Origin of the sequence: Streptomyces sp. NBC_00224 (assembly GCF_041435195.1) — a bacterium.
In the GTDB taxonomy this organism is placed as follows: Bacteria; Actinomycetota; Actinomycetes; order Streptomycetales; family Streptomycetaceae; genus Streptomyces.
Map to the genome: position 1 here is coordinate 4,742,285 of NZ_CP108106.1, position 57,671 is coordinate 4,799,955.

53 protein-coding genes and 3 tRNA genes (2 of these 56 running past the window's edge) are annotated in these 57,671 nt (G+C 69.9%); 23 read left to right on the forward strand and 33 right to left on the reverse strand.

What is annotated here, in order from left to right; all coding sequences use genetic code 11:
* The 3 genes from paaD to OG965_RS21120 all read left to right on the forward strand — a co-directional run.
* A protein-coding gene (paaD, locus tag OG965_RS21110) for a 1,2-phenylacetyl-CoA epoxidase subunit PaaD (protein WP_371653649.1) crosses the window boundary here: on the forward strand, positions 1-20 show its 3' end. It extends 499 nt beyond the left edge of the window; 20 of the gene's 519 nt are visible here — the last part of the coding sequence; its start codon lies beyond the left edge, outside the window; the stop codon is at positions 18-20.
* Positions 21-1,076 carry a 2Fe-2S iron-sulfur cluster-binding protein gene (locus tag OG965_RS21115; RefSeq protein WP_371653650.1) on the forward strand — a complete coding sequence of 352 codons (1,056 nt, stop codon included), beginning with the start codon at positions 21-23 and terminating at the stop codon, positions 1,074-1,076.
* Positions 1,077-1,296: 220 nt separating this feature from the next.
* Entirely contained in the window at positions 1,297-2,439 is a 1,143-nt protein-coding gene (locus tag OG965_RS21120) for an acyl-CoA dehydrogenase family protein (protein ID WP_371653651.1), read from the forward strand.
* 105 nt (positions 2,440-2,544) lie between these two features.
* Here the strand turns inward: OG965_RS21120 and OG965_RS21125 are convergent, their stop codons facing one another.
* From OG965_RS21125 to OG965_RS21155, 7 genes are all read right to left on the reverse strand, one after another.
* The gene (locus tag OG965_RS21125) at positions 2,545-2,889 is read right to left on the reverse strand and encodes a rhodanese-like domain-containing protein (protein ID WP_371653652.1); all 345 of its coding nucleotides are present in this window, start codon (positions 2,887-2,889) and stop codon (positions 2,545-2,547) included.
* A gap of 150 nt (positions 2,890-3,039) precedes the next feature.
* Complete coding sequence (locus tag OG965_RS21130; protein ID WP_371653653.1) at positions 3,040-3,870, reverse strand: hypothetical protein; 831 nt, start codon at positions 3,868-3,870, stop codon at positions 3,040-3,042.
* 193 nt (positions 3,871-4,063) lie between these two features.
* Positions 4,064-5,521, reverse strand: coding sequence for a DUF2252 domain-containing protein (locus OG965_RS21135; RefSeq protein ID WP_371653654.1), 1,458 nt, complete (start codon positions 5,519-5,521; stop codon positions 4,064-4,066).
* A 174-nt stretch (positions 5,522-5,695) separates the two neighbouring features.
* Entirely contained in the window at positions 5,696-6,763 is a 1,068-nt protein-coding gene (locus OG965_RS21140) for a hypothetical protein (RefSeq protein ID WP_371657011.1), read from the reverse strand.
* 332 nt (positions 6,764-7,095) lie between these two features.
* Positions 7,096-7,746 carry a response regulator gene (locus OG965_RS21145; RefSeq protein ID WP_371653655.1) on the reverse strand — a complete coding sequence of 217 codons (651 nt, stop codon included), beginning with the start codon at positions 7,744-7,746 and terminating at the stop codon, positions 7,096-7,098.
* A gap of 118 nt (positions 7,747-7,864) precedes the next feature.
* Positions 7,865-9,610 carry a sensor histidine kinase gene (locus OG965_RS21150; protein WP_371653656.1) on the reverse strand — a complete coding sequence of 582 codons (1,746 nt, stop codon included), beginning with the start codon at positions 9,608-9,610 and terminating at the stop codon, positions 7,865-7,867.
* A 226-nt stretch (positions 9,611-9,836) separates the two neighbouring features.
* A tRNA-Leu gene (locus tag OG965_RS21155) sits at positions 9,837-9,919 on the reverse strand.
* A 378-nt stretch (positions 9,920-10,297) separates the two neighbouring features.
* Between OG965_RS21155 and OG965_RS21160 the strand changes: the two genes are divergently transcribed.
* The 6 genes from OG965_RS21160 to pknB all read left to right on the forward strand — a co-directional run bounded on the left by OG965_RS21160 (position 10,298) and on the right by pknB (position 18,420).
* Positions 10,298-11,185, forward strand: coding sequence for an FhaA domain-containing protein (locus OG965_RS21160; protein WP_371653657.1), 888 nt, complete (start codon positions 10,298-10,300; stop codon positions 11,183-11,185).
* A gap of 10 nt (positions 11,186-11,195) precedes the next feature.
* Positions 11,196-11,729, forward strand: coding sequence for an FHA domain-containing protein (locus OG965_RS21165; RefSeq protein ID WP_371653658.1), 534 nt, complete (start codon positions 11,196-11,198; stop codon positions 11,727-11,729).
* Between the two features lie 132 nt (positions 11,730-11,861).
* Positions 11,862-13,328: a Stp1/IreP family PP2C-type Ser/Thr phosphatase gene (locus OG965_RS21170; protein ID WP_371657012.1), complete on the forward strand. Its 1,467-nt coding sequence runs from the start codon at positions 11,862-11,864 to the stop codon at positions 13,326-13,328.
* Positions 13,329-13,354: 26 nt separating this feature from the next.
* The gene (locus OG965_RS21175; protein WP_371653659.1) at positions 13,355-14,776 is read left to right on the forward strand and encodes an FtsW/RodA/SpoVE family cell cycle protein; all 1,422 of its coding nucleotides are present in this window, start codon (positions 13,355-13,357) and stop codon (positions 14,774-14,776) included.
* The gene (locus tag OG965_RS21180) at positions 14,773-16,227 is read left to right on the forward strand and encodes a penicillin-binding transpeptidase domain-containing protein (protein WP_371653660.1); all 1,455 of its coding nucleotides are present in this window, start codon (positions 14,773-14,775) and stop codon (positions 16,225-16,227) included. Before OG965_RS21175 ends, OG965_RS21180 begins: the two co-directional genes overlap by 4 nt.
* A 189-nt stretch (positions 16,228-16,416) precedes the next feature.
* Entirely contained in the window at positions 16,417-18,420 is a 2,004-nt protein-coding gene (gene pknB, locus OG965_RS21185; protein WP_371653661.1) for a Stk1 family PASTA domain-containing Ser/Thr kinase, read from the forward strand.
* A 92-nt stretch (positions 18,421-18,512) separates the two neighbouring features.
* Here the strand turns inward: pknB and OG965_RS21190 are convergent, their stop codons facing one another.
* The 6 genes from OG965_RS21190 to OG965_RS21215 form a co-directional block, all read right to left on the reverse strand.
* Positions 18,513-19,247: a class E sortase gene (locus OG965_RS21190; protein ID WP_371653662.1), complete on the reverse strand. Its 735-nt coding sequence runs from the start codon at positions 19,245-19,247 to the stop codon at positions 18,513-18,515.
* A 20-nt stretch (positions 19,248-19,267) separates the two neighbouring features.
* Positions 19,268-20,431 (reverse strand): class E sortase, encoded by a 1,164-nt coding sequence (locus OG965_RS21195; protein ID WP_371653663.1) that lies wholly within the window; start codon positions 20,429-20,431, stop codon positions 19,268-19,270.
* Positions 20,428-21,066 carry an aminodeoxychorismate/anthranilate synthase component II gene (locus tag OG965_RS21200; protein WP_371653664.1) on the reverse strand — a complete coding sequence of 213 codons (639 nt, stop codon included), beginning with the start codon at positions 21,064-21,066 and terminating at the stop codon, positions 20,428-20,430. Before OG965_RS21200 ends, OG965_RS21195 begins: the two co-directional genes overlap by 4 nt.
* The gene (locus OG965_RS21205; RefSeq protein WP_180357215.1) at positions 21,063-21,239 is read right to left on the reverse strand and encodes a hypothetical protein; all 177 of its coding nucleotides are present in this window, start codon (positions 21,237-21,239) and stop codon (positions 21,063-21,065) included. Before OG965_RS21205 ends, OG965_RS21200 begins: the two co-directional genes overlap by 4 nt.
* A 67-nt stretch (positions 21,240-21,306) precedes the next feature.
* The gene (locus OG965_RS21210; RefSeq protein ID WP_371653665.1) at positions 21,307-22,005 is read right to left on the reverse strand and encodes a class E sortase; all 699 of its coding nucleotides are present in this window, start codon (positions 22,003-22,005) and stop codon (positions 21,307-21,309) included.
* 19 nt (positions 22,006-22,024) lie between these two features.
* Positions 22,025-22,813: a DUF881 domain-containing protein gene (locus OG965_RS21215; RefSeq protein ID WP_371653666.1), complete on the reverse strand. Its 789-nt coding sequence runs from the start codon at positions 22,811-22,813 to the stop codon at positions 22,025-22,027.
* Between the two features lie 142 nt (positions 22,814-22,955).
* Between OG965_RS21215 and crgA the strand changes: the two genes are divergently transcribed.
* Positions 22,956-23,213 carry a cell division protein CrgA gene (gene crgA, locus OG965_RS21220; RefSeq protein ID WP_371653667.1) on the forward strand — a complete coding sequence of 86 codons (258 nt, stop codon included), beginning with the start codon at positions 22,956-22,958 and terminating at the stop codon, positions 23,211-23,213.
* A gap of 289 nt (positions 23,214-23,502) precedes the next feature.
* Here crgA and OG965_RS21225 read toward each other — a convergent pair whose 3' ends face one another.
* Positions 23,503-24,372, reverse strand: coding sequence for a rhomboid family intramembrane serine protease (locus OG965_RS21225; protein WP_371653668.1), 870 nt, complete (start codon positions 24,370-24,372; stop codon positions 23,503-23,505).
* Positions 24,373-24,532: 160 nt separating this feature from the next.
* A complete protein-coding gene (locus tag OG965_RS21230; protein WP_371653669.1) occupies positions 24,533-25,066 on the reverse strand; it encodes a peptidylprolyl isomerase in 534 nt (177 codons plus the stop codon).
* Between the two features lie 337 nt (positions 25,067-25,403).
* Here OG965_RS21230 and OG965_RS21235 point away from each other — a divergent pair, with 337 nt between their 5' ends.
* Positions 25,404-26,096 carry a DUF5324 family protein gene (locus tag OG965_RS21235; RefSeq protein WP_371653670.1) on the forward strand — a complete coding sequence of 231 codons (693 nt, stop codon included), beginning with the start codon at positions 25,404-25,406 and terminating at the stop codon, positions 26,094-26,096.
* Positions 26,097-26,175: 79 nt separating this feature from the next.
* On the opposite strand, the gene OG965_RS21240 is transcribed toward OG965_RS21235, so the two are convergent.
* A tRNA-Ala gene (locus OG965_RS21240) sits at positions 26,176-26,248 on the reverse strand.
* 151 nt (positions 26,249-26,399) lie between these two features.
* Between OG965_RS21240 and OG965_RS21245 the strand changes: the two genes are divergently transcribed.
* Together OG965_RS21245 and OG965_RS21250 are read left to right on the forward strand one after the other, a co-directional pair.
* A complete protein-coding gene (locus tag OG965_RS21245) occupies positions 26,400-26,948 on the forward strand; it encodes a DNA-binding protein (RefSeq protein WP_101389140.1) in 549 nt (182 codons plus the stop codon).
* Between the two features lie 24 nt (positions 26,949-26,972).
* Complete coding sequence (locus OG965_RS21250) at positions 26,973-28,367, forward strand: serine/threonine-protein kinase (RefSeq protein WP_371653671.1); 1,395 nt, start codon at positions 26,973-26,975, stop codon at positions 28,365-28,367.
* Positions 28,368-28,389: 22 nt separating this feature from the next.
* Here OG965_RS21250 and OG965_RS21255 read toward each other — a convergent pair whose 3' ends face one another.
* Together OG965_RS21255 and OG965_RS21260 are read right to left on the reverse strand one after the other, a co-directional pair.
* Positions 28,390-29,700 carry a hypothetical protein gene (locus OG965_RS21255; protein ID WP_371653672.1) on the reverse strand — a complete coding sequence of 437 codons (1,311 nt, stop codon included), beginning with the start codon at positions 29,698-29,700 and terminating at the stop codon, positions 28,390-28,392.
* 143 nt (positions 29,701-29,843) lie between these two features.
* Positions 29,844-29,978 carry a DLW-39 family protein gene (locus tag OG965_RS21260; RefSeq protein WP_003958712.1) on the reverse strand — a complete coding sequence of 45 codons (135 nt, stop codon included), beginning with the start codon at positions 29,976-29,978 and terminating at the stop codon, positions 29,844-29,846.
* Positions 29,979-30,188: 210 nt separating this feature from the next.
* Here OG965_RS21260 and OG965_RS21265 point away from each other — a divergent pair, with 210 nt between their 5' ends.
* The gene (locus OG965_RS21265; RefSeq protein WP_371653673.1) at positions 30,189-30,563 is read left to right on the forward strand and encodes a DUF6344 domain-containing protein; all 375 of its coding nucleotides are present in this window, start codon (positions 30,189-30,191) and stop codon (positions 30,561-30,563) included.
* 197 nt (positions 30,564-30,760) lie between these two features.
* Here the strand turns inward: OG965_RS21265 and OG965_RS21270 are convergent.
* The 9 genes from OG965_RS21270 to dnaA form a co-directional block, all read right to left on the reverse strand.
* Positions 30,761-30,834, reverse strand: a tRNA-Ile gene (locus OG965_RS21270).
* Positions 30,835-30,945: 111 nt separating this feature from the next.
* Positions 30,946-31,533 (reverse strand): DUF3566 domain-containing protein, encoded by a 588-nt coding sequence (locus OG965_RS21275; RefSeq protein WP_371653674.1) that lies wholly within the window; start codon positions 31,531-31,533, stop codon positions 30,946-30,948.
* An 87-nt stretch (positions 31,534-31,620) separates the two neighbouring features.
* Positions 31,621-34,233 (reverse strand): DNA gyrase subunit A, encoded by a 2,613-nt coding sequence (gene gyrA / locus OG965_RS21280; protein ID WP_371653675.1) that lies wholly within the window; start codon positions 34,231-34,233, stop codon positions 31,621-31,623.
* 44 nt (positions 34,234-34,277) lie between these two features.
* On the reverse strand, positions 34,278-36,341 hold the full coding sequence (gene gyrB / locus OG965_RS21285) for a DNA topoisomerase (ATP-hydrolyzing) subunit B (protein ID WP_371653676.1): 2,064 nt from the start codon (positions 36,339-36,341) through the stop codon (positions 34,278-34,280).
* A 413-nt stretch (positions 36,342-36,754) separates the two neighbouring features.
* Positions 36,755-37,306: a DUF721 domain-containing protein gene (locus tag OG965_RS21290; protein ID WP_371653677.1), complete on the reverse strand. Its 552-nt coding sequence runs from the start codon at positions 37,304-37,306 to the stop codon at positions 36,755-36,757.
* Positions 37,303-38,424: a DNA replication/repair protein RecF gene (gene recF, locus OG965_RS21295; RefSeq protein ID WP_371653678.1), complete on the reverse strand. Its 1,122-nt coding sequence runs from the start codon at positions 38,422-38,424 to the stop codon at positions 37,303-37,305. The genes OG965_RS21290 and recF overlap by 4 nt, the downstream gene beginning before the upstream one ends.
* A gap of 43 nt (positions 38,425-38,467) precedes the next feature.
* A complete protein-coding gene (gnd, locus tag OG965_RS21300; protein WP_371653679.1) occupies positions 38,468-39,346 on the reverse strand; it encodes a phosphogluconate dehydrogenase (NAD(+)-dependent, decarboxylating) in 879 nt (292 codons plus the stop codon).
* 121 nt (positions 39,347-39,467) lie between these two features.
* Positions 39,468-40,598, reverse strand: coding sequence for a DNA polymerase III subunit beta (gene dnaN / locus OG965_RS21305; RefSeq protein ID WP_371653680.1), 1,131 nt, complete (start codon positions 40,596-40,598; stop codon positions 39,468-39,470).
* A gap of 907 nt (positions 40,599-41,505) precedes the next feature.
* Positions 41,506-43,284 (reverse strand): chromosomal replication initiator protein DnaA, encoded by a 1,779-nt coding sequence (gene dnaA / locus OG965_RS21310; RefSeq protein ID WP_371653681.1) that lies wholly within the window; start codon positions 43,282-43,284, stop codon positions 41,506-41,508.
* 383 nt (positions 43,285-43,667) lie between these two features.
* Between dnaA and rpmH the strand changes: the two genes are divergently transcribed.
* From rpmH to OG965_RS21355, 9 genes are all read left to right on the forward strand, one after another.
* On the forward strand, positions 43,668-43,805 hold the full coding sequence (gene rpmH / locus OG965_RS21315) for a 50S ribosomal protein L34 (protein WP_006381191.1): 138 nt from the start codon (positions 43,668-43,670) through the stop codon (positions 43,803-43,805).
* An 18-nt stretch (positions 43,806-43,823) separates the two neighbouring features.
* A complete protein-coding gene (gene rnpA / locus OG965_RS21320) occupies positions 43,824-44,195 on the forward strand; it encodes a ribonuclease P protein component (protein ID WP_371653682.1) in 372 nt (123 codons plus the stop codon).
* Positions 44,192-44,527: a membrane protein insertion efficiency factor YidD gene (yidD, locus tag OG965_RS21325; RefSeq protein ID WP_371653683.1), complete on the forward strand. Its 336-nt coding sequence runs from the start codon at positions 44,192-44,194 to the stop codon at positions 44,525-44,527. Before rnpA ends, yidD begins: the two co-directional genes overlap by 4 nt.
* A gap of 3 nt (positions 44,528-44,530) precedes the next feature.
* Positions 44,531-45,817 (forward strand): membrane protein insertase YidC, encoded by a 1,287-nt coding sequence (gene yidC / locus OG965_RS21330; protein ID WP_371653684.1) that lies wholly within the window; start codon positions 44,531-44,533, stop codon positions 45,815-45,817.
* Positions 45,818-45,831: 14 nt separating this feature from the next.
* The gene (locus OG965_RS21335) at positions 45,832-46,341 is read left to right on the forward strand and encodes a protein jag (protein ID WP_371653685.1); all 510 of its coding nucleotides are present in this window, start codon (positions 45,832-45,834) and stop codon (positions 46,339-46,341) included.
* A 109-nt stretch (positions 46,342-46,450) separates the two neighbouring features.
* On the forward strand, positions 46,451-47,170 hold the full coding sequence (rsmG, locus tag OG965_RS21340; RefSeq protein ID WP_371653686.1) for a 16S rRNA (guanine(527)-N(7))-methyltransferase RsmG: 720 nt from the start codon (positions 46,451-46,453) through the stop codon (positions 47,168-47,170).
* A gap of 279 nt (positions 47,171-47,449) precedes the next feature.
* Positions 47,450-48,526, forward strand: coding sequence for a ParA family protein (locus tag OG965_RS21345; protein ID WP_371653687.1), 1,077 nt, complete (start codon positions 47,450-47,452; stop codon positions 48,524-48,526).
* Complete coding sequence (locus OG965_RS21350) at positions 48,523-49,626, forward strand: ParB/RepB/Spo0J family partition protein (RefSeq protein ID WP_371653688.1); 1,104 nt, start codon at positions 48,523-48,525, stop codon at positions 49,624-49,626. Before OG965_RS21345 ends, OG965_RS21350 begins: the two co-directional genes overlap by 4 nt.
* 331 nt (positions 49,627-49,957) lie before the next feature.
* Positions 49,958-50,575, forward strand: a complete 618-nt coding sequence (locus OG965_RS21355) for a GNAT family N-acetyltransferase (protein WP_371653689.1) — start codon at positions 49,958-49,960, stop codon at positions 50,573-50,575.
* A gap of 122 nt (positions 50,576-50,697) precedes the next feature.
* Here OG965_RS21355 and trxA read toward each other — a convergent pair whose 3' ends face one another.
* From trxA to murJ, 6 genes are all read right to left on the reverse strand, one after another.
* On the reverse strand, positions 50,698-51,030 hold the full coding sequence (trxA, locus tag OG965_RS21360; protein WP_371653690.1) for a thioredoxin: 333 nt from the start codon (positions 51,028-51,030) through the stop codon (positions 50,698-50,700).
* Positions 51,031-51,083: 53 nt separating this feature from the next.
* Positions 51,084-52,046 (reverse strand): thioredoxin-disulfide reductase, encoded by a 963-nt coding sequence (gene trxB / locus OG965_RS21365; RefSeq protein ID WP_371653691.1) that lies wholly within the window; start codon positions 52,044-52,046, stop codon positions 51,084-51,086.
* A gap of 105 nt (positions 52,047-52,151) precedes the next feature.
* Positions 52,152-53,123 (reverse strand): anti-sigma factor, encoded by a 972-nt coding sequence (locus OG965_RS21370; protein WP_371653692.1) that lies wholly within the window; start codon positions 53,121-53,123, stop codon positions 52,152-52,154.
* Positions 53,120-53,833, reverse strand: a complete 714-nt coding sequence (sigM, locus tag OG965_RS21375; protein WP_371653693.1) for an RNA polymerase sigma factor SigM — start codon at positions 53,831-53,833, stop codon at positions 53,120-53,122. Before sigM ends, OG965_RS21370 begins: the two co-directional genes overlap by 4 nt.
* A 48-nt stretch (positions 53,834-53,881) precedes the next feature.
* The gene (locus OG965_RS21380; RefSeq protein WP_371653694.1) at positions 53,882-55,609 is read right to left on the reverse strand and encodes a protein kinase family protein; all 1,728 of its coding nucleotides are present in this window, start codon (positions 55,607-55,609) and stop codon (positions 53,882-53,884) included.
* A gap of 129 nt (positions 55,610-55,738) precedes the next feature.
* Positions 55,739-57,671, reverse strand: the 3' portion of a protein-coding gene (murJ, locus tag OG965_RS21385) for a murein biosynthesis integral membrane protein MurJ (protein WP_371653695.1). The gene runs 239 nt beyond the window's last position; 1,933 of the gene's 2,172 nt are visible here — the last part of the coding sequence; its start codon lies beyond the right edge, outside the window — the gene reads right to left on this strand; it ends in the stop codon at positions 55,739-55,741.

Here is a 57,671-nt window from a genome sequence, read left to right on the forward strand (position 1 = left end):
ACCACTTCAAGGAGTTGTAGATGTTCCATCCACTCCGGGTGAGCGAGGTCGAACGGCTCACGGACGACTCGGTGACCGTCACCTTCGACGTGCCGCCGGACCTGCGCGAGGCCTACCGGCACCGCCCCGGCCAGCACCTCGCGCTGCGCCGCACGGTGCAGGGCGAGGAGATCCGCCGCACCTACTCGATCTGCGCGCCCGCCGTGGAACAGCCGGACACACCCGTCCTGCGCGTCGGCATCCGCCTCGTCGAAGGCGGCGAGTTCTCCACGTACGCCTTCAAGGAACTCACCGTCGGCGACGTCGTCGACGTCATGGAGCCGATGGGCCGCTTCATCCTGGAGCCCCGCGCCGGATACTTCGTGGCCGTCGTCGGCGGCAGCGGCATCACCCCGGTGCTGTCGATCGCCACGACCCTGCTGGAGCGGGAGCCCGAAGCCCGCTTCTGCCTGATACGCAGCGACCGCACGGTGTCGTCCACCATGTTCCTGGAGGAGACGGCCGACCTGAAGGACCGCTTCCCCGACCGGTTCCAGCTCGTCACCGCGCTCTCCCGGGAAGAGCAGCAGTCCGGACTGCCCTCCGGACGGCTCGACCAGGAACGGCTGACGGCCCTGCTGCCCGCGCTGCTCCCTGTCGATGAGGTCGACGGCTGGTACCTGTGCGGACCGTTCGGCCTGGTCCAGGGCGCCGAGCGAGCCCTGCGCGAACTGGGCGTCGCACGCGGCCGCATCCACGAGGAGATCTTCCACGTCGACGAAGCCCCCGTGAAGAGCACCGCGGCGGCCTCGGCCCCGGCGCACGCCACGCTGACCGCGACGCTCCACGGTCGCTCCGGCACCTGGCCGGTCCAGGACGGCGAGAAGCTCCTGGACACGGTGCTGCGAGCCCGCTCCGACGCCCCATACGCCTGCAAGGGCGGGGTGTGCGGCACCTGCCGTGCGTTCCTGGTCGCGGGCGAGGTGCGGATGGACCGCAACTTCGCCCTGGAGGAAGACGAGACCGAGGCGGGCTACGTACTGGCCTGCCAGTCCCACCCGGCGACGAAGGAAGTGGAGCTGGACTTCGATCGGTGAGGTGGGGGGGGGTGGGGTGCGGTGAAGTGAGGTGAGGTGGAGTGGGCTGGGTTGGGTCGGGGGTGGGGCTGGGGGTGGGCGGGGGGGGGGAGGGGGAGGGGGAAGCCCCCCAAGTACTCCCTGTTCTGTTCATCGAGCGACACCGGCCATTCCAATCCGCTAGAACCTGTTCTATCTTGACGGTCCGTCAGATCTGGAGTGTGTGCGGGAGGACAGGGCTGTGGACTTCACCTTCACCGAGGAGCAGCAGGCGGCCGTCGAGGCGGCGAAGGCGGTCTTCTCAGGGGTCGTGCCCGACGCAGTGCCGAGCCCCGCGCTGACTCAGGGCGTGGTGGCCGAGGAGTTCGACCGCCCGCTGTGGGCCAAGCTCGCCGAGTCGGACCTGCTGAGCCTGGTCATCGACCCCCAGTACGGCGGGGCGGGCCTCGACCCGATCGCCCTCTGCCTGGTGCTGCGCGAGTCCGCGAAGGTGCTGGCCCGGGTGCCGCTGCTGGAGAGCAGTGCGGTGGCGATGGCCGTACAACGGTACGGGGACGCCGAGTTGGCCCGGGAGCTGCTTCCCGCCGCAGGGAGGGGCGAGCTCGTGTTCACCGTCGCGGCCAACGGCCGCACCGGCCACGACCCCGCCGAACTCGCGGTCACGGCACGGCCGGAGAGCGCCGACGGCGGCAGCTGGGTGCTCGACGGGGTGCAGACCGGGGTGCCATGGGCGCAGAACGCGGACCTTATCGCCGTGCCCGCGCACACCGGTGAGGGCCGCGCCGTACTCGCGCTGATCCCCCGCGTCCACGACGGGATCACGCTCGCCGAGCAGATCTCCACCAGCGGAGAGCGCTTCGCCGAGGTCCGCCTCGATTCCGTACGTATCGAAGCGCGCGCGGTCATCACGGCCGAGGGGGCCTGGGAGTGGCTGCGCGAACTGCTGACCACCGGCACCTGTGCGCTCGCGCTCGGCCTCGGTACAGGCGTACTCGCGATGACCAGCGAATACACCGGGAAACGCGAACAGTTCGGGTTCCCCATCGCCACCTTCCAGGCGGTCGCCGTGCAGGCGGCCGACCGCTACATCGACCTGCGCGCGATGGAGGCCACCCTGTGGCAGGCCGCTTGGCGCATCAGCACCGGCGCCGGGGGAGCGCTGCCCGTCTCCGGTGACGTATCGGTGGCGAAGATCTGGGCCTCCGACGGCGTACGCAGAGTCGTACAGACCGCCCAGCATCTGCACGGCGGCTTCGGCGCCGACACCGACTATCCCCTGCACCGCTACCACGCCTGGGCCAAGCAACTGGAACTGTCGCTCGGCCCGGCCGCGGCCCACGAGGAAGCCCTCGGCGACCTGCTGGCCGCACACCCGCTCGGGTAGCGGGGGCGTACAGCCACCCGCACCACCGCGCGAACGGCTCAGTCGGCGGGTCGGTTGGCGAGCCAGTCGCTCAGCAGGCGGGGCCGGTGGTGATGCCGGTGCCGGTCAGAGGACGAAGGCCGGGCTGTCGTTGTCGGTGACCATCGGGCGCCCGGCGGAGTCCCACGCCTGCATGCCGCCGTCGACGTTCACGGCGTCGATGCCCTGCTGCACCAGATACTGCGTGACCTGCGCGGACCGGCCGCCGACCCGGCACATCACATACGCCCGGCGGCCGTCCTCGACGGCCTGCGTCACATCGCCGAAGCGCGCCACGAAGTCGCTCATCGGCACGTGCAGCGCGCCCTCGACATGCCCGGCCGCCCACTCGTCGTCCTCACGGACGTCCAGCACCAGAGCCTCGGCCGGCACGCCAGCGACATCCACGGACGGCAGCTGGGCGAAATTCATGGGTCATGCCTTCTCTCGTACGCGTCGGCCGTGTCGGCCGTATCGGTCGCAGGGCCACATCGGCCGTATCGGTTCTATCGGCCGCATCGGCCGTATCGGTTCTATCGGCCGCTCAGCGGGATCCGCCGTATGGGCAGGTCACTGGGAACGCTACTGCACCAGCTCGGCCAGGATCGCCTCGCGCCCGGCCACCTGGGCCAGCAGTTGCTCGGCGATCTCCTCAAGGAGCCGGTCCGGGTCGTCGGGCGCCATCCGCAGCATCGAGCCGATCGCGCTCTCCTCCAGCTCACGGGCCAGCACGGCCAGCAGCTCCTTGCGCTGAGCCAGCCACTCCAGCCGGGCGTAGAGCTCCTCGCTCTCGCTGGGCCGGACCTCTTCCGGCACCGGCCCCGCCGCCCACTCCTCGGCGAGCTCCCGCAGCAGCTCCTCGTCACCGCGGCCATAGGCGGCGTTGACCCGGGTGATGAATTCCTCCCGCCGAGCCCGTTCCTGGTCCTCCTGCGCGAGATCGGGGTGCGCCTTGCGGGCCAGCTCGCGGTAGAGCCTGCGCGCCTCCTCGCTGGGGCGGACCCGCTTGGGCGGCCGTACGGGCTGGTCGGTGAGCATCGAGGCGGCCTCGGCGGAGATCCCGTCCGAGTCCATCCAGTCGTGGAAGAGCTCGTCGACCCCGGGCATCGGCTGCACCGCGGCCCGCGCCTCGCGTGCCTTGCGCAGGTCCTCCGGGTCGCCGGTGAGCGAGGCCTTGGCCTCGGCGATCTGGGCGTCGAGCTCGTCGAGCCGGGTGTACATCGGGCCGAGCTTCTGGTGGTGGAGGCGGGAGAAGTTCTCCACCTCCACGCGGAAGGTCTCCACGGCGATCTCGAACTCGATCAACGCCTGCTCGGCCGCCCGCACAGCCCTGTCCAGCCGGGCTTCGGGCCGTTCCGCGTTCTCAGGGTCCTCGGGCCGGGCGGTCGTCTCTTCGGCAGGTTCGTCCGTCACCGGTCCAGCGTACGGGCGCGGGGGTGGGGGCCCCTCCCTCCCCCTCCCCCCACCCCCTCTCCCCGCCCCCACACCTCACCCCAGCCGAAAGCACCACCCCGCAACGCGAAGCCCACCCCAGCCCACCCCAGCCCGCCTCGCGCCCGCGGCCGACCCGCCTCACACCCCCGCCTCACACCCCATCCCGCCCGCCTCACACCCCCAGCTCTGCCGCCACCCGTCCGTCCCTGATCGCGGCGAGGAGCGTCGCGTGGTCGGACTCCGTGCGGTCGGCGTAGAGGACCGCGAAGCCGGCCACGGCCTCGTCGAGCTCTTCGTTCTTGCCGCAGTACCCGGCTATCAGGCGCGGGTCGGCGCTGTGGGCATGGGCGCGGGCCAGCAGTGCGCCCGTCATGCGGCCGTAGTCGTCCAGCTGGTCGGCGGCCAGGGCCGCGGGGTCGACGCTGCCCTTGCGGTTGCGGAACTGCCGTACCTGGTAGGGACGTCCGTCGACGGTGGTCCAGCCGAGCAGGATGTCGCTGACGACCTGCATCCGCTTCTGGCCGAGAACCACGCGGCGGCCCTCGTGGCCCGCGTCCGGGGCGTGGAAGCCTGCCTTGGCCAGGTGCGGCAGCAGGGCGGAGGCGCGGGCCTCCTTGACCTGGAGCACCAGCGGCTCGCCGCGGTGGTCGAGGAGCAGCACCACGTACGACCGTGTTCCGACGCTGCCGGTGCCGACGACCCGGAAGGCCACGTCGTGTATCGCGTACCGCGCGAGCAGCGGGAGGCGGTCTTCCGAGAGGGTTTCCAGGTAGGGGCCGAGCGAGGCGGCCACTGCGGTCGCCTCGGCGTCGGGCACCCGGCGCAGCACCGGCGGGGCGTCGACGAAGCGGCGGTGCCCGTCGGCTATCTGCTCGGTGGCCTTGGCGGCGAAGCGGGCGCTGGTGTTGTTTCGGGCCTTGGCCGACACCCGCTCCAGGGTGCCGAGCAGGTCTCGCGCGTCGGTGTGGGAGACGAGCTCCTCGTCGGCGATCGCGTTCCAGGCGTCCAGCACAGGCAGTTTCGCGAGGAGCCGCATCGTCCGCCGGTAGGCGCCGACCGTGTCGTAGGCCGCGGCCCGGCAGGTGTCCTCGTCGGCGCCCGCTGCACGGCCGGCCAGGATCAGGGAGGCGGCGAGGCGCTTGAGGTCCCATTCCCAGGGGCCGTGCACGGTCTCGTCGAAGTCGTTCAGGTCGATGACGAGTCCGCCGCGCGCGTCGCCGTAGAGGCCGAAGTTCGCCGCGTGGGCGTCGCCGCAGAGCTGGGCGCCGATTCCGGTGACGGGGGTGCCGACGAGGTCGTGGGCCATGAGTCCGGCGGCGCCGCGCAGGAAAGCGAACGGGGAGGCCGCCATGCGGCCCACGCGGATCGGCGTGAGCTCCGGCACGCGGCCCAGGTTGGACTCCTCGACGGCCCGGACCGCGTCGGGCCGGTCGGTGGAGAGGATGAGCGAGTCGTGCGACGAGCGGGGTACGCGGTCGCGCAGTGCTTTGCCGTCGCTCTTCGGCGAGCCGGCCGTATGGCCCGGTCCCCGGCCGTGGTGGTGTCGGAAGCCCGACACCTCGGGGATCCGGATCTGCCCGTCGTCGGGCACCGCTCGCAGGACCGGAATCACCGCCTCGACATCGCTCATCGCGTGCCGCCTCCCCCGTGCTCGTTCAACATCAACAGCTCGAATGCCATGACGGTACCGTCGGCGGCCGACACCCGTCTCCCCCTGTGGATAACTCCCGGCGGTGGCCATCGGGCAAGCCACCGCCGGGAGTTATCCACAGCCGGACAATCGAGGTCGGGGAGACGATCGAGGTCAGACGCCGACCGCTTCCTCCAGCTCCTCCTCCAGTTGCTCCTCCAGTTGCTCTTCTTCCTCCCGGCCTTCGCCTCCGGCACCGGCGCCCGTACCGACGTCCGCACCACTCACAGCGCCCACACCCACACCCACAGCCGCACCGGCACCCGCCCCCGGAGCCACCGCCCCCCGCCCCCGCTCGGCCAGCGCCGCGATGCCCATCAGAGCGACGCCCGCCAGGAGCCAGAGCACCAGGACCAGCACGTGGCCGCCGAGGCCGTTGCCCGCGAAGTACACGTGGCTGCGGGCGCCCTCGACGAACCCGGCGCCGTTCCAGAAGGCGTGCAGGGCGCCGAAGAAGCCGGGCTGGAGTTCGGGCCGGAAGATGCCGCCGGAGCTGGTGAAGTTGAGCATCACGAAGAGGACCATCACGCCGAGCGTCGTCCACCTCTTGAGGAAGGTGTGCAGCCCGACGCCGATCAGCAGGATCCCGGCCGAGTACAGCCACGCCATGCCCCAGACGCCGCCGAGTCCGGTGTCGACCAGGTGGAACATCGGGCCTGCGAAGACCGCGCCGATGCCGCTGACCAGGACCGACATGCCCAGCGCCAGCAGCGCCCTGATCCTCAGTGGCAGTACGGCACCGGCGCCGCCGATCACCGCGACGGACGCGTACGAGCCGATGCTCAGCGCGACGAGCAGGAAGAAGATGCCCTGGCCGGTCGGGTCGCCCTTGGCGAGGTCCGTCACGTCGGTCACCTTGAGGGGCGCGTCCTGCGCCGCCGCCACCTTGGTGAAGACCTTCTCGACGGCCGTGGCGCTGGTGTCGGAGGAGGCGGAGGCAACGAGCAGTTCGGGCTTGGCGCCGGGGATGTAGGCGCCGTACACGTGCTGCTGCTCCAGGCTGTCGACGGCGGTCGCGCGGTCGGGGACGGTACGGACGTCGAGCGCGCCCGCGCCCTTGTCCTGGAGGGTCTGGGCGAGCACCTGCGCGCTGGGTCCCGAGCCGACGATGTCGACCCGCAGGTCGTGCGGCTGCGGGTTGTGGAAGGCCCCCAGATACGCGAGGCCCATCCCGACGCACATCAGCAGCGGGGTGAGGAGATGGCTGAGCACATGGCGCAGAGGGCTGGGAGCGGTACCGGCGGACACCACAACTCCAATGGTTGGCTTATACAACTCACTCGATATGTTGTACTCTACAACCACTTCACCGAAATGGCGAACACCCAGATCACCGCGTTAGACCACCGCGCTAGACCACCGCGTTAAATCAGCGCGTTACGCCAGAGCACCTGGAATCCGCAGCGCGCCGCGCCCGCTTGTTTCACGTGAAACAAGCCCCCCCCAGGCCCCGAGCCTCCAGCCCGCCCCGCCCCATCCCGCCCCTCCGCGTCGCCCCCACCGCGTCGCCCCGCCTACAACCCCGCGTCCCGCGCCAGCAGCGCCGCCTGCACCCTGTTCTCGCACTCCAGCTTCGCCAGGATGCGGCTCACATACGTCTTCACCGTGGCCTCGCTCATATGGAGCCGCTTACCGGCGTCCGCGTTGGACAGGCCCTCCCCGAGCAGCGCCAGTACGTCCCGCTCCCGCGCGGACAGCACCTCCACCCGGCGCCGCGCCTCCTCGCCCCGGGCCGCCGCGCGCCCCGTCGCCAGCTGGTCCACGACGTGCCGGGTCGCACCGGGCGACAGATAGGCGTCCCCGGCCGCCGCCGCCCGTACCGCGGCGATCAGCTCGGCCGGGGCGGTGTCCTTGAGCAGGAATCCGGCGCCCCCGTGCTCCAGCGCGCGCAGCACGTTCTCCCGCTCGCCGAACGTGGTGAGGATGATCACCCGGGCCGCCGGGGTGCTCCTGCGCAGCTCGGCCAGCGCGGTCAGACCGTCCATCACCGGCATCTGGATGTCGAGCAGCACCACGTCGGCGCCGTGCGCCCGTACCGCCTCGATGGCCTCCCGGCCGTTCGCCGCCTCGGCCGCGACCTCGATGGCCGGGTCCGACGTGAGGATCATCCTGATCCCCGCCCTGATCAGCGGCTCGTCGTCCGCGATCACCACCTTGATCCGCACACCGTGTGCGACCCCCGGACCGAGTGGACCGCCTGGACCCGTCACGCCTGCTCCTGTCCTCGCGCCGCGCCGACGTGCTCCCGCCGCGCCGCACCACCACTCGACCTCGTACGACGAGCTATCGCTCGACCTTGTACGACTTCTTCTCGATCAGCTTGCCGTCCTTGAAGCAGAACCGGAAAACGGGCTCGGTCTTGGCGCTGTCGCCGAACTCGGACGACATCAGTACCAGGCAGCTCGAACCGGCGGGCGCGGCGGGGCCCTTGCCGGGCAGCCCCTTCGTCAGGAACGTGTCGCCGTCGGGCAGCCGGTCGCGCACGTCCTGCTCGGTGCTGCCGACCTTGATGTCCTTGTACTCGGCGGGGTCGATCATCGCCTTGTCCGCGGACCCGGCGATGAAGAACAGCCCGACGCCCGCGGCCACCGCGAGCAGCACCACCGCCGCGAAGGCGATCCCGCACCCCAGCGCGACGCCACCGGCCCTGCTCCTGCTGCTCATGGCCAACTCCCTCTCCGCGACGTTCAGGTCGACGTTCCAGCCGACGTGCCGGCCGGCCTGCTGCCGGCCGGTCCCCGTCGCACCGGCCGGACCACCGTCGCCGAGCGGGAGGGCGCCCGGCTGCTGCCGGAAGTCGTCCGCCGTATCGACGAAGGTCGTCGCCTCCGCCGCCCCGTACGGGAGCACCCCGGCCACCCGGAAGCCCCCATCGCCGGTCCGCCCCGTGTGGACCATGCCGCCGACCAGCCGGGCCCGTTCGTGCAGCCCGGTCAGGCCCTGGCCGCCGCTGACCACTTCGTCCGGCGGGGGCCCGGCCACCGGCCCGTTGACGACCTCGACGACGAGCGAGTCGGGCTCGTAGCGCAGTTCCACGCCGATGGGGGCGCCGGGCGCGTGCTTGTACGCGTTGGTCAGCGCCTCCTGGACGATGCGGTACGCCGCGTGGTCGGACGCGGGGGCCAGCTGCCGGGGCTCCCCCGTCTCGCGCAGCTCCACCGTGGTGCCCGCCGCCCGGGCGGCCGCCACCAGGAGCTCGACGCCTGCCGTGCCGCGGGCGGCACGCTGTGCCTCGTCCGTGTGGTGGTCCGGTGCCTCGACGCCGTCGCGCAGGATGCCGACGACCGCGCGCAGTTCGTGCATGGCGGCGACCGAGGCCTCCCGCAGTACCCCGACGGCCTCGCGCTGGCGGCCCGTCAGCGCCGGGTCGACCTCAAGGGCCCCGGTGTGCACGGAGATCAGCGCCAGTTGGTGGCCGAGGCTGTCGTGCATGTCCTGGGCGATGCGCTGGCGCTCGCGCAGCCGGGCCTGTCCGGCGACCATGGCGCGCTCGCGCAGCAGCTGCGCGTTGCGCTCCTGCATGGTCTGCAGCAGGGTGCGGCGCTGGTACCAGTAGCGGCTGGCGAGGCCGGGCACCACGGCGATCACCATGAAGAGGAGCGCCGCGATCAGGGCGATGGCGAACAGCGGCATTCCGCCGGACTCAGTGAGCGCGATACCGACCAGATATCCGGCGAACGCGGCGCAGAAGGCGACCAGGGCCCGTCCCGCCCCGGCGATGCGCCGCCCCGCCGCGCAGGCCACCAGGAGCAGCAGCAGGGCGGCACCCGCGCTGGCCCCGCTGAGCGCGGCCGTGGCGATGAGCACGCTCGCGGGGAACGTGCGGCGCAGCGGCGTCAGGACGAGGACGGCGACGGCCACGAGTGCGGGCACCACCAGGCCTCCGCCGGCCAGCAGGCCCGCGCCGCCGGCGGCGGCCAGGGCCAGCAGGAGGGCGAGGGCCGACTCGCCGAAGGTCCGGCGGCGGGACCAGGGTTCGGGTCCCGCCAGCCGTCGGCGGGCGTCCTGGATCTTCGATGACACATCCACGTCCGCACCCTAGGCAGCGGCGCGGGCGCCGGACGGCTCTCTTTCGTCGCGCCCCGCCGAGACGAAAGTCTCCGTAGTGCCAGGGTCGACGGCCGGGTCGGCGGCGGGTGCGCTCGGCCGCCCCGTATGACGGACGTCTCGTGCACGAGGGCGCCGCCGAGTTCTCTCGCGCTTCCGGGAACGCGAAAGCCCCGCCGGTCGTTTGACCTGCGGGGCTTTCGTTCTGTGGGCGAGGGGGGATTTGAACCCCCACGTCCCGAAGGACACTGGCACCTGAAGCCAGCGCGTCTGCCGTTCCGCCACTCGCCCGAGTGGTGTCCGAGGCCTTCGCACCTTTTCGGTGCGCTTGCCTGGCGACGTCGAGAAGATTAGCACGCTGGACAGGGTGGATTCACATCCGTTGTTTCCGCTGCCCACGGGGGGCAGGAGAGGGGAGGAAGGACGACGTACAGCGACGGTTCGGAGACCCACAGAAACCTCACAGGGGCCCGATGGGAACGAGGAGGGGCTCCACCCACTCCTCCACGGTGCACCCCGGGTGCGGGACACTGTCAGGAGGCCACCTCTACGATCCGTGTGAGAGGTGACACTCGTCCACCGGTCACAGAAGGGGAACCAGCCGATTTCCCGACGCGTGGATACGATCAGTAAGCAGTACCAGGACGACATCGACGGAGGAGGTGCCACATGGGAGTCATGAAGCGTTTCGAGCAGCGTCTCGAAGGCCTGGTCAACGGCACCTTCGCGAAGGTCTTCAAGTCCGAGGTCCAGCCCGTCGAGATCGCCGGCGCCCTCCAGCGCGAGTGCGACAACAACGCGACGATCTGGAACCGCGAGCGGACCGTCGTCCCCAACGACTTCATCGTCGAGCTCAGCGCGCCCGACTTCGAGCGCCTGAGCCCGTACTCGGGCCAGCTGGGCGACGAACTGTCCGGCCTGGTCCGCGACTACGCCAAGCAGCAGCGGTACACGTTCATGGGGCCGATCAAGGTCCATCTGGAGAAGGCCGAGGATCTCGACACCGGCCTGTACCGGGTGCGCAGTCGTACGCTCGCCTCCAGCACCGACCAGCAGGACCAGCACAGCCAGCAGGAGCAGCACGGCAGGCCTCCGGGTCCGGCCCGTCCCGCTCCCGCCGCATCGCCGCAGTCCCCCCAGGGCCGCGGCGGCTACGGCTATCCGCCCGCCGCGGCACCGCCGATGCCGGCCGCCCCGCCCCCCGGTGGGAACGGCGGCCCCGGCCGCCCCGGCGCGGACCGCCGTCCGACGGCTCCCGGCCCCATGCCGGGCTCCCAGGTGCGGCGCTGGATCGAGATCAACGGCACCCGCCACCAGATCTCCCGCCCGACGCTGGTGCTGGGTCGCAGCACCGACGCCGATGTGCGGATCGACGACCCCGGCGTCTCGCGCCGGCACTGTGAGATCCGGACCGGAACGCCCTCGACGATCCAGGATCTCGGGTCCACCAACGGCATCGTGGTGGACGGGCAGCACACCACCCGCGCTACGCTCCGCGACGGCTCGCGGATCGTCGTGGGCAGCACCACCATCGTTTACCGGCAAGCCGAAGGGTGAAGCGGGGGCAATGTCAGAGCTGACCCTCACGGTCATGCGGTTGGGTTTCCTCGCCGTACTGTGGCTGTTCGTCATCGTGGCCGTTCAGGTCATTCGTAGCGACCTGTTCGGCACCCGGGTCACCCAGCGCGGTTCGCGCCGGGGTGGCGACACGGGCCGCCAGCAGACCGGCCGGCAGGCCGCCGCCGCTGCCGCGCCGCCGCAGCAGCGCGGCCAGCAGGCCCCGTCCGGCGGCCGCCAGCGCCGGGGCGCGCCCACCAAGCTGGTGGTGTCCGAGGGCACCCTCACCGGCACGACGGTGGCGCTGCAGGGCCAGACCGTCACGCTGGGCCGGGCGCACGACTCGACGATCGTCCTGGACGACGACTACGCATCGAGCCGCCATGCCAGGATCTACCCGGACCGCGACGGCAACTGGATCGTCGAGGACCTGGGTTCCACCAACGGCACCTACCTGGACCGGACGCGGCTCACCACCCCGACCCCGATTCCGCTGGGCGCGCCGATCCGCATCGGCAAGACCGTCATCGAGCTGCGGAAGTAGTACGACAATGAGCGAGCGGAGCGAGCGAGCCGCGGCGGTCCGGACGACGGACCGGGACGGGCTCCCGACCGGAGGGTGGGCAGTGTGGCTCGACATGACCGGCTGTACCCCGAGCCGACAGGCGAGGTGGGTATGAGTCTCTCCCTGCGCTTCGCCGCCGGATCCCACAAGGGCATGATCCGCGAGGGCAACGAGGACTCCGGTTACGCGGGTCCGCGCCTCCTCGCCATCGCCGACGGCATGGGCGGCCAGGCCGCCGGTGAGGTCGCCTCCTCCGAGGTGATCTCCACCCTGGTCACGCTCGACGACGACGTGCCCGGCTCCGACATCCTCACCTCGCTCGGTACGGCGGTGCAGCGCGCCAACGACCAGCTGCGCATGATGGTCGAGGAGGACCCCCAGCTGGAGGGGATGGGCACCACGCTCACCGCTCTGCTGTGGACGGGCCAGCGCCTCGGGCTTGTGCACGTGGGCGACTCGCGCGCGTATCTGCTGCGCGACGGCGTGCTCACCCAGATCACGCAGGACCACACCTGGGTGCAGCGGCTCGTGGACGAGGGCCGCATCACCGAGGAGGAGGCGACGACGCATCCGCAGCGCTCGCTGCTGATGCGCGCGCTCGGCAGCGGCGACCACGTCGAGCCGGACCTGTCGATCCGCGAGGTGCGGGCGGGCGACCGCTATCTGATCTGCTCCGACGGCCTGTCGGGGGTGGTGTCCCACCAGACGATGGAGGACACCCTCGCCAGCTACCAGGGCCCGCAGGAGACGGTGCAGGAGCTGATCCAGCTCGCGCTGCGCGGCGGCGGCCCGGACAACATCACGGTGATCGTGGCGGACGTCCTGGACGTCGACTCCGGCGACACGCTGGCCGGGCAGCTCAGCGACATCCCGGTGATCGTGGGCGCGGTCGCCGAGAACCAGCTCCAGCTCAACGACGACGGGGCGATGCAGACCCCGGCGGGCCGCGCCTCGGGCCTCGGCCGTCCCACCCCGCCGCAGGGGGGCTTCGGCCCGCCCGGCAGCGGTGAGGACTCCGGCTACGGCGCCCCGCCCGAGGGCTCCTTCGGCGCCTACACGGACGAGGACTTCGTCAAGCCGCGGCGCGGCAGGTGGCTGAAGAGATCCGCCTACATCGTGCTCGCGCTGGCCGTGCTCGGCGGCGGGCTGTACGGCGGCTACCGCTGGACGCAGACCCAGTACTTCGTCGGTACCAAGGACGAGCACGTCGCGCTCTACCAGGGCATCAGCCAGGACCTGGCCTGGGTGAAGCTGTCGAAGGTGGAGACCGACCACCCCGAGGTCGAACTCAAGTACCTGCCGCCGTACCAGCGCAAGCAGGTCGAGGCGACGATCGCGGAGAGCAGTCTCTCCAAGGCCCAGGCCAAGATCATCGAACTGTCCACGCAGGCGTCGGCGTGCAAGAAGGACGAGCAGCGGCGCGCCGCCGAGAGCCAGAACCCGCCGAAGACCGGTACGACGGCGTCACCGTCGCCGTCCGGCAAGACCGGTTCCACCAAGACCACCGCCACTCCCACGCCCGGCCCCAGCCTCTCGGAGGAAGAGCAGAAGCTGGTCCCGCAGTGCGGTAAGCAGTAGGCAGCCGTAGGGGGCCTTTCCACACCATGAGCGTTGTCACCAACACGACCACCATCGGCGCGATCGACGCACCGAGCCGTCGCAACACCGAGCTCGCGCTGCTCGTCTTCGCCGTCGCCATCCCGGTGTTCGCGTACGCCAACGTGGGCCTGGCCATGACCGGCAAGCTGCCTTCCGGCATGCTCGGTTACGGTCTGGGCCTCGGGCTGCTCGCGGCCGTCGGGCACCTCGTGGTGCGCAAGTTCGCCCCGTACGCGGACCCGCTGCTGCTGCCGCTGGCGACGCTGCTGAACGGGCTGGGCCTGGTGATGATCTGGCGCCTGGACCAGTCACCGCGCCTGATCCAGAGGGCCAAGAGCGCCTTCGGCGCCTTCCACCCGGACGCGCCCAAGCAGATGCTGTACACGGCGATCGGCGTGGCGCTGTTCATCGGCGTGCTCATGCTCCTGAAGGACCACCGGATCCTCCAGCGCTACACGTACATCTCGATGGCCGCCTCGCTGTTCCTGCTGATCCTGCCGATGTTCTTCCCGGCAGTGAACGGCGCCAAGATCTGGATCTCCATCCCCGGCTTCGGCACCATCCAGCCCGGCGAGTTCGCGAAGATCATCATCGCGGTGTTCTTCTCCGGCTACCTCATGGTCAAGCGGGACGCGCTGGCGCTCGCCAGCCGCCGCTTCATGGGCCTGTACCTGCCGCGCGGCCGTGACCTCGGTCCGATCCTCGTGGTGTGGGGCGTCTCGATCCTCATCCTGGTCTTCGAGACCGACCTGGGCACCTCGCTGCTCTTCTTCGGCCTCTTCGTGATCATGCTGTACGTGGCCACCGAACGCACCAGCTGGATCGTCTTCGGTCTGCTGATGTCGGCGGCCGGCGCGGTCGCCGTGGCCTCCTTCGAGCCGCATGTGCAGTCCCGGGTGAACGCCTGGCTCGATCCGTTCGCCTGCTACAAGACCGACAAGACCGGCGCCTGCGAGCAGATCGGCCAGGCGATCATGTCGTTCGGCTCGGGCGGCACGCTCGGCACGGGCCTGGGCCAGGGCAACTCCGACCTGATCGGCTTCGCCGCCAACGCCGACTTCATCCTCTCCACCGTCGGCGAGGAGCTGGGCCTGGCCGGGATGATGGCGATCCTGCTGATCTACGGCTTGATCGTGGAGCGGGGCGTGCGCACCGCGCTCGCCGCCCGCGACCCGTTCGGCAAGCTGCTGGCCATCGGCCTCTCGGGCGCGTTCGCGCTCCAGGTCTTCGTGGTCGCCGGCGGTGTCATGGGTCTCATCCCGCTGACCGGTATGACCATGCCGTTCCTCGCACAGGGCGGCTCCTCGGTCATCGCCAACTGGGCGCTGATCGGCATCCTCATCCGGATCAGCGACACCGCGCGCCGCCCGGCGCCCGCCCCTGCCCCATCCCCCGACGCCGAGATGACCCAGGTGGTCCGACCGTGAACAAGCCCTTGCGACGGATCGCGATCTTCTGCGGGCTGCTGATCATGGCCCTGATGATCCGCGACAACTGGCTCCAGTACGTGCGCGCCGACGAGCTGAACGCGCACAAGTACAACCGCCGGGTCCAGATCGAGCGGTTCGCCCACGAGCGCGGCAACATCATCACGGCCGACGGCCAGCCGATGACCTCCTCCAAGGAGACCTCGGGCAGCGACTTCAAGTTCAAGCGGACCTGGAACAACGGCACCCTCTGGTCGCCGGTGACCGGCTTCAACTCGCAGGCCTTCGACTCCTCGCAGCTGGAGAACATCGAGGACAAGATCCTCTCCGGCAACGACGACCGGCTCTTCTTCGACCGCACCCTGTCGATGTTCACGGGTGAGAAGAAGCAGGGCGGCAACGTCGTCACCACTCTCAACAGCGCGGCCCAGAAGGCTGCCTTCGAGGGGCTCGGCGGCAAGAAGGGCGCCGTCGCCGCGATCGACCCGCGCACCGGCGCGATCCTGGCACTGGCCTCGACGCCGTCGTACGACCCGTCGGTCTTCGCGGGCAACACCAATGCCGACACCAACGCCCGCCAGAAGCTGCTCAACGACAAAGACAAGCCCATGCTGAACCGGGCGCTGCGCGAGACCTACCCGCCCGGCTCCACGTTCAAGGTGGTCACCGCGTCGGCGGCGCTGGAGAACGGGCTGTACACCAGCATCGACGAGCCGACCCGCTCACCGGTGCCGTACCCGCTGCCGCAGTCGACGACCCCGCTGAAGAACGAGGGCAACATCCCCTGCGAGAACGCCAACCTCAAGGTGGCGCTCCAGTGGTCCTGCAACACCGTCTTCGGCAAGATCAGCGATGACCTCGGCAACAAGAAGATGATCGACGAGGCCAACAAGTTCGGCTTCAACGACGAGGTCTTCACCCCCGTCCGGGCCGACGCCAGCGTCTACCCCAAGGACAACCGGCCGCAGAACGCGATGGCCGGCATCGGCCAGGCCTCCAACCGCGCCACCCCGCTCCAGATGGCCATGGTCGCCGCCGCCGTCGCCAACGACGGCAAGCTGATGAAGCCGTACATGGTCGACCAGCTCCAGGCGCCGAACCTCGACGTCCTCTCCAAGACCCAGCCGGAGAAGATGAGCCAGCCGCTGTCGGCGGCCAACGCCCAGAAGGTCCAGGCGCTGATGGAGAACGTCGTCACGGACGGTACGGGCAAGAGGGGCGCCATCGACGGCGTCACCGTCGGCGGCAAGACCGGTACCGCCCAGCACGGCCTCAACAACAGCGAGAAGCCGTACGCCTGGTTCATCTCGTACGCCAAGACCGACCAGGGCTCCCCGGTCGCGGTCGCCGTGGTCGTCGAGGACGGCGACGCCAACCGCGACGACATCTCCGGCGGCGGTCTGGCCGCCCCCATCGCCAAGGCTGTGATGAAGGCGGTGCTCAAGAAGTAACCTCGGGACGTTTCACGTGAAACAGTCCTCGTTTCACGTGAAACGTCTCTCGCGACCTGTACCGGTCCGGTATCAGCTGACGGTCACGGACAGATCCGCTACCGGTGCCCGGTAGCGTATGCGCGAACAGCACACCGCCGGACCACACACACGGGTGCGGTCGGGACTGACGGAGAGGGCTGGAACGTTATGGAAGAGCCGCGTCGCCTCGGCGGCCGGTACGAGCTGGGCCAGGTGCTCGGCCGTGGTGGCATGGCGGAGGTCTACCTCGCGCACGACACCCGGCTCGGCCGCACCGTCGCTGTGAAGACGCTGCGGGCCGACCTCGCCCGCGACCCGTCCTTCCAGGCCCGGTTCCGCCGTGAGGCCCAGTCCGCCGCCTCGCTCAACCACCCGGCGATCGTCGCGGTCTACGACACCGGCGAGGACTACGTCGACAACATCTCCATCCCGTACATCGTGATGGAGTACGTCGACGGATCCACCCTGCGTGAGCTGCTTCACTCCGGGCGCAAGCTGCTGCCCGAGCGCACGCTGGAGATGACGGTCGGCATCCTCCAGGCCCTGGAGTACTCCCACCGCGCCGGAATCGTCCACCGCGACATCAAACCGGCCAACGTCATGCTGACGCGCACCGGCCAGGTCAAGGTCATGGACTTCGGCATCGCGCGGGCCATGGGCGACTCCGGCATGACGATGACGCAGACCGCGGCCGTCATCGGCACCGCCCAGTACCTCTCCCCGGAGCAGGCCAAGGGCGAGCAGGTCGACGCCCGCTCCGACCTGTATTCGACGGGCTGCCTCCTCTACGAGCTGCTGACCGTCCGGCCGCCGTTCGTGGGCGACTCGCCGGTCGCGGTCGCCTACCAGCACGTACGGGAAGAGCCGCAGCCGCCGAGTAACTTCGACGCTGAGATCACGCCCGAGATGGACGCCATCGTCCTGAAGGCGCTGGTCAAGGACCCGGACTACCGCTACCAGTCGGCCGACGAGATGCGCGCCGACATCGAGGCCTGTCTGGACGGCCAGCCGGTCGCCGCGACCGCCGCCATGGGCGCGGCCGGCTACGGCGGCTACGACGCCTACACCTCGGGCCCCCAGGACCAGCCGACGACCGCGCTGCGCCCCACGGACGCGGCAGGCCAGACGTCCATGATGCCCCCGGTCAGCCCGGACGAGGGCGGCTACGGCTACGACGACCGCCCCGGCCGCCGCCGCCAGAAGAAGTCGCACACCTCGACGATCCTGCTGGTGCTCGCCGGTGTGCTGGTGCTCGTCGGAGCCATCCTGATCGGCAAGTCGGTCTTCGGCGGGGGCGGCGACAGCGGCCAGGTGCCGGTGCCGCAGCTGGTCGGCGAGACCCAGAAGTCCGCCGAGACCCTGACGGCGAACGTCGGCCTCAAGCTGACCGTGTCCAAGACCGAGCCCTGCGCCGACCAGCCCAAGGGCAGCGTCTGCAGCCAGAGCCCGACCAGCGGCAAGCTGAACAAGGGCGACGCCGTCTCGGTCGTCGTCTCGGCCGGCGCGCCCAAGGTCGAGGTCCCGGACGTCAAGGAGAAGAAGAAGGACAGCGCGACCCAGCTCCTCCAGGACAAGGGCTTCACCTTCAAGACGACCACCGTCGAGTCCGACCAGGAGGAGGGCACGGTCGTCAGCCAGAGCCCCGAGGGCGGCACCCAGGCCGAGAAGGGCTCCGAGGTCACGCTCACCATCGCCAAGAAGAAGACGTCCAAGCTCCCCGACGTCACGGGCACCGACTACAACGCGGCGGTGGCGCAGCTCAGCACGCTCGGATACGTCAATGTGTCCCGCCAGGACGTCGACTCGACCAAGCCCGCGGGCCAGGTCGTCGACCAGACGCCCAAGGGCAACACCAACCAGACCAAGGACGTCCAGATCGTCCTGAAGGTCTCCAAGGGCCCGCAGACGCCCACGCTGGTCCCGGTGCCCGGTCTGTTCGGGCTGACCGTGAAGCAGGCCACCGAGAAGCTCAACGCGGCCGGATTCAGCAACATCCAGTTCGCGCCGGGCAGCTCCAGCGACGAGAAGGCCCGGGTCACCACGCAGACCCCGGCGGCCAACACCCCGTCCGACCCGGCCACCACGGCGATCGTCCTGACGACGATCGGCGGCGGCGGGAACCAGGGCCAGGACGGCGGGAACTTCCCGTTCGGCGGCCCGTCCGGCGGCTGACCGAAAGCACAGCGCGAAGCCCCGGTCCCCTTCACAGGGGGCCGGGGCTTTTCCGTACGCACGCCGTGTACGCGGAGGCCGGGCAGGGGGTGCTAGCGCAGCTCCACGGGCTTCGTGCGCTTCTCGTCGACCTTCTGGGTGCGCACCAGCTCGCCCCACACGACGTAGCGGTAGTCGGAGGTGTAGACGGGCGTGCACGTTGTCAGCGTGATGTAGCGGCCCGGCTTCTTGGCGCCCGACTCCTTCGGCACCGGCTTGAGGACGTCGACGTTGTACTTCGACGTCTCCTTGAGCTCCGCGTACGTCTTGTAGACGTACCAGGTGTCCTTCGTCTCGAAGACGATCGGGTCGCCGGTCCTTATCTTGTCGATGTTGTGGAACTTCGCACCGTGGCCGTCGCGGTGCGCGGCCAGCGTGAAGTTGCCCTTGGTGCCGCTCTCGGGCAGGGCCGCCTTCAGCGGGTCGGTGTAGTAGCCCGCGACGCCGCCGTTGAGCACCTTGGTGTCGGTGCCCCGCTTGACCAGCACCTCGCCGTTCTTCATGGCGGGGACGTGCAGGAAGCCGATGCCGCCCTTGGTGTCGAGGGCGCCGGGGCCGCTGTTCGCCCAGTCGCGGCGGACGTCCTTGCCGTCCTTGGCCGCCTCGCGGTCCGCTATGACGTTGGTCCACCACAGCGAGTAGACGACGAAGAGGCCGAGCACCAGCCCGGCCGTGATCAGCAGCTCGCCGATGACGCTGACGACGCCGGCGACCACACCGCGGCGGCGCGGGCGCGGCGGGACGGGGGCGTCGGTCTGCTGCTCGTCGTGCTCGGTCCTCACTGCCACCGCACCTGTCTGTCGTTCCGTCAGCCGGAGAGCGCGTCGGGCACGCCCTTGCTGCGCGGTCGTTCGTCGACCATCTTGCCCCACACGATCATTCGGTACGTACTCGTGAATTCGGGGGTGCAGGTCGTCAGCGTCATGTAGCGGCCCGGCCGGGTGAACCCCGAGCCGACCGGGACCGGCTTGAGCACCGAGACGTTCCTGGGGCTGGTCGACGGGAGCGTGCTGGTGATCGCGTACGTGTAGTACGCCTGCTGGGTCTCCACGATCACCAGATCGCCCGGCTTGAGCCGGTTGATGTAACGGAAGGGCTCGCCGTGCGTGTTGCGGTGCCCGGCGACCGCGAAGTTGCCGGTCTTGTCGCCCGGCATCGCGGTCTTCAGGCTCCCCTGGCCGTAGTGGCCGACCATGCCCTTGTCGAGGACCTTGTGCTTGTTGATGCCCTCGGCGACGGGGACGACCACGTCCAGCTTGGGGATGTGCATGATGGCGAAGCCCTTGCCGGGCGCGAAGACGCCGGGGGCCTTCTTGCCGCTGGCCCAGTCGTGCGTGATCTTCTTCGCCTCGCTGCCCGCCTGCTGATGGGCGCGGATGTTGGTCCACCACAGCTGGTACGTGACGAACAGCAGCATCATCACGCCGAGCGTGATGAACAGTTCACCGATGACGCGGCTGGCCACCACGGCCGCGCTGTCCTTGCGCGCCTTGGCGGCGCGGCGCGCCTCGGCGCGGGTCGGCGGACGGCCGCTCACCACGGGCTCGGCGGACGCGGCCGGGGCCCGGTGCCCCCGTGCCTTGGCGGCCCGGCGCCGCTCGGCCCGCCCACCGGTGGGGGGTGCGGGCGTCTCGGCTATTCGCTTGAGCGCCATGGTCGCGTCGTCGAAGGGGACGACGTCGGTCTCGGGCCCAGGCTCCGGCTCTGGCTCGGGGAGAGGCGGACCGGGGTCCGCGGCGGGCTCCGCGTACCACTCCTGCACGGGCGCAGCCGCCGCTTGCGCCACGCGCGCGTAGGCATCGCCCGGCATCTGAGCCTGGGCTTGTACCTGGACCTGGGGCTGAGCCTGGTCCAGGGGCTGAGCCTGGTCCTGCGGGATGTTGTCCGCCCTGAACCACGGCGACCCGTGACCACCCGCCGGTAGGGGGTCCGTCAGCGGGTCGTACTCGTGCTCGGGCCGGACGGCCGTCACGCCGCGGCCTTGCCCACCACCGGTGCCAGGCCTGCCGACCGCTCGACGGCTCCCGTGTCCCCGCACCGCACCAGCCAGTTGGCGAGCATCAGATGGCCGTGTTCGGTCAGGACGGACTCGGGGTGGAACTGGACGCCCTCCACGGGCAGTTCCCGGTGGCGCAGCCCCATCACGATGCCGTCGGCCGTCCAGGCGGTGACCTCCAGCTCCGCGGGGAGCGTGGCGGGCTCGGCGGCCAGCGAGTGGTACCGGGTCGCGGTGAACGGCGAGGGCAGCCCCTGGAAGACCCCTGCGCCCTCGTGCAGGACCGGTGAGGTCTTGCCGTGCAGCAGCTCGGGCGCCCGGTCGACCACACCCCCGTACGCGACCATCATCGACTGCATCCCGAGGCAGACACCGAAGACCGGCACCCCGGTCGCCGCGCAGTGGCGCACCATGTCGATACAGACACCGGCCTGCTCGGGCGCGCCCGGGCCCGGTGAGAGCAGCACTCCGTCGAAGCCGTCCTGGGCGTGCTCCAGGGACACCTCGTCGTTGCGTACCACCTCGCACTCGGCGCCCAGCTGGTACAGGTACTGGACCAGGTTGAAGACAAAGCTGTCGTAGTTGTCCACGACGAGAACGCGTGCGCTCATCGGGTCGCTCCCCTGCCCTGGTCGACGGTGACGTCGTTGAACGGCAGCAGCGGCTCCGCCCACGGGAAGATGTACTGGAAGAGCACATAGACAATCGCCAGTACCAGTACGAGCGAAGTGAACGCCCGTACCCACGCGTTGCCCGGCAGATGCCGCCAGATCCAGCCGTACATGCTGTCCGCTGTCCCTTCCGACGATCGTTACCGCACCAGACTAAGGGGCGGCGCTGTGGACAGGGGCTCAGCCGGTCAAAGCTTGGGGCTTGCCCTTGGCCACCGGCTGGGTGGAGTCGAGGTGGCTCCAGGCGATCAGCCGATGGCTGCTGCCCCATTCCGGATCGCAGGTGGTGAGGGTCAGATAGCGGCCGGGGGAGCGGAACGGCGACTTGGCGGGGACCGGATCAATGACCCCTGTGTCGCTCGGCACGGTCCGGTAGGGCTTGTTGTCGACGCGGTAGGTGAACCAGGTCGTCCCGTCGGTGAGCACCACCGCGTCGCCGGGCCGCAGCTCGGGGAAGTCCTTGAACGGGTCGCCATAGGTGCGCCGGTGTCCGGCCACCGAGAAGTTGCCCTGCTGCCCCAGGCGCGTGGTGGTGGCGTAGTGCCCGAGGCCCTTCTGGAGGTCCTTGACCCCGGTCCCCTCCAGCACGGGCTTGTGCCAGTCCTTGCCCAGCCTGGGGATGTACATGACGGCGAAGGACTTTCCCTCGGTGTACGGGGCGGGGGCGGGCGGTGCGGTCCGCTCGGGCGCGCTCGCGGCGGGGGTGCGCGCCCACTGGTGGTGCAGGTCGGATATCTGGCCGGCGGCGGCGCTGTCCGCCTTCACCCCGGTCCAGTACAGGATGTATGCGACGAAGAGGACGATCAGGGCGCCGGCCGTGATGCACAGCTCGCTGAACGTCCGGACGACCAGCCGAACCGAGACAACAGGCACAGGCATCGGGCCGCCCCCTCCCGCGCTATCCCACCGGCTTCGCGTAGTGGAGATCCACTGTGCCCGAGTAGCCGGGCAGAGTCATCGCCTTGTGCTCGTCGACTTTCCAGCCGAGCCCGTACGCCTTCACATACAGCTGGTAGTTCTGGATCGCCCGGGAGTCCGTGAGCGCCTGGCGCAGCTTCCCGGGGTCGCCCACCGCGCTGATCTTGTACGGGGGCGAGTAGACGCGGCCCTGGAGGATCAGGGTGTTGCCGACGCAGCGCACGGCGCTGGTGGAGATGAGCCGCTGGTCCATGACCTGGATGCCCTGGGCGCCGCCCTGCCACAGCGCGTTGACCACGGCCTGGAGGTCCTGCTGGTGGATGACCAGGTCGTTGGGCTGCGGGGCGGGGTAGCCGGGGGCGGCCGTGGCGTTGGGCGGGGCGTCGTTGAGGGTGACGCTGAGCGCCTTGCCGGCGACCTTCTCGGTGCCGGCCGCGTCCTTGAGGGCGGCGAGCTGCTGGTCCTGTGCCTTGGTGGAACCGTTGTCGCGCTGGGCGAGGGCGTCGACGTCGTTGCGGACGGTGGCGGTGGACTGGTCGAGCTCGGCGTTCTTGCGGCTGCGCTGCTGGATCAGGTCGGAGAGCTTCAGCAGCGAGGCGTCGGTGCGGATATTGGTGCCCTTGGCAGTGTTGAAGCTGGTGACGAAGATGAGTCCGGCCAGGGCGAAGACGGCGGCGGAGAGCAGCCGGACGGGGCGGGCGCGAAAGCGGCGGCCCGGGCCGGCGGGCTCGTCGGGGAGCCCTTCGGGGGAGTCGGCGGAATTGCTCAACGTACCCTTATCTCCTTCGGCGCCACGGAAGCACTACGCTAACGGACGCCTGGGGGCAGCAGTGATCCCCCGTTGCCCCTCCGCCGCCGCCCAGCCACAGTTCCCTGCGCGGTCACGCAGCGCATCGACAGGAGTGTTCCTCGTGCCGAAGTCACGTATCCGCAAGAAGGCCGACTTCACGCCGCCACCGGCGGCGAAGCAGGCCACCGCCATCAAGCTGGGCAGCCGGAGCTGGGTGGCCCCGGTGATGCTGGCGTTCTTCCTGATCGGGCTCGCCTGGATCGTCCTCTTCTATGTGACCGAGGGCGATCTGCCGCTGCAGTCCTTCGGGAACTGGAACATCGTGGTCGGCTTCGGCTTCATCGCCGGCGGCTTCGGTGTCTCCACGCAGTGGAAGTAGCCCCTCCACAGCCTCCTCGTCAAGCCTTGCCCACGGGTTATCCACAACGCTATCCACACTGGGGAAAAGGTCAGACGATCTGTGGATAACCTCCGCCGTGTTGACGCCGGTGTGACTGCACCCTCCCACACCGGCCCACGGCCCGCCCCTTGTCTCTGCTGGGAAAACCCAGGTCAGCGACAAGGGGCACAGCTGTTCCCCACCGGATGCACAAGATCCGGCACACACTGTGGACAACCTTGGGGGAAAGCCCGACTCCGCGTGCCCGCCCAGCTGGGGGTCCGCCGGTTCAGGTGAGCGCGGCGGTGCGGGCTATCACGATGACCACGACGGCCAGCAGGACCACCGCGCACGTCCCCCACTGGATCAGCGCCCGGCGCTCGCGAGGTGCGTGGACCATGGCGTACGCGATCGCCGTGCCGCCCACCAGACCGCCGATGTGGGCCTGCCAGGCGATCCCGCCCCACGGGTTGAACGTGATCACCAGGTTGATCACCAGGAGCGCGATCAGCGGCCGCATGTCGTAGTTCAGCTTGCGCATCAGCACGGCGGTGGCGCCGAAGAGTCCGAAGATCGCTCCGGAGGCGCCGAGCGAGGGCTGGTTCTGGGCGGCGAGCCAGTACGTCAGCGCGCTTCCGGCGAGCCCGGAGACGAAGTAGAGCGCCAGATAGCGCACCCGGCCGAGCGCCGCCTCCAGCGGCCCGCCGATCCACCACAGGCTGAGCATGTTGAACGCGATGTGCATGACACCGCCGTGCAGGAACATCGACGTCACCAGGCGGTACCACTGCCCCTCGGCGACGCCCTGGAGCGAGTCGAACCCGGGCACGAAGGCCCGGCCCAGCATTTCGTACCCGTACTCGAACTTGTCCCCGAGCACCTGCTGGAGCAGATAGCCGACGAGATTGAGCCCGATGAGGACCTTGGTGAGCAGATGGGGGTCGCCGGGCGCGAGCGCGGCGCCCGCCATCGTGCGCGGCTGGTTGGCCGTCGGCGCGTGGCCGGTGCCCGAGCCACCGCGGACGCACTCCGGGCACTGGAATCCGACCGAGGCGCTGACCATGCACTCCGGGCAGATCGGGCGCTCGCAGCGGGTGCAGGTGATGCCCGTCTGCACGCCCGGGTGCCGGTAGCAGCTCGGCAGGCTCGCCTGGTCCATCGGGCTCCTTGTACTCGGTGCGGGGGCGGCAACCGCGCCGCCCCGCTCGTCACGTCATACGGACGAGCGGGGCGGTTTGGTTCCCCTCTAACGGGTGCCGTCGGTGGTGTCGCTTCCTCGCGGGCTCGCGGTGACCCGCCGGGCCCGGCGCGCGCGGGGCTCAGCCCTCGCGGGACTCGATGACGACCGACTCGATGACCACGTCCTGGACGGGGCGGTCGGTGCGCGGGTTGGTCTGGGCGCTCGCGATGGCGTCCACGACCTTCTTGCCCGCCTCGCCGGCGACCTCGCCGAAGATCGTGTGCTTACGGGTCAGCCACGCGGTGGGGGACACCGTGATGAAGAACTGGGAGCCGTTGGTGCCCGGCCCGGCGTTCGCCATGGCCAGCAGGTACGGCTTGTCGAAGCCCAGCTCCGGGTGGAACTCGTCGGCGAACTCGTAGCCGGGGCCGCCGGTGCCGTTGCCCAGCGGGTCGCCGCCCTGGATCATGAAGCCGCTGATCACCCGGTGGAAGACCGTGCCGTCGTAGAGCGGGTCCGTGGACTGCTTGCCGGTCGCCGGGTGCGTCCACTCGCGCTCGCCCTTGGCCAGCTCGACGAAGTTCCTGACCGTCTTCGGGGCGTGGTTCGGCAGGAGCCGGATCTCGATGTCCCCTTGGTTGGTCTTCAGGGTGGCGTAAAGCTGCTCGGCCACGGTCTGCCTTCCTTTGGTCTGCACTGACGTCCCACGATCCTCGCACGGAGTGCCCCGCGGCAAGGAAACGCCGCCGAGTGCCGCCGATCCCCGCCGAACAGGCGCGCCCCGGGCCGAACCGTGGCATCGTCGAACGCGAGCTCCTCTCGCGCCGCCCTCGCGCCCTCGTGCCGCGCGTCGACCGAAGTCGCCCCGCATGACCCGGATGCCTTTCCTCGCATGCCGGGTACCCGTCGGACAGGCATGATTTCGAGATGGGTGGAAAGGCGACACTGTGCTCATTCCGGCGACAACCCACCGGACCGCCCTGAACCCCGCCACCAAGGAGGAGGATCACGTGACCCGCATGGACAGCGTGCGCGCCGCGACCGGCTCGGCGAAGGAGAGCGTGCTGCACGCCGCGGAAGTGGTGGCGCCCTACGCCGACTCGGCCAGGAGTCAGGCCGCGCACTACGCGCACGAAACCCGCGTACGACTCGCGCCCAAGGTGGCCAAGGCCGCCCAGCAGGCCCGCAGCCAGGCGCATCTCCAGTACGACTCGTATCTCGCGCCGCACGTGCCGCCGAAGGTCGACGAGGTGGCCCGGGAGGCCGCCGCCCGCTCCCGCCGCGCCGCCCGCCAGGCAGCCGACTACACGGCGCCCCGAGTCAGCCAGGCGGTCGCCGCCACCCAGCCGGTCCGCGAGGAGGCCATGGCCCGCTCCACGGCCGCCCTGGCGGCGCTGCGCGGCCAGATCTCCCCGCGCCAGATCGAGAAGCTGGCGAAGAAGCAGCGGCGCCGGGCCCGGGCCGGACGCGTCGCCAAGGGCCTCGCGGTCGTCGGCATCCTGGCGGGCGGCGCCGTCGCCGCGTGGAAGTGGTGGGACAAGCAGGCCAACCCTGACTGGCTGGTCGAGCCCCCGGCCCCCACCGAGGTCGCCGAGCGGACCCCGCTGAGCTCGGTCGACGGCAGCGGCTCCCTCGACCCGGAGGTCCAGGCCAAGGAGGCCGAGGAGGCCGAATACGGCGACGAGCGCGGCGGCGGCCACTGACCCCGGGCCACCGGCCGTACGTAACGAAGCGGCGGGTGCCGTGGACCATCGGTCCACGGCACCCGCCGTCGTCGTGCTGTGGAGCCTAGGGGAGTCGAACCCCTGACATCTGCCATGCAAAGACAGCGCTCTACCAACTGAGCTAAGGCCCCGGAAAGGTGATGCGCAGACCAGAGTACCGGGTGGAACCGGGTATCCCGCAAAAGGATTGGGACTCCCGATAGACGACCACTCTCCGTAAGATGCTCGTCGGGGTTCGCGACAGCGAAGCGCCTCGATGGGGAAGCGATGGGGAGACGCGCAATGGACGCAACGCAGCAAGAAGCGACCGCAAGAGCGAGGGAGCTTCAGCGGAGCTGGTACGGAGAGCCTCTGGGGGCGCTCTTCCGCCGGCTGATAGACGATCTCGGCCTGAACCAGGCCAGGCTCGCCGCCGTCCTCGGCCTGTCGGCGCCCATGCTGTCCCAGCTGATGAGCGGTCAGCGCGCCAAGATCGGCAACCCGGCCGTCGTCCAGCGCGTCCAGGCCCTGCAGGATCTGGCGGGCCAGGTCGCCGACGGCAGCGTCAGCGCCGCCGAGGCCACCGACCGGATGGACGAGATCAAGAAGTCCCAGGGCGGCTCCGTCCTCACCAACACCGGCCAGACCACGACGAGTTCGGGCGCTCCGACCGTGCGCCGCGTGGTGCGCGAGATCCAGTCGCTGCTCCGCTCGGTCGCCGCCGCCGGGGACATCATCGACGCCGCCGACACCCTCGCCCCGGCCCACCCCGAGCTGGCAGAGTTCCTCCGGGTGTACGGCGCCGGACGCACCGCGGAGGCGGTCGCCCACTACGAGGCGCACCAGAGCTGACGGCCATGGGGGCGGGGATGTCGGGTGGGTGAGGTCTTCGCCGGTCGGTACGAACTCATCGACCCGATCGGCCGTGGTGGCGTCGGCGCCGTCTGGCGCGCCTGGGACCACCGCCGCCGCCGCTGCGTGGCGGCGAAGGTCCTCCAGCAGAGCGACGCGCACACCCTGCTGCGCTTCGTCCGCGAGCAGGCCCTGAGGATCGATCATCCTCATGTGCTGGCCCCGGCGAGCTGGGCCGCCGACGACGACAAGGTCCTGTTCACCATGGACCTGGTGACCGGCGGCTCGCTGGCCCATCTGATCGGGGACTACGGGCCGCTGCCGCCCCGGTTCGTCTGCGTCCTGCTCGATCAGCTGCTCGCCGGACTCGCCGCGGTGCACGCCGAGGGGGTCGTCCACCGCGACATCAAGCCGGCCAACATCCTCCTCGAAGCCACCGGAACCGGGCGGCCGCATCTGCGGCTGTCCGACTTCGGCATCGCGATGCGCAAGGGCGAGCCACGGCTCACCGAGACGAACTACGTGATGGGGACGCCGGGGTACTTCGCGCCCGAGCAGATCATGGGCGCGGACCCGGACTTCCCGTCCGACCTGTTCGCGGTCGGCCTGGTCGCGCTGTATCTGCTGGAGGGTCAGAAGCCGGACGCCAGGGCCCTGGTGGAGTACTTCACCACCCACGGCACACCCGGGGCGCCACAAGGCGTCCCGGAGCCGCTGTGGCAGGTCCTGGCGGGCCTTCTGCAGCCCGACCCGCACGTCCGGTTCCGGACGGCCACGGGCGCGCGCAAGGCGCTGGCCTCGGCCGTAGAGCTGCTCCCGGATGCCGGGCCCGACGAGGAGCCCGTCGAGGTCTTCGACCAGATCGGCCCGCTTCCCGACGGGTTCGTGCCGCGCGAGCTCCCCCCGGTCCTGCGGCACCCGCAGACGTCCGGGACGCCACAGCCATCGGCTCACCTCGCGCATGAGCCGGACCAGAGCCAGAGCCAGAGCCAGGGTCAGAGCCATGGCCAGGGTCAGGGTCAGAGCCATGGCCAGAGCCACGGCCATGGCCAGGCACGCCAACAACCTCCCCCTGCCCACCAGTTGCCCACCCCGCCCACGGCCGACGGATTCCATCCGATCCCGCCCCCCTATCCGCCCTCGTACACACCCACCCCTGTCACTAAGAGGTACACCGGCCAAAGCGCGCAGGTTCCCACTCCGGCGCCACCGGTTTCCGGGCCGAGCGCACCACCGGTTCACGAGCCCGTCGCGCCACCGGTTTCCGGCCCCGCGCACAGCCCGGCTCCCGGCCCGGCCACCCCTGCGCCCGCCGCCCGGCACAAGCGACCGGGACCGCCCCCGAAGGTGACGGTCCCGGTGCTGATCCTCGCCCTGCTCTGCTTCGCTGTCGGCTTCTGGGCGCTCAGCCAGATCTGAACGTGGTTTCTGGGCCCTGCTCTCAGCCGGGCCTGACCGGCCGCGCCCGTCGGCGGGCGACCAGCGTCCGCACCCCGAGCCACAGCACCAGCAGCGTGCCCGTCCCGATCCCGGCCGCCGCGAGCAGCCGCATCTTCGTCGAGCCGCCGTCGTGCCCGGGCGGGGCCGCGGCCGGGGCGTGGGTGGTGCCCCGGCCGGTGGCCGCGAAGTCGGGCGCGGCCCCTTCGTACGCGGGCGCCGGCTTCGCCTCTCCCCGCACGCCCACCCGCAGCGTGACGGGGTACGTCCCCGGGCCGAGCGTCCGGGCGACCTGGGGGCTGAGGCTGACCGCCAGATAGTGGTCGCCCCCGAACCGCAGCGCGCCGACCGGGCCCGAGGTGGAGTAGCGGTTCTCGTATGCCACCGGCGCCAGCGGCTGGAAGGCGACGGACGCGGGCTTCCCGTCGTACCCCGTGTACACGTCAGCGACCGGGCCGAGTGCCGGGTTGTAGAGCTGGAGGTCGATGGCCTGGGCCACGTATCCGCTTCCGCCGGCACGGCCCAGTTCGGCGGTGGCGGACACCTGCTGTCCCCAGCCGACCGGGACGCGGTAGAAGAGCGTGGCGCCCGGCCGCAGCGTGTCGCGCCACGCGCCGCCGCTCAGCCGGGGCGCGTCGGCGAAGCCCGTACCGCCGTGGACCGTGCGCGCGGCCGAGGAGGGCGCGGGCGGCGTGGCGGTCGCCCAGTGCGTGGGCGCGTTCGTCGGGGCGTCGGCCGTGAGCCTCGGCTCCCTCGTGTGCCGCAGCTCCAGTCCCCAATCGCCGGGCGCGGAGGCGGCGTCCCCGATCCGCTGGACCAACACGTGGTACGGGCCCGCCGTCTGACAGGACGTCCGATTGCGGGTCAGGCCCCGTGAGACGTACGCGGCGATCGGCCTCGGGTACTCGGGCGGGCCGAAAACCGCGCGGCTTGTGTCGCAGGTGTTGCCGTCGCGGTCCTGGAGCGTGAGCTCGATGCCGTCGCCGAAGGCGACCTTGGTGTCCGGCTTCGGTACGGCCACGGCCGACACATAGGCGTCTCCGGTGCCGCCCAGGTCGACCTGGAAGTAGGCCTTCGTGCCAGGCCCGACGGCCGACCGGTACACGGCTCCCGGCGCCAGCCGCGGCGCACTCTGGCCGGTGGCGGCTCCTGTTACGGGCTGGGCGTGAGGGTCGTATCGGTAGGGGGCGTCAGCGCGGTACGGGCGGTGCTGCTGGCCGTTCGCGGCTTCCGCCCCCTGGCCCTGGAGGGCCGCCAGCGTGCACAGTGCGGCCACGGCGGCTGCGGCCCGGCCCTTCCCACGCTGGTTCGTCATGCCGCCGCGCCCCCTTCAATTTCGCTTCTGCAAGCCATTGATTTGCGCAGGTGAATCCGTGGGGACGACTGCCCCGGGCACATGACAGCACAGAGCCCCGGCCGCATCGGCGGCCGGGGCTCTGCAACTGGACTCTGTGGGGCTCAAACACCCGAACCTGCGGGCACGGAGTCGGTCGCCTCCGTCCACAGGTCCTGCTCGGCGCGATCCGCCTGGATCTGGCGGTACACGAGGAGCCCGCCGATGGCGGCCAGTGCGACCAGGAGGAGCTTCTTCACCGCGCGACCTCGTCTTTCCTTGACGTAAGGGACCTCTGTCGCCCGACTATACACACCGATCGATACCAATCGGTGATGGTCCATCCGAGTGCAGTTCATCGGAAGATCCGCCCATAACGGTGCGTCGCTCCCTCGCCCTCCGCCGCTCGTACACATCATGAGATACAACGCAAATCGGGCAACCCGGAACGGCACAGAAGCGAGGAAGTCATGGCAACCAGCAAGCTCACGACGTGGTGGACCGCACTCATCGGCGCGCTCGTCGCACTCCTCGCCTTCCTCGGCCTGGCCGGTCAGGCCACCGCCGCCGCTTCCGTACCCCAGCAGGGCGCCGCGCACCACCGGGGCGAAAACCTGGCCCCCGAGACGCCGAACGTGCGATGGGCCCTGCCCAGCGCCTCGGCGCTGCCGCCCACGATGAAGCAGCGCATCCGCGCCGAGGCCCACGGCTCCTCGCCCTCGACCCGGCACCTGCCCGGAGCCCACGACGAGATCGAGGGCGGCGACGGGGCACAGGGCTCCGCGCCCGACGACACCGCCGAAACGCCTTCCCTGGACGATGGGGCCCCGACCCCGTCCTCCTGACCCCTCCCAGCTCCTGCCCGAGCTTGCGAGCACGAGCCCGGCGACTCCCCCGAGTTGCCGGGCTTCTTCATGTGCGTACGTACGTAGTACGTACGCAGCAGGACCCGCACCGGGAACCGGCACACGGACGACCGGCATCGACGTCCACGGCACAACGAAAAGGTCCCCGGACTCTCGTCCGGGGACCTTCTGCACTGTGGGGCTAACAGGATTTGAACCTGTGGCCTCATCCTTATCAGGGATGCGCTCTAACCAACTGAGCTATAGCCCCGCCGCGCTCTGCGGGGTGTCCCCCCGTGCGCTGACCTCTGAAGATTAGCGCACGTGGGGGCCAGTCCCAAAATCGATGGCCGCCCCCGGTTTGAACTGCGGCAACTCGCGCTTACTCGTCCTCGGCCAGCGTGAGCTCGACGCCGCCCACGAAACCGGCCGAGAGGTTGTAGATGAACGCGCCGAGCGTCGCCAGCGCGGTGGCGAGCACCACGTCGATGACCGCGATCACCGAGGTGAAGATCAGCACACGCGGCAGCGACAGGAAGGACTGCAGGTCGAAGCCGTTGGACTCGTTGGAGCCGGTGGCCTCGCTGATGGTCCCGCCCACCGACGAGAAGACGCCCATGGCGTCCATGACCATCCACAGCACTGCCGCCGCCACCACCGTGCACACGCCCAGCGCGATGGAGAGCAGGAAGCTGACCTTCATCACCGACCACGGGTCGGCCTTCGCCACCCGCAGCCGTGCCTTGCGCGTACGCGGTGTCGTACGCGCCCCTGTGCGGGGGCGGCGGATGGCGGCGGACGACGAGCCGCCGCCGCGCTGCTGGCCGCCCTGGGTCCCGTTCTGGGACGGCGGGTAGGCCTGCGGCGGGTGGTACGGCTGCGCGGGGCCCGAAGCGGGCTTCTCGCGCTCGCCGGGGAGCGCCCCGGCGGCGTAGTCGGACCGGGCCTGTGGCCCGCGGGTGTCGGTCACCGTTACCCCCTGGGAGTCCGCGGCAGGGCCACGGGCACCGTTCGCTCCGGAAGCGGCCGATCCGGCGCCCGTGGATCCACTCACGCTTTACTCCTCGTGCTCCCCGGCCGAAGGCTCCGTGCCCTCGACTGCGCCCTCGGCAGACTCGCCCTCGACCGCGTCGATCTCGGTCCCTTCGGGACCGTCGACCTCTTCAGCCTCGCGACCGGCCTCGGCGTTACGAGCGATACCGACGACGGCATCGCGCTTGCCCAGGTTGATCAGTTGGACGCCCATGGTGTCACGGCCCGTCTCCCTGACCTCGTTGACTCGCGTACGAATCACACCACCGCCGAGCGTGATGGCGAGGATTTCGTCCGTCTCCTCGACCACCAGCGCGCCGACCAGCGAGCCCCGGTCCTCGACGATCTTGGCGGCCTTGATGCCGAGGCCACCGCGACCCTGGACGCGGTACTCGTCGACGGGGGTCCGCTTCGCGTACCCGCCGTCGGTGGCGGTGAACACGAAAGTACCGGGCCGGACGACATTCATCGAGAGCAGTTCGTCGCCCTCGCGGAAACTCATCCCCTTGACGCCCGAGGTGGCGCGGCCCATCGGGCGCAGGGCGTCGTCCGTCGCCGTGAAGCGGATGGACTGCGCCTTCTTGCTGATGAGCAGCAGATCGTCGTCCGCAGACACCAGCTCGGCGCCGATCAGTTCGTCGTCGCTGCCGTCCGCGGTCTCCCGCAGGTTGATCGCGATGACGCCACCCGAACGGGGCGAGTCGTAGTCCTTCAGCGAGGTCTTCTTCACCAGGCCGCCCTTGGTGGCCAGGATCAGATAGGGCGCGGCCTCGTAGTCGCGGATGGCGAGGATCTGGGCGATCTTCTCGTCCGGCTGGAAGGCCAGCAGGTTCGCCACGTGCTGGCCGCGCGCGTCCCGCCCGGCGTCCGGCAGCTCGTACGCCTTGGCCCGGTATACGCGGCCCTTGTTGGTGAAGAACAGCAGCCAGTGGTGGGTGGTGGAGACGAAGAAGTGGTCGACGATGTCGTCCTGCTTCAGCTTGGTGCCCCGCACGCCCTTGCCGCCGCGCTTCTGCGAGCGGTAGTCCTCGGTCTTGGTGCGCTTGACGTAGCCACCGTTGCTGATGGTGACGACGATGTCCTCTTCGGCGATCAGGTCCTCGATGGACATGTCACCGTCGAAGGGCACCAGCTTGGAGCGCCGGTCGTCGCCGAACTTCTCGACGATCGCGGCCAGCTCCTCGCTGATGATCTGGCGCTGGCGCTCGGGCGAGGCGAGGATCGCGTTGTACTCGTTGATCTTCGCCTGGAGCTCGTCGTGCTCGGCGACGATCTTCTGCCGCTCCAGGGCCGCGAGCCGGCGGAGCTGCATCTCCAGGATCGCGTTGGCCTGGATCTCGTCGATGGAGAGCAGGCCCATCAGGCCCTCGCGCGCGACCTCGACGGTGTCGCTGCGCCGGATCAGCGCGATGACCTCGTCGATCGCGTCGAGCGCCTTGAGCAGACCGCGCAGGATGTGGGCCCGCTCCTCCGCCTTGCGCAGCCGGAACCTGGTGCGCCGGACGATGACCTCGATCTGGTGCGTCACCCAGTGGCGGATGAACGCGTCCAGCGAGAGCGTGCGCGGCACGCCGTCGACGAGCGCCAGCATGTTGGCGCCGAAGTTCGTCTGGAGGTCGGTGTGCTTGTACAGGTTGTTCAGGACGACCTTGGCGACCGCGTCCCGCTTGAGCACGATGACCAGGCGCTGGCCGGTACGGGAGCTGGTCTCGTCCCGGACGTCGGCGATGCCGCCGACCTTGCCGTCCTTCACCAGGTCGGCGATCTTCTGCGCGAGGTTGTCGGGGTTGGTCTGGTACGGAAGTTCCGTGACCACCAGGCACTGGCGGTTCTGGATCTCCTCGACCGCGACCACCGCGCGCATGGTGATGGAGCCGCGACCCGTGCGGTACGCCTCCTCGATGCCCTTGCGGCCGACCACGAGGGCGCCGGTCGGGAAGTCGGGGCCCTTGATGCGCTCGATCAGCGCGTCCAGGAGCTCCTCGTGCGAGGCCTCCGGGTGCGCCAGGAACCACTGGGCGCCGTCCGCGACCTCGCGCAGGTTGTGCGGCGGGATGTTGGTGGCCATACCGACGGCGATACCGGCGGAGCCGTTGACCAGCAGGTTCGGGAAGCGCGCCGGCAGGACCGTCGGCTCCTGGTTGCGGCCGTCGTAGTTGTCCTGGAAGTCGACGGTCTCCTCGTCGATGTCCCGGACCATCTCCATGGACAGCGGCATCATCTTGCACTCGGTGTACCGCATGGCGGCGGCCGGGTCGTTGCCCGGGGAACCGAAGTTGCCGTTGGAGTCGACCAGCGGCATCCGCATCGACCAGGGCTGGGCGAGGCGGACGAGCGCGTCGTAGATCGAGGAGTCGCCGTGCGGGTGGTACGTGCCCATGACGTCGCCGACGACGCGGGCGCACTTGTAGAAGCCCTTCTCGGGCCGGTAGCCGCCGTCGTACATCGCGTACAGCACTCGGCGGTGGACGGGCTTCAGGCCGTCCCGTACGTCCGGCAGCGCGCGCGACACGATGACGGACATCGCGTAGTCGAGGTAGGAACGCTGCATCTCCGTCTCAAGCCCGACGGGCTCGATGCGCATTACAGGGTCTTCCTCGGTGGGTTCAGTGGTCGCGGGAGTGTTCTCGTCGGCCATTGCTGGTTCTCAAGTCCTTTCGAAGCGGTCAGCGACAGACCGACTCAGATGTCGAGGAAGCGGACGTCCTTGGCGTTGCGCTGGATGAACGAGCGCCGCGCCTCGACGTCCTCGCCCATCAGCACCGAGAACAGGTCGTCGGCCTGGGCCGCGTCGTCCAGGGTGACCTGGCCCAGGACGCGGTGCTCGACGTCCATCGTGGTGATGCGCAGCTCTTCGGCGTTCATCTCGCCGAGGCCCTTGAAGCGCTGGATCGAGTCCTCGCGGATCCGCTTGCCCGACTGCTTGCCGAGCTCCACGAGCGCGTCGCGCTCACGGTCCGAGTACGCGTACTCGAAGTCGTCCCGGCCCCACTTGATCTTGTAGAGCGGCGGGCGCGACAGGTACACGTGCCCGGCCTCGACCAGCGGCCGCATGAAGCGGAAGAGGAAGGTCAGCAGCAGGGTGTTGATGTGCTGGCCGTCGACGTCGGCGTCCGCCATCAGGATGATCTTGTGATAGCGGAGCTTCTCGATGTCGAAGTCCTCGTGGACTCCGGTGCCGAAGGCCGAGATCAGCGCCTGGACCTCGGTGTTCTGCAGGATCTTGTCGATGCGGGCCTTCTCGACGTTCAGGATCTTGCCGCGGATCGGCAGGATGGCCTGGTACATCGGGTTGCGGCCGGACTTCGCCGAACCACCGGCGGAGTCACCCTCGACGATGAAGATCTCGCACTTCGTCGGGTCGTTGGACTGGCAGTCGGAGAGCTTGCCGGGGAGAGAGGCGCTTTCGAGCAGACCCTTGCGGCGGGTCAGGTCGCGCGCCTTGCGGGCGGCGACACGTGCCGTCTGCGCCTGGATGGACTTGCGGATGATGTCCGCGGCCTCGTTGGGGTTCCGGTCGAACCAGTCGGTCAGGTGCTCGTGCACCACCTTCTGGACGAACGTCTTCGCCTCGGTGTTGCCCAGCTTGGTCTTGGTCTGGCCCTCGAACTGCGGCTCGCCCAGCTTGATGGAGATGATCGCCGTCAGACCCTCGCGGATATCCTCGCCGGAGAGGTTGTCGTCCTTCTCGCGCAGCAGCTTCTTGTCACGGGCGTACCGGTTGACCAGGCCCGTGAGCGCGGCGCGGAATCCCTCCTCATGCGTACCCCCCTCGTGCGTGTGGATGGTGTTCGCAAAGGAGTAAACGCCCTCGCTGTACTGAGAGTTCCACTGCATCGCGATCTCGGCCGAGAGCATGCGCTCCTTGTCCTCGGCCTCCACGTCGATCACGGTCGGGTGGATCAGCTCGCCCTTGCGCGAGTTGAGGTACTTCACGAAGTCGACGATGCCGCCCTCGTAGTGGTACGAGACCGTGAGCGCCTGCTCGACTTCCGACTCCTCGGCCGAGTCCGCCCCGGAGACGGCCTTCGCCGACTCCCGCTCGTCCGTCAGCTTGATCGTCAGGCCCTTGTTGAGGAAGGCCATCTCCTGGAAGCGCCGCGCGAGCGTCTCGAAGGAGTACTCGGTGGTCTCGAAGACGTCCGGGTCGGCCCAGAACGTCACCGTGGTGCCGCTCTCCTCGACCGGCTCGTGCTTGGCCAGGGGCGCGGTGGGGACACCGAGCTTGTAGTCCTGCGTCCAGCGGTAGCCGTCGCGCTTGATGTCGACCGCGAGCTTGGTCGAGAGGGCGTTGACGACGGAGACGCCGACACCGTGCAAACCACCGGAGACGGCGTAGCCACCGCCGCCGAACTTGCCGCCCGCGTGCAGCACGGTCAGTACGACCTCGACGGCCGGCTTCTTCTCCACGGGGTGCATGTCCACGGGGATGCCACGGCCGTTGTCGACCACGCGCACGCCGCCGTCGGCGAGGATCGTGACGTCGATCGTGTCCGCGTGACCGGCGAGGGCCTCGTCGACGGAGTTGTCGACGACCTCTTGCACCAAGTGGTGCAGGCCGCGCTCACCGGTCGAGCCGATGTACATGCCGGGTCGCTTGCGGACCGCGTCCAGACCTTCGAGGACGGTGATGGCGCTGGCGTCGTACGAGGCGGTGACCTCGCCGTTCTCACCAGCGGCAGCGGACGGGGTGTTCTCGTTGGGGTTGCCGGAATCGGCCACGAAGCGCCCTTTCTGGCACAGCACAGCCTTCCTGGGCAGACAGGAGCGGCTGCATCGTTCAGCGATGGTCAGCGTCGGGCGATGCCCGGGAGGGGCAGCGCGTCCGACCGCGTCATTCGGTGGGTCCCGCGAGGAGGGCGGGATTATTGACCAGTCTACCGGTAGCGCCGACATGAATGGGGGTTTGCCGGTGCCTGAGTCCGCATGTGCCGCCCTGAGCGGGCGGCTACCGACTCCCCATATCCAGGCAGGGGCTCTAGGAGCCTCACACCGGCATTCAGCGCTTCGGCCTGTCAACCTCCGGCTACCGTGAGGGACGCCTCACCCGTACCGTCCGGTTTCCTGGCGCGCGAGGTCCGCCAACAAGGGGAACGTGGCGGGTTATTCGGGTGCGGGAGCGGCTCGTCGGGCAGCGGGGCGTACGGGGGCGCCCTGCCTCACCCGTACGTGTCGCCCGGCCCTGTGCTCCCCGGGGCCCGCAGGCGCCCGTACCGCGTGGGCGGGCCGCCCGGCCCCAGAACCTTGATCATCCGAACCGTGCCGTGGCCCAGATCCGCGTTCAGCCGGGCCACCAGCTGGGGCGCGAGCAGGCGCAGCTGCGTCGCCCACGCCGTGGAGTCGCACTGCACCGTGAGCACGCGCTCGTCGGGGTCCTCGTCGTAGCGCAGCGGAACGCAGTGCTTGGCCAGGTCGTCGCCGACGATCTCCGGCCAGCGGCCCATCACTCCACCCACCGCGGCCGGGGTCTCCCAGCCGCGCTCGGTGATCAGCCGGTTGATCGCGGCGCCCAGCGGCTGCGGGTCGCGTCCGTCCGCCCGTGCGCCCGAGCGCAGGCCGCCGCCCCGGCGGGCCTGCTTCTTCTGCTGGGCGGCGGCGCCCCGCGCCTTGGCCTGCTCCTTGGCGGCGCGCAGCGCCACGCGCGCGAGGTCGACGCCGGAGGACTCGGGAACCTTGGGCGCCGGCGTCTCGTTACCGGAGTGCTCGCTCATACCCGCGCCACCTCTCCCGCGGCGACCTCGTACCGCGCCCCCGCGAGGACGCCCGGCACATCGTCGTCCACGGCCGCCGTCACCAGCACCTGCTCGCCCGGAGCCACCAGCTCCGCCAGCCGTTCGCGGCGCCTGGCGTCCAGCTCCGCGAAGACGTCGTCCAGGACCAGGACCGGCTCGTTGCCCTCGGCCCGCAGCAGGTCGTACGAGGCGAGCCGCAGCGCCAGTGCGTACGACCAGGATTCGCCGTGGCTGGCGTACCCCTTGGCCGGGAGCTGGCCCAGCTTGAGCAGCAGGTCGTCGCGGTGCGGCCCGACCAGCGTCACGCCCCGCTCGATCTCCTGCTTGCGCACCTCCGCGAGCGCGGCCATCAGCTGCCCGTACAGGTCCTCACGGGTGGCAGCCGCGCCCTGCGCCGAGGGGCGGTACTCCAGCGCCACCGGACCGCCGCCGGGCGCCAGCTGCTCGTAGGCCTTGTCGGCGAGCGGCTGGAGCGTCGCGATCAGGTCGAGCCGCTGGGCGAGCAGCTCGGCGCCCACCTGCGCCAGATGCTGGTCCCACACGTCGAGCGTCGACAGGTCCATGCCACGGCCGCCGTGGCGCCGGGCCATCGCGGCCGACTTCAGCAGGGTGTTGCGCTGCTTGAGGACGCGGTCGTAGTCGGAGCGGACGGCCGCCATGCGCGGGGAGCGCGCGGTGACCAGCTCGTCCAGGAACCTGCGGCGCTCGCCGGGGTCGCCCTTGACCAGCGCCAGATCCTCCGGCGCGAAGAGGACGGTCCGCACTATCCCCAGCACGTCACGTGGTCTGACCTGCGAGGATCGATTGATTCGGGCCCGGTTGGCGCGGCCCGGGTTCAGCTCCAGCTCGATCAGCTGGGAGCGCTCGCCCTGGGTCACGGCCGCGCGGATGACCGCCCGGTCGGCGCCCATGCGCACCAGCGGCGCGTCCGAGGAGACCCGGTGGCTGCCGAGGGTCGCGAGATAGCCGACCGCCTCGACGAGATTGGTCTTGCCCTGGCCGTTGGCCCCGACGAAAGCGGTGACGCCCGGGTCGAGCGGAACCTCGACCCGGGCGTACGAGCGGAAGTCGGCCAGCGAGAGATGCGTGACGTGCATGGTGGTGCGCCGACCTCCCCCGGCCCTGCCAACAGCCTGTGGATTACTTCTTGGACTCGACCGCGTGGCCGCCGAACTGGTTGCGCAGCGCCGCGATCATCTTCATCTGCGGGGAGTCGTCCTGACGGGACGCGAACCGCGCGAACAGCGACGCGGTGATCGCGGGCAGCGGCACGGCGTTGTCGATGGCCGCCTCCACGGTCCACCGGCCCTCGCCGGAGTCCGCGGCGAAGCCACGCAGCTGGTCGAGGTGCTCGTCGTCGTCGAGGGCGTTGACCGCCAGGTCCAGCAGCCAGGAACGGATGACCGTGCCCTCCTGCCAGCTGCGGAAGACCTCGCGGACGTCGGTGACGGAGTCGACCTTCTCCAGGAGCTCCCAGCCCTCGGCGTACGCCTGCATCATCGCGTACTCGATGCCGTTGTGGACCATCTTGGCGAAGTGGCCGGCGCCGACCTTGCCCGCGTGGACCGAGCCGAACTCGCCCTCGGGCTTCAGCGCGTCGAAGACCGGCTGGACCTTCGCCACGTTCTCGGCGTCGCCGCCGTACATCAGCGCGTAGCCGTTCTCCAGGCCCCAGACGCCGCCGGAGACACCGCAGTCGACGAAGCCGATGCCCTTGAGGCCCAGCTCGACGGCGTGCTTCTCGTCGTCGGTCCAGCGGGAGTTGCCGCCGTCGACGACCACGTCGCCGGGGGAGAGCAGCTCGGCCAGCTCGTCGATGGTCGACTGGGTCGCGGCACCGGCCGGGACCATCACCCAGACCACCCGCGGGCCCTTGAGCTTGCCCACAAGCTCTTCGAGGCTGTGGACATCGGCGACGTCCGGGTTGCGGTCGTAACCGATGACGGTGTGGCCTGCGCGGCGAATCCGCTCGCGCATGTTGCCGCCCATCTTGCCGAGGCCGACGAGACCGAGCTCCATCACATGATCCTTTGACGTTGTGGCGTTCGTACCCGTGTCCGAGCCTACGCCGGGACACGGGCACACACCTGTGGGGTCGGCCGCTCAGACGAACGTGCCCCGCGCAGGTCAGCCGGGTGGATCAGCCGGAGAGACGCACCGGCATGATCAGGTACTTGTACGCGTCGTCCGCCTCGGCGTCGAGCGCGGGCTTGCCGCTCAGCAGCGCCGGCTTGGTCGAGGTGGTGAAGGAGAGCTGGGCGACCGGGGAGTCGATGGCGCTCAGGCCGTCGAGCAGGAAGGTCGGGTTGAAGGCGATCGAGATGTCGTCGCCCTCCAGGTTGGCGTCGACCCTTTCCACAGCCTGTGCGTCGTCGCTGGAACCGGCCTCCAGGATGAGCACGCCCTGCTCGAAGCTGAGGCGGACCGGAGTGTTGCGCTCGGCGACCAGGGAGACGCGCTTGACGGCCTCGACGAAGGGCGCGGTCTCGATCACCGCGACCGAGTTGAACTCGGTGGGGAACAGCGTCCGGTACTTCGGCAGGTCGCCTTCGAGCAGCCGGGTGGTGGTGCGCCGGCCGGCGCCCTCGAAGCCGATCAGGCCCTCGCCGGCGCCCGAGCCCGACAGCGCGAGGGTGACGGTGTCACCGCTGGTCAGGGCCTTGGCGGTGTCCAGGAGCGTCTTGGCGGGCACCAGGGCGACCGCGGAGGCGTCCGGGTTCTCCGGCTTCCACAGGAACTCGCGGACCGCGAAGCGGTAGCGGTCGGTCGAGGCCAGGGTGACCGTGTCGCCCTCGATCTCGATCCGGACGCCGGTCAGCACCGGCAGGGTGTCGTCGCGTCCGGCGGCGATGGCGACCTGGGCGGCGGCGGAGGCGAAGACCTCACCGGGAACGGTGCCGGTCGCGGTCGGCATCTGCGGCAGCGCCGGGTACTCCTCCACAGGCAGGGTGTGGAGGGTGAAGCGGGAGGAGCCGCAGACCACCGTCGCCCGTACACCGTCTGTGGAAATCTCCACCGGGCGGTTGGGCAGGGCGCGGCAGATGTCGGCGAGCAGGCGGCCGGAGACGAGCACCGTGCCGTCCTCGTCGACCTCGGCGTCGACCGAGACCCGCGCCGAGACCTCGTAGTCGAAGCTGGAGAAGCTGAGGGCGCCGTTCTCCGCCTTCAGAAGAAGGCCCGCGAGCACCGGCGCGGGCGGACGGGCCGGGAGGCTGCGGGCCACCCACGCCACCGCCTCCGCGAGAACATCGCGCTCCACCCGGATCTTCACCGGAACCGCCTCCTGCTGTTGCTGGCTCGCCCTGCTGGCTTTCGTCGTCGGCTGTATCGCCGGGGACCAGTCTGACGTACGCCGCTGACACTCGGTGCGAGTCGGGGTCAAGTCGTGCCGAGAGGTCCGGGAGCCACCGGGCTCAAGTTGTGCACAGGCCCCACTTCGAAGCGGAATCCGAGCTAACTCTAAGTGGAAGTAGTAGTAGGGCCTGTGGAAACGGTGGATAACCCCGTTTTCGCAGGTCAGGCCCACTTTTTTGTCCACCGCGCCTGTGGGTGGAGCCGGTGGACAACTCACCGGTTCTGTGGACACCCGAAAGTTCTGCACACCCGATGCACAGGCAGGGCCGACTTCTCCCCAGGGCTGTCCCCAGCTTTACCCACGTTCCCCACAGCCCAACCGGCCTCGTTGGTGTGACGCCTTTCACTCGACCCGGTGATGAGGGGTGTTGCGTTGCCGAACAGTGGACAGCGCTGTGGAGAAGCTGTGGGCAATGGGCCCCAGCCTGTGGGCCGCCGGTGGACAACTTTGACCACAGGCTGTGGACAGAGAATTCGTCCACAGCCTGTGGAGGACGCTCGCGCACAAATCCACAAGTATCTGACCTGGGGTGATGGAGTATCAGGGCGTCGGCCTGTGGAAGCAATCTGGACAACTGAACAGTCCCCAGGGTGTGGACGGGGAAAAGTGCCCGGATCTGTGGAGAACCCCCTCTGACCGGCGCGTATTCGAACACCGGGGGCCGGGACGAGCCGTACGGACCGGCCGCGGCGAGCCGTACACAGGGGCGGGAACGACGCCGTACGTACGGATGCGGCGGCCGTACGAGGGCTCGTGGGCAACGCGAAGGGCGCCCGGGACAGGTGTGTCCCGGGCGCCCTGAGAGGCTCTGCGAGCGGTCCGCTCAGCCGTTCTTGATGCGGTTGGTGAGCTCGGTGACCTGGTTGTAGATGGAGCGCCGCTCGGCCATCAGCGCGCGGATCTTCCGGTCGGCGTGCATCACCGTCGTGTGGTCGCGGCCGCCGAACTGCGCCCCGATCTTCGGCAGCGAGAGGTCGGTGAGCTCGCGGCACAGGTACATCGCGATCTGGCGGGCCGTCACCAGGACCCGGCTGCGCGAGGATCCGCACAGGTCCTCGACGGTAAGCCCGAAGTAGTCGGCGGTCGCCGCCATGATCGCGCCGGCCGTGATCTCGGGCGCCGAGTCCTCGCCGCCGGGGATCAGGTCCTTCAGCACGATCTCGGTGAGCCCCAGGTCCACCGGCTGCCGGTTGAGCGACGCGAACGCCGTCACCCGGATCAGCGCGCCCTCCAGCTCACGGATGTTCCGCGAGATCCGGGACGCGATGAACTCCAGCACCTCCGGCGGGGCGTTGAGCTGCTCCTGCACCGCCTTCTTACGGAGGATCGCGATGCGCGTCTCCAGCTCCGGCGGCTGCACATCGGTGGTCAGACCCCACTCGAAACGGTTCCTCAGCCGGTCCTCAAGCGTCATCAGCTGCTTGGGCGGCCGGTCGGAGGAGAGCACGATCTGCTTGTTGGCGTTGTGGAGCGTGTTGAAGGTGTGGAAGAACTCCTCCTGCGTCGACTCCTTGCTCGCCAGGAACTGGATGTCGTCGACCAGGAGGATGTCCACGTCCCGGTACCGCTTGCGGAAGGTGTCGCCCTTGCCGTCGCGGATCGAGTTGATGAACTCGTTGGTGAACTCCTCGGAGCTCACGTAGCGCACGCGGGTGCCCGGGTAGAGGCTGCGGGCGTAGTGCCCGATGGCGTGCAGCAGATGCGTTTTGCCAAGGCCCGACTCCCCGTAGATGAAGAGCGGGTTGTACGCCTTGGCCGGCGCCTCGGCGACGGCGACGGCCGCCGCGTGCGCGAACCGGTTCGAGGAACCGATGACGAACGTGTCGAAGAGGTACTTGGGGTTGAGGCGTGCCTGCGGCTCGCCGGGGCCGCCGGGCTGGGCCGCCGAGGACGACGAGGGGCCGCCCATCGGACGCGGGGCGCCGCCGCCCTGCGGGCCGCCGTGGTGCTGCTGGGACTGCGGCTCGGAGAGGTCGTGGCGGTCGTGGCGCTCCGGTCGCTGCTGCTGCTCGTACGGCTGCCCCTGCTGCTCGTACTGCGGGCGCTCGGGCATCTGCGGCTGCCGGTAGTCGTGCTGCGGCTGCTGCGGGCGGGCGGTCGCGTACGGGTCGCGCTCCTGGAAGCCGCCGAGGCGGGGCTGCTGCCAGGACAGGTCCTCCTGGGCGCGCGGCCAGGCGCCGGGCTCGGGGCGCTGCTGCTGGTAGTCCGGGTAGGCGGGGCGCACGGTCGGCAGGCCGTCGTCGGCCGGGCGGCCGTAGGCGTCCTCCTGGTAGCGCGGGGGCTGCTGCTGGGGCGGCGCGGACTGCGGGCCGCCGCCCGGGGGCTCGCCCACGGAGTCGTCGACGGTGATCGCGATCCGGATCGGGCGGCCGCACTCACGGCTGAGCGTGTCGCTGATCAGCGGGGCCAGGCGGCCCTCCAGGACGCGCTTGCCCCACTCGTTGGGGACGGCGAGCAGCGCCGTGTCGGCGACCAGGGCGAGCGGCTGGCAGCGCTCGATCCACTGCTTGTCCTTGGGCTCGATGCCCTGCTGGCCCTCCCCGAGGAGCTGCTCCAGCACTCGTGGCCACACTGCGGCAAGATCGGCAGGTACGTCAGCCACAAGGCACGCTCTCTCGCAGGTCCCACGAATGTGTGGTTCTCGGGACGGGATGGAAGGACAGGCACGGACAGAAAGGAAAGGTCGGGGTCGAGCCACGGTAGTCGCGGCGGCTGACGTGGTTCAAGTTGTTGTCCACAGGCTGTGCACAGTGGGCCCCGCGAAGACGCGGGTTTGACCAGATGGCGTAGCCGCGCGTACCGTAACCAGGTCGAGTTGTCGATGGCTGCTGCCGCCTGCCTCCGATGGGCAAAGATCACGGTCTGTGATCGTGAAGCGGTGCACTCGGGCGTATTGCGAGCTTCGCGAATTGCGAGCTTCTCGTGGGCGCACGGTGACAGCCAGGCGATGTCCCGCCACCACCGAATCATTTCTGGAGCCCCCGAGTGAGCAAGCGCACCTTCCAGCCGAACAACCGTCGTCGCGCCAAGACCCACGGCTTCCGCCTGCGGATGCGGACCCGTGCCGGTCGCGCCATCCTCGCGAACCGTCGTGGCAAGGGCCGCGCCAGCCTGTCCGCCTAATCGCATACAGGTCATGACGTGCTGCCTACCGAGAATCGGCTGAGGCGGCGCGAAGAATTCGCGACCGCGGTACGCCGAGGACGCCGGGCCGGTCGCCCGCTCCTTGTCGTCCATCTACGCAGCGGTGCAACGGACCCGCACGCGCCTGGGGAGAGCGCTCCCCCGACGCGTGCGGGTTTCGTCGTCAGCAAGGCCGTGGGTGTGGCGGTCGTCCGCAACCTGGTGAAGCGAAGGCTTCGCCATCTGATGCGCGATCGGCTGTCCCAGCTGCCCCCCGGTAGCCTGGTGGTCGTACGAGCATTGCCCGGCGCGGGCGATGCCGATCATGCACATCTGGCCCGAGACCTGGACGCCGCCCTTCAGCGGCTGCTGGGAGGGGGTGCGCGATGAAGTACCCGCTGCTGGCCCTGATCAAGCTGTACCAGTGGACGATCAGCCCGCTGCTCGGGCCCGTCTGCAGGTACTACCCGTCGTGTTCCCACTACGGATTCACGGCCATTGACCGGCATGGCGCGGTGAAGGGCACGGCACTGACCGCCTGGCGCATTCTGCGGTGCAATCCGTGGTCACCGGGCGGCGTGGACTACGTCCCCGAACGCAAGCGCCCTCGTTGGCACGAGGCGCTGCGCAACGCCTGGCGCGGCACCAAGGGCGGGCACTTTGCCGCAGAGACCGAGCCCAGCCCGGCCGCAGAGACCTCGCCCAATGCTCAAGGAGCCTGATTAGTGGACACGATTGCCAGTCTGTTCAGCTTTATCACCTGGCCTGTTTCCTGGGTCATTGTCCAGTTCCACAGGTTGTACGGCGCGATCTTCGGGCCGGACACGGGCTGGGCCTGGGGCCTGTCGATCGTGTCCCTCGTGGTGCTGATCCGTATCTGCCTGATCCCGCTCTTCGTGAAGCAGATCAAGTCGACCCGGAACATGCAGGCGCTCCAGCCGAAGATGAAGGCGATCCAGGAGCGCTACAAGAGCGACAAGCAGCGACAGTCCGAAGAGATGATGAAGCTGTACAAGGAGACGGGCACCAACCCGCTCTCCTCGTGTCTTCCCATCCTGGCGCAGTCGCCGTTCTTCTTCGCGCTCTACCACGTGCTGTCGGGCATCGCGAGCGGCAAGACCATCGGCGTCATCAACCAGCCGCTGCTTGAGAGCGCCCAGAAGGCGCACATCATGGGCGCCCCGCTGGCGGCCAAGTTCACGGACAGTGCCTCCAAGGTCGAGAGCCTGGGCGCCACGCTGACCGACGTCCGCGTCGTGACCGCGATCATGATCGTGATGATGTCCGCCTCGCAGTTCTTCACCCAGCGCCAGCTGATGACGAAGAACGTGGACCTCTCGGTGAAGACGCCGTTCATGCAGCAGCAGAAGATGCTGATGTACGTCTTCCCGGTCATGTTCGCCGTGATGGGAATCAACTTCCCCGTCGGCGTCCTCGTCTACTGGCTGACCACCAACGTGTGGACCATGGGCCAGCAGATGTACGTGATCAGCCAGAACCCGACGCCGGGCTCGAAGGCGCAGGCCAGCTACCTGGAGCGGCTGAGCAAGAGCATCGCCGCCCACAGTGACGTCCGTGGCAAGCGCCGTCGCGCGGTGGTCCAGGCGATCGTGGCCAAGGGCCCGGACCGCAACGACAACGAGCGCAAGTTCATCAGCGGCCTGGCCAAGCAGGGCTTCGCGGCCCAGACCGACGGCTCCGTGGCCAAGAGCGAGACGGCCGTGGCCGAGGCGGAGGGCGGCGGGCCCAAGCGGCAGCAGCCCAAGCGCCAGACCAAGGCTCAGCGCCAGTCCGCTGCGACCGCCGCGCAGGGTGGCGGCGACGGTGAGGAGCCGGCGAAGACCTCGCTGGACAAGGGCACGTCGGACGAGGACTCCGCGGAGAAGCAGGACGCGCCGCAGAACGCCAAGTCCAAGACGGCGGGCAAGCCCGCCTCCGGTACCGCACGCAGCAAGGCCCAGTCCGGACAGCGCAAGGGTCAGCAGCGGCCCAAGCACCCGTCCAAGAAGTAAGAAGGAGTCCATCCGTGACGGAAGGCACCATCCCGGCCGCCGAGGGTGTCGACACCCTGTCCCGCCTGGAGCAGGAGGGGGAGATCGCCGCCGACTACCTTGAGGGCCTGCTCGACATCGCCGACCTGGACGGCGACATCGACATGGACGTCGAGGCGGACCGTGCCGCGGTTTCGATCATCAGCGACGCCAACAGCCGTGACCTGCAGAAGCTCGTCGGCCGTGACGGTGAGGTGCTGGAGGCGCTCCAGGAGCTGACGCGACTGGCCGTGCACCGGGAGACCGGCGACCGCAGCCGTCTGATGCTCGACATCGCGGGCTTCCGGGCCAAGAAGCGCACGGAACTGTCCGAGCTGGGTGCCAAGACCGCGGACGAGGTCAAGGACTCCGGCCAGCCGGTGAAGCTCCAGCCCATGACGCCGTTCGAGCGCAAGGTCGTGCACGACGCGGTCGCCGCCGCCGGTCTGCGCAGCGAGTCCGAGGGCGAGGAGCCGCAGCGCTTCGTCGTCGTGCTCCCCGCCTGAGCGGTTCCTTGCTTGTTCGGCCCCGTCTGTTCGCAGGCGGGGCCGATCTTTGTCAGCCTGATATCAGCCACCCCAGCGCGGGAAGCGCGGTACGGAAGGACGGTCCCCCGTGACGGAGGCAGCAGCAGAGCTTCCCCAGGCGCCCGAAGAGGCGCGCGCGGTATTCGGCGAGTACTTTCCGGAAGCCGTCCGGTACGCCGAGCTGCTCGCGGACGCGGGAGTCAAGCGCGGCCTGATCGGCCCGCGCGAGGTGCCCCGCCTCTGGGAGCGCCACCTGCTCAATTGCGCCGTGCTCTCCGAGGTCGTTCCCGAGGGCGTCACGGTCTGCGATGTCGGCTCCGGTGCCGGTCTGCCCGGTATCCCGCTGGCGCTGGTGCGCCCGGATCTGAAGATCACGCTCCTTGAGCCGCTGCTGCGGCGCACCAATTTCCTCCAGGAGGTCGTGGAGCTGCTGGGCCTGGACCATGTGACCGTGGTGCGCGGCCGGGCCGAGGAGATGCTGGGCAAGGTGCAGCCGGTGCATGTGGTCACGGCCCGGGCGGTGGCTCCGCTGGACCGGCTGGCCGGGTGGGGCGTGCCCCTGCTGCGCCCTTACGGCGAGATGCTGGCGCTCAAGGGCGACACCGCCGAGGAGGAGCTCCAGAGCGCGCGGGCAGCGCTGAGCAAGCTCGGTGTGGTGAACACCTCAGTGCTGCATGTCGGCGAGGGCATCGTGGACCCGCTTTCCACGGTGGTGCGGGTCGAGGTCGGGGAGAGCCCGGGCGGTGTGCGGTTCGCCGCCAAGCGCGCCAAGGCCGCCAGGACCGGCCGTACCAGGCGCCGCCGCTGACCCGCAGGGCCCGTCGAGGGGCGGATGCTCCATAGAAGGTGCGATACGTACGCATTTCGGAGTGTCGTGACGATCTGACCGCAGGGCGCGTGCATCGTGTTTCACGTGAAACGTCGCTCTCTGCTGCATGGAATCATCAGCCGCGGCCGTAATGCCGCGCCGCGCGACCGCAAGCCCTTGGGCGGGGCCCTGGAGTCCCCTTCACGGGCTACGGAGTTGTCCACAGAGGTGGATTCATCCACAGAAGAACGGGCCTCGCTGGTTCACGACCCCGAAAGCATGGCAGGCTCTGTGCATTGCGAGCCTGAAGTCGAGGAGAGTGAATCCTTGCGGTCCGACGCCAACATCGCGGGACCGATGACCGACCCGGTCCCCGGTCCCCGTACCGAATCGGCGGGGGAGGATGTTTCACGTGAAACACCGCCCCCGATGGACGACACCCCCATCGGTCGTGCTGCCCAGCTGGCGGTGGAAGCTCTCGGCCGTGCCGGCGAGGGCCTGCCCCGGCCGGAGCAGACACGCATCATGGTGGTCGCCAACCAGAAGGGCGGCGTGGGAAAGACCACTACCACGGTCAATCTCGCCGCCTCCCTGGCGCTGCACGGTGCCCGGGTTCTGGTGGTCGACCTCGACCCGCAGGGCAATGCCTCCACCGCGCTGGGGATAGACCACCATGCCGATGTCCCCTCGATCTATGACGTCCTGGTGGAGAGCAGACCGCTCTCCGAGGTCGTCCAGCCGGTCCGGGACGTGGAGGGCCTCTTCTGTGCCCCGGCCACGATCGACCTGGCCGGTGCGGAGATCGAGCTGGTGTCCCTGGTGGCACGGGAGAGCCGTCTGCAGCGCGCCATCCAGGCGTATGAGCAGCCGCTGGATTACATCCTGATCGACTGCCCGCCGTCCCTGGGGCTCCTCACCGTCAACGCGCTCGTCGCCGGTGCCGAGGTCCTGATCCCCATCCAGTGCGAGTACTACGCGCTGGAGGGGCTGGGCCAGCTGCTGCGGAACGTCGACCTGGTGCGAGGGCATCTGAACCCCACGCTGCATGTCTCGACGATCCTGCTCACCATGTACGACGGCAGGACCAGGCTCGCCTCCCAAGTGGCCGACGAGGTGCGCAGCCACTTCGGCCACGAGGTCCTGCGGACGAGCATCCCGCGATCAGTACGTATCTCGGAGGCTCCGAGCTACGGCCAGACGGTGCTCACCTATGACCCGGGCTCCAGCGGCTCGCTCTCGTATCTCGAAGCCGCCCGCGAGATCGCACTGCGCGGGGTCGGCATCAACTACGACCCGACGCACATCCCCGTGGGCAGTCAGAACAACCAGCACAGCATGTCGGAGGGGATCCAGTGAGTGAGCGACGTAGAGGTCTGGGGCGCGGGCTCGGTGCGCTGATCCCCGCCGCCCCGCAGGAGAAGCCCGTGCCCTCGGTGGGGACGGCTTCCACGTCCCCGGCGGCGGTGCCGGTGCTGACCGCGGAGCGCGGGGTGGCGGCGGCGAAGGTTGCCACGCTCGCGGCGCCCTCTGTTTCACGTGAAACACCGGTGCCGGTCCAGGCACACGAGCCGACGGTGTCGCAGCTGAAGGCGCCTGCGGGGGCGTACTTCGCGGAGCTGCCGCTGGACGCCATCACGCCCAACCCGCGCCAGCCGCGTGAGGTGTTCGACGAGGACGCCCTCGCCGAGCTCATCACCTCCATCAAGGAAGTCGGGCTTCTCCAGCCCGTCGTCGTCCGGCAGCTGACGCCCGAGCGCTTTGAGCTCATCATGGGCGAGCGGCGCTGGCGGGCCTGCCGCGAGGCGGGCCTGGAGCGGATCCCCTCGATCGTGCGGGACACGGACGACGACAAGCTGCTCCTGGACGCACTCCTGGAGAACCTGCACCGCTCCCAGCTGAACCCGCTGGAAGAGGCTGCGGCGTACGACCAGCTGCTGAGGGACTTCGAGTGCACGCATGACCAGCTGGCCGACCGCATCGGCCGATCGCGCCCGCAGGTCTCCAACACCCTGCGCCTGCTGCGGCTCTCGCCGCCGGTTCAGCGCAGGGTGGCGGCCGGGGTCCTCTCGGCGGGCCACGCCCGGGCGCTGCTCTCCGTCGACGACTCGGACGAGCAGGACCGGCTGGCGCACCGCATCGTGGCCGAGGGGCTTTCGGTGCGAGCGGTCGAGGAGATCGTGACCCTGCTGAACTCGGAGCCCAAGAGCGCTGCCAAGGCGAAGGGCCCGCGCGCCGGGACCCGGCTGGCGCCGGCGCTCTCCGATCTGGCCTCCCGGCTCTCGGACCGCTTCGAGACGCGGGTGAAGGTCGACCTCGGCCAGAAGAAGGGAAAGATCGTCGTCGAGTTCGCGTCGATGGACGATCTGGAGCGGATCCTCGGCACCCTCGCCCCGGGCGAGGGTCGGGTCCTCAACAAGGGCCTCGCCGAGGAGTCCGAGGAGGGCGACGAAGCCTGAGCCGGTGAGCTGCTCACCTTCTGAGCCACGGCAGTTGTCGTGAAGGGCGGGCTGTGTTCCGATGCATACGGGAACACAGCCCGCCCTTTGCTGTTGTGCGGTATCCGCACTGGCGTTGGGTGGATACGATGCGTTCTGGTATGGCACATCCACCTTGGGCCACTTCGGAGGGAGGGCGGGGAGCCATGCGAACGGTGAGCCGTACCCGACTGGTGACAGCGGGGCTGGGCCTCGGGGCGGTCGGCGGGTTCGTCGGCAGTCTCCTCCGGGAACGGAGTGCACTGGCAGCCGCCCACGGGGCGGCAGGCGAGGGAAGCGAGGAACAGCCTTCATGGGGCGTCGGCTTGCACCGCTCACGCTGGACAACCTTCCGGACCTCCCCAAGCGCTGCCGCGCCTGTGTCTTCTGGGAACTTGACCCAGTCAGCGGAGAGGCCGCGATAAAGGCGGGGACGCCCGAGCTCGAAAAAGAAGCCTGGATATCGGCCGTGCTCCTGGAGTGGGGCTCGTGCGGCCGGGTCGTCTACGTCGACGAGGTGCCGGTGGGCTTCGTGCTCTACGCCCCACCCGCGTATGTGCCGCGCGCCACGGCCTTCCCCACCAGCCCGGTGTCCCCCGACGCGGTGCAGCTGATAACGGGGTGGATCATGCCCGGGTATCAGGGCCAGGGGCTGGGGAGAGTGATGGTGCAGACGGTTGCCAAGGATCTGCTGCGCCGGGGCTTCAAGGCCATCGAGGCGTTCGGGGACGCCCGCTGGCACGAGCCCGCGTGTGTGCTGCCCGCCGACCATCTCCTGGCGGTGGGCTTCAAGACCGTACGGCCGCATCCCCGGTATCCCCGGCTGCGGCTGGAGCTGAGGACGACGCTCTCCTGGAAGGAAGACGTCGAACTGGCCCTGGACCGGCTGCTGGGAGCCGTCCAGAAGGAACCCGCCCTGCGGCCGCTGTAGAACATCACGCCACTCGCGGAACGCTACGGCCGTCGGGCGTCCGGAAAATGCGAACGGGCCCGGCCCTCTGATGAGGGTCGGGCCCGTTCACGCTGTTTCACGTGAAACAGCGCGGCTGGGACTTACTCGCCGATGAAGCCGTCGAGGTCGCGCAGAAGAGCGGCCTTGGGCTTGGCGCCGACGATGGTCTTGGCGACCTCGCCACCCTGGTAGACGTTCAGGGTCGGGATGGACATCACGCCGTACTTGGCGGCAGTGGCCGGGTTCTCGTCGATGTTGAGCTTGACGATCTCGATCTGGTCGCCGTGCTCCGCCGCGATGGCCTCCAGGGACGGGGCGATCTGGCGGCACGGACCGCACCACGCCGCCCAGAAGTCCACGAGTACGGGCTTGTCGCTCTTGAGGACGACCTCGTCGAAGTCGGCGTCGGTCACGTTCTTCAGGGTGCCGGCCACGGCAGCCTCCTTGCGGGTGTGGGGTGAGGGGGTGGGGAGGGAGGTCAGATGGTTCAGACGGCGGCCGCGGCGGCCTTCTCGTCGTCGGCGAGCGCGGCCAGGAAGCGCTCGGCGTCGAGAGCGGCGGAGCAGCCCGTACCGGCGGCGGTGATCGCCTGGCGGTAGGTGTGGTCCACCACGTCACCGGCGCCGAAGACACCGGTCAGGTTGGTGTGGGTGGAGGGCGCGGCGACCTTGAGGTAGCCCTCGTCGTCCAGGTCGAGCTGGCCCTTGAAGAGCTCGGTGCGCGGGTCGTGGCCCACAGCGATGAAGAGGCCGGTCACCGCCAGCGCGGAGGTCTCGCCGGTCTTGGTGTTGCGCAGGGTCAGACCGGAGAGCTTCTGGTCGCCGTGGATCTCGGCGACCTCGCTGTCCCAGGCGAACTTGATCTTCGGGTCGGCGAAGGCGCGCTCCTGCATCGCCTTGGAGGCGCGCAGGCTGTCCCGGCGGTGGACGATGGTGACCGACTTGGCGAAGCGCGAGAGGAAGGTCGCCTCCTCCATCGCGGTGTCGCCGCCGCCGACCACGGCGATGTCCTGGTCCTTGAAGAAGAACCCATCGCAGGTGGCGCACCAGGAGACACCGCGCCCGGAGAGCTTGTCCTCGTTCGGCAGCCCGAGCTTGCGGTGCTGGGAGCCGGTCGTGACGATCACGGCCTTGGCGCGGTGGACGGTGCCGGCGGTGTCCGTGACGGTCTTGATGTCGCCGCTGAGGTCGACGGCCACGACGTCGTCGGGGACCAGCTCGGCGCCGAAGCGCTCGGCCTGCGCCCGCATGTTGTCCATGAGGTCGGGACCCACGATTCCGTCGCGGAAGCCGGGGAAGTTCTCCACCTCGGTGGTGTTCATCAGCGCGCCACCGGCGGTGACGGCGCCCTCGAACACCAGCGGCTGAAGCGACGCACGCGCGGTGTAGAGCGCAGCCGTGTAGCCGGCCGGCCCGGAGCCAATGATGATCACGTTACGGACGTCGCTCACGGGTTTCTTCCTCGTCTCTGCGGACTGCCTACTGCCTACCGGGGCCCGGTCCAGGACTCTCACCCCACCCAACGGATCCTACGGGGCGAGCATTCCCGGAGCGTCTCACCGACGGGGATAGGCGTGGGTCAGCAGCAGCTTGCCCTTGGCGTCGGGCGCCGCGGTCTCGCAGGCCGCGTCGACGACATACGCCTGGACCTGCGAGGTGTCCGTGGGGTGCGGAAGGACGACGAGGTACGCCCGGGTCCCCTGGTACTCGCCGGTTTCGTAGGCGAGCGGAGTCTCCGAGGTCCGGCCGGTGCCCGCCTGGACGCACGGCGGCACGGTGACGTCGACGCCGAGCTTCGGGGAGTTGGACGTGATGCCGAGGTCCGGCTTCTTGCCCGACGGGGAGGTCCCGGCGCTCTCCAGTGCGGGCCGGGAAGACAGCAGGGTCTGCACCTGCCCGGCGAGGGAGGCGTCGGAGAAGACGTCCCCGTGCTGCTGGGGGGACGCCATGTCGGACTTCTGGGCGTGGTTGTCGTCGGACGGCTGGAGCGTCTGTACCAGGAAGACACTCACCCCGATCGCCGCGGCGCCGAAGACAGCTCCGAGCACGGCCGTGCGGCGACGCCGAGGTGTGCGGGGGCGACCGGGTCCGGTGGCTGCCCTGGGGCGCCCGGCCGGGCGGTCTGCCGCGGGAGTGTCGGCAGGGCCGGATCCGAGCGATGTTTCACGTGAAACATGCGCCGCGTCGTCGGCCGTCTCGGCGCTGACGGGCGTTCCCTTGGTGACGGATACCGCGGTCGCCTCCACGGGTACGGGCGACTCGTTGGGCGCCGTGGCGTCGAGGAGGGCCTCGGCGGCCAGCGCCGCGTCGATCCGGCCCGCGATGTCGGCGGGCATGCGCGGCGGCCCGGGCAGGGTGCCGAGCAGCTCGCGGATCTCCGCCAAAGAGGCGTGGACGTCCGCGCAGAGGTCACAGGCGTCCAGGTGCCGGCGTACGTCGGCCGTACGGGAGGGGGGCAGCAGGCCCTCGTGGAGGTCGGAGATCTCCGAGACGTCCGGGTGCTGAGTCATGTCGGCCGTGGATGTCACGTGCGCCCACCTCCGCCCTTCACAGCAGCAGGATCATTCGGTCCTGCGTCCCTTGGTCCCGACGCAGGTGGGACGGATGTCCCCGGCGTCCGGTTCCTTCCCCCACCGGGCTCCTGGCTATCCCCCGTGTCGCCGGCATCACCGCGCAGATGACTGAGCAGGGGTTGCAGCCGCGCCCGGCCCCGGGCGCAGCGGCTTTTGACGGTTCCCACCGGTACGTCGAGGACCTCCGCCGCCTCCGCCACCGGATAGCCCTGCATGTCGACCAGGACCAGAGCGGCGCGCTGTTCGGCCGGGAGCGTCCCCAGCGCCTTCACCAGCTGCCGGTGCAGGTCCTGGCGCTCCGCGGGGGCCTCGGCCGACTCGTGGGGCTCCAGGAGCAGCTCCAGGCGCACCGCGTCGTCGACCGGCGAGGTCTTGCGGGACGCCGCCTTGCGGGCCCGGTCGAGGCAGGCGTTCACCGTGATGCGGTGCAGCCACGTCGTGACGGCCGACTGGCCACGGAAGGTGTGCGCGGCCCGGTAGGCCGACACCAGGGCGTCCTGGACGGCGTCGGCGGCCTCCTCGCGGTCGCCCAGTGTCCGCAGAGCGACCGCCCAGAGTCTGTCCCGGTGGCGCCGGACGAGCTCACCGAAGGCGTCGGGGTCACCGTCGACATGGCGGGCCAGAAGGTCCTGGTCGCTCGCGCCGCCGTATGTGGCGTCGTCCAACGGTGAGCCCCCTCCCCGCGCTGTCGGATCTTCTGTCGGATTTCCGGATCAGCCGGTGAACTTGACGTCCGTTATGGCCTGCTTGAAACCGGCGCCGCTGAATTCGTCCTGGGGCGCGTCCGGCAGTGCCGTGAGCCACAGGAGGACATAGCGGGTCTTCACCGGCTTTTTCGCCTTGAGATCGGCCGAGGTGCTGCTCGTCGTCGTGGTCGCGATCTGCTTCATCGAGCCGACCGGCGTGCTCGGCGACATGGAGTCCGCCGCGTACAGCGCCAGCGTGGTGTGGTCGCCGCCGTACCGGAGTGCTATCGACGCCGCCGACACGTCCTTCTCGGACCCGAGGTCGTAGACGATGCCCACACCCTGCTTGAAGGGGGCGAGCTTGGGGCCGCCGATGTAGCTCTTGGAGTTCCAGTACGTGGACGAGTCGCCGTCGTACGTCTTGCCCACCGCCTCGGGCTTCTGCGGCTTGCCGTCCGGGGCGTACTCCTCCGCGCCCTGGATCCGCAGCGGCACCGGCGCCTTCGGCTTGTCGCCGTCGCTCTTGTTCGGCTGCTGGGACGTCCCGGACTCGCCGGAGCCCTTGTCGTGGCCCAGGACCTTGTCCGCGAGCTGCCAGCTGCCGAGGCCGAGGGCGGCGATCAGGAGCGCCGAGACGGCCCACTTGATCGCCTTGCCGGTACGGCCCTGGAGCGTGGGCGGCGGGGCCGGCACGACCTGGGTGACCGCCGGGTGCGGTCCCGCGGGCGGGCGGCCGTAGGTGCCCTGCTGGTAGGTGGTGCGCTGGTACTCGGGCGGCGCGGTGAACGCGGGCTCCGGCGGGCGGATCCGCGGCATCGCCGAGACGGCCTTGACCAGCTCGTCCGGTGTGGTGCAGGCCGGCTCCTGGCGCGACGCGGTGGCGCCGTCGTTGGCCAGCGCCCGCATGGCGAGCTCGGAAAGGCCCCGGTGGACGCCCGCGCGCACCTGGTCGGGAGCGATCAGGCCGACGCCCTTGGGCAGCCCGTGCAGGCCGTAGGCATCGCTGTCGTACGGCCAGCGCTGGGTCAGCGAGGCGTACAGCAGCGCGCCGATCGCCTCCGTGTCGGTCCGCTGGGGCGTGTCGGAGGTGATGCCGCGCAGTGCGGCGTTCACCGCGAGCCCGCGGATGCGGTACTGCCCCGAGGAGGTCCGCAGGACCGCGCCGGGAGTTAGCCGCAGATGCGCGAGGCCCTCGCGGTGGGCCGCCGCCATGGCCTGGGAGATCTGGGTGACCATCTGGTAGGCGTCGTGCGCCTCCAGCGGGCCGGAGGCCAGCAGCGCGGTCAACTCGGTGGCGTCCGGCAGCCACTCGTGGACCACGTAGACGAGATCGTTCTCCTCCACCGCGTCCAGGACCTGGACGAAGCGCGGGTCCCCCAGGAGCGCGGACGAGCGGGCAGCCGCCAGCACGGAACGCGCCCGCGGGTGGTCCGCCGGGAGCAGATGGACCCCGACGGCGCGGCGCAGCTTTTCGTCGACCGCCCGCCAGCTGCTGAAACCGTCCAGACGGGTGACGCACTCTTCGAGCCGGTAGCGTCTGGCGAGCTTGTGGCCGCTGTGCAACTCCGGTGTGGCGATGGAGGGCTCGGCGGGCTTCCGTTCACCGCCCGTGTCGCCGGGGCCCTGCTCCGCCGTGTCTGCCGTATCGATGGATTCCGCCACCCCGTCGGTCGTGGTCCCGTCCGCCTTGGCGGTCAGCGGGTTGTCGCCGCTGTTGTCGGCCACGTCGACGGCAGCCGTGCTACGTTCCGCCACCGTCGTTCCTGCCTCCCCATCCGTTGCGTGCTGTCGGCCAGCCATGCAAAGTCCTGCCAATTGTGCCCACAGTCCGGCGCTATGCACGACACACGGCGGCGGACGATGGTTGTGCGCGAGAGAACGGACTCAGCGTCCGAGCCGTCCCCGCACCATTCCGACCATGGAGTTGAGCTCCTCGATCCGCATCTTCTTCGCCGCGACGAAGAAGACACCGAGCAGCACGGTCCCGCCCACCACGAGTGCGACCAGCGAGCCGAGCGCCCCCTGGCCGAGCCCCTTGAGGACGACGTAGCCCAGCGCGCCGCCGATCGCGGCCGCCGGGACGGCCGCCAGGGACAGCCTCGCGTACGTACGCAGGACGCGCGTGCCGTCCAGGTCGCCGCCCAGACGGTTGCGCAGCCGGCGCCAGGCCACCCCGACGCCCACGGCGTAGGCCAGACCGTACGCGCCCGCCATCCCCACGACTGCCCACTGGGCGGGCAGGACCACGTAGCAGGCGGCCGAAACCGCGGCGTTCACTGCGGCCACGATGACCGTGTTGTAGAACGGCGTCCGCGTGTCCTCGTACGCGTAGAAGCCGCGCAGCACGACGTACTGGACCGAGTACGGGATCAGCCCCAACGCGAACGCCATCAGGATGAAGCCCATGGACCGGCCCGCCTCGACGCCGCTGCTGGAGTACAGCAGGGTGCACATCGGGACGCCGAGCGCGAGGAACATGAAGGAGACCGGGACGATCGCGACCGCCGAGTTGCGCAGGCCCTGCGAGATGTCGTCGCGGACCGCGCCCGGGTCGTTGTCGTGCGCGGCCCGGGAGATGCGCGGCAGCAGCGCCGCCATCACCGAGACCGTGATGATCGCCTGCGGCATGCCCCAGATCAGCTGGGCGTTGGAGTAGGCGAGGAAGCCGGCGCCGTGCTCGCCGGAGGCCTTTCCGGCCGCCGTGGCGAGCTGGGTGACGACGAGCACGCCGGCCTGGTTGGCGAGCACGAACAGTACGGTCCACTTGGCGAGCTGGACCGTCTTGCCGAGACCGTGGCCCCGCCAGTCGAAGCGCGGCCGGAAGCGGAAGCCGGTCTCCCGCAGGTACGGGACCATCGCCAGGGCCTGGACGACCAGGCCGAGCAGGGTACCGAGGCCCAGGAGGCGGATGCCCTCCGGCGGGATCGTCTGCACGCCCATGTGGGACTCGGCCGACGTGCCGTACACCCAGATGAACAGGCCGAACGTGCCGATCATGACGATGTTGTTGAGGACCGGGGTCCACATCATCGCGCCGAACTTGCCGCGGGCGTTGAGGATCTGGCCCATCACCACGTGCACACCCATGAAGAAGATCGTGGGCAGGCAGTAGCGGGCGAAGGTGACGGCGACGCTGTTGGCGGCCGTGTCGTCGGAGATGGTGCCCGACATCAGCTTGATCAGCAGCGGAGCGGCGAAGACGACGATGGCGACGATGGCGCCGAGCGCCACCATGACGAGGGTGAGCAGCCGGTTGGCGTATGCCTCGCCGCCGTCCTCGTCGTCCTTCATGGACCGCACCAGCTGCGGCACGAAGACGGAGTTCAGGCCACCGCCGACGGTGAGGATGTAGATCATCGTCGGCAGGGTGTACGCGATGGTGTACGTGTCGCCCAGCAGCGAGGTGCCCAGCGCCGCGGTGATCACCAGGCTGCGGACGAAGCCGGTCAGGCGCGACACGAGCGTGCCCGCTGCCATCACGGCGCTCGACTTGAGCAGCCCGGAGGCGCGGCCGCCGGACTTCTGCTGCGGTGCGGCGGGCAGCGGCTCGGGCTCCGGGGTGGCCGGTGCCGGACCGGACCCCTGCTGGTCGCGGTAGAGATACGCGAAGGCGTCCTGCTCCGGCGGCTCCTCGCCGGCCTGGGTGACCAGGTCGTCGACGCCCACGAACTGCGTGGTGCCGGCGGTGTCGCCGTACGGCAGATGGCGCGAGGGGCCGTCCGGCTCGGGCGGCGGGGTCTGGGCCCAGATCCGGGGGTCCGGCGCGTACTGCTGCGCGGGCGGCTGCTGGTAGAGCGGCTGCGGCTCGGCGTAGGTG

Excerpts from the sequence above, each read along its gene's own strand:
- OG965_RS21115 (WP_371653650.1), top strand. The coding sequence starts at position 21 with ATGTTCCATCCACTCCGGGTGAGCGAGGTCGAACGGCTCACGGACGAC.
- OG965_RS21125 (WP_371653652.1), bottom strand. The coding sequence starts at position 2,889 with ATGAATTTCGCCCAGCTGCCGTCCGTGGATGTCGCTGGCGTGCCGGCC.
- OG965_RS21135 (WP_371653654.1), bottom strand. The coding sequence starts at position 5,521 with ATGAGCGATGTCGAGGCGGTGATTCCGGTCCTGCGAGCGGTGCCCGAC.
- OG965_RS21140 (WP_371657011.1), bottom strand. The coding sequence starts at position 6,763 with ATGTGCGTCGGGATGGGCCTCGCGTATCTGGGGGCCTTCCACAACCCG.
- OG965_RS21160 (WP_371653657.1), top strand. The coding sequence starts at position 10,298 with ATGGGAGTCATGAAGCGTTTCGAGCAGCGTCTCGAAGGCCTGGTCAAC.
- OG965_RS21165 (WP_371653658.1), top strand. The coding sequence starts at position 11,196 with ATGTCAGAGCTGACCCTCACGGTCATGCGGTTGGGTTTCCTCGCCGTA.
- OG965_RS21170 (WP_371657012.1), top strand. The coding sequence starts at position 11,862 with ATGAGTCTCTCCCTGCGCTTCGCCGCCGGATCCCACAAGGGCATGATC.
- OG965_RS21175 (WP_371653659.1), top strand. The coding sequence starts at position 13,355 with ATGAGCGTTGTCACCAACACGACCACCATCGGCGCGATCGACGCACCG.
- pknB (WP_371653661.1), top strand. The coding sequence starts at position 16,417 with ATGGAAGAGCCGCGTCGCCTCGGCGGCCGGTACGAGCTGGGCCAGGTG.
- OG965_RS21200 (WP_371653664.1), bottom strand. The coding sequence starts at position 21,066 with ATGAGCGCACGCGTTCTCGTCGTGGACAACTACGACAGCTTTGTCTTC.
- OG965_RS21205 (WP_180357215.1), bottom strand. The coding sequence starts at position 21,239 with ATGTACGGCTGGATCTGGCGGCATCTGCCGGGCAACGCGTGGGTACGG.
- OG965_RS21210 (WP_371653665.1), bottom strand. The coding sequence starts at position 22,005 with ATGCCTGTGCCTGTTGTCTCGGTTCGGCTGGTCGTCCGGACGTTCAGC.
- OG965_RS21225 (WP_371653668.1), bottom strand. The coding sequence starts at position 24,372 with ATGGACCAGGCGAGCCTGCCGAGCTGCTACCGGCACCCGGGCGTGCAG.
- OG965_RS21245 (WP_101389140.1), top strand. The coding sequence starts at position 26,400 with ATGGACGCAACGCAGCAAGAAGCGACCGCAAGAGCGAGGGAGCTTCAG.
- OG965_RS21255 (WP_371653672.1), bottom strand. The coding sequence starts at position 29,700 with ATGACGAACCAGCGTGGGAAGGGCCGGGCCGCAGCCGCCGTGGCCGCA.
- OG965_RS21265 (WP_371653673.1), top strand. The coding sequence starts at position 30,189 with ATGGCAACCAGCAAGCTCACGACGTGGTGGACCGCACTCATCGGCGCG.
- gyrA (WP_371653675.1), bottom strand. The coding sequence starts at position 34,233 with ATGGCCGACGAGAACACTCCCGCGACCACTGAACCCACCGAGGAAGAC.
- OG965_RS21290 (WP_371653677.1), bottom strand. The coding sequence starts at position 37,306 with ATGAGCGAGCACTCCGGTAACGAGACGCCGGCGCCCAAGGTTCCCGAG.
- recF (WP_371653678.1), bottom strand. The coding sequence starts at position 38,424 with ATGCACGTCACGCATCTCTCGCTGGCCGACTTCCGCTCGTACGCCCGG.
- gnd (WP_371653679.1), bottom strand. The coding sequence starts at position 39,346 with ATGGAGCTCGGTCTCGTCGGCCTCGGCAAGATGGGCGGCAACATGCGC.
- yidD (WP_371653683.1), top strand. The coding sequence starts at position 44,192 with ATGAAGTACCCGCTGCTGGCCCTGATCAAGCTGTACCAGTGGACGATC.
- OG965_RS21345 (WP_371653687.1), top strand. The coding sequence starts at position 47,450 with ATGGCAGGCTCTGTGCATTGCGAGCCTGAAGTCGAGGAGAGTGAATCC.
- OG965_RS21355 (WP_371653689.1), top strand. The coding sequence starts at position 49,958 with ATGGGGCGTCGGCTTGCACCGCTCACGCTGGACAACCTTCCGGACCTC.